Annotated in this window: 23 protein-coding genes and 2 pseudogenes; 5 read left to right on the top strand and 20 right to left on the bottom strand. The window is 68.5% G+C overall.

What is annotated here, in order from left to right:
- Positions 1-132 precede the first annotated feature (132 nt).
- The 3 genes from AB0H49_RS33645 to pdxT all read right to left on the bottom strand — a co-directional run bounded on the left by AB0H49_RS33645 (position 133) and on the right by pdxT (position 2,652).
- Positions 133-885, bottom strand: a complete 753-nt coding sequence (locus tag AB0H49_RS33645; protein WP_354999647.1) for a YebC/PmpR family DNA-binding transcriptional regulator — start codon at positions 883-885, stop codon at positions 133-135.
- A 143-nt stretch (positions 886-1,028) separates the two neighbouring features.
- Positions 1,029-1,862, bottom strand: a complete 834-nt coding sequence (locus AB0H49_RS33640) for a C1 family peptidase (protein ID WP_354999646.1) — start codon at positions 1,860-1,862, stop codon at positions 1,029-1,031.
- Positions 1,863-2,001: 139 nt separating this feature from the next.
- Positions 2,002-2,652 (bottom strand): pyridoxal 5'-phosphate synthase glutaminase subunit PdxT, encoded by a 651-nt coding sequence (gene pdxT / locus AB0H49_RS33635; RefSeq protein WP_357256955.1) that lies wholly within the window; start codon positions 2,650-2,652, stop codon positions 2,002-2,004.
- On the opposite strand from pdxT, the pseudogene AB0H49_RS33630 reads away from it, so the two are divergent.
- Together AB0H49_RS33630 and AB0H49_RS33625 are read left to right on the top strand one after the other, a co-directional pair.
- Positions 2,588-3,439: pseudogene (locus AB0H49_RS33630) on the top strand (amino acid permease); the annotation flags it as partial. The gene pdxT and the pseudogene AB0H49_RS33630 sit on opposite strands and share 65 nt — an antisense overlap.
- Before the next feature lie 133 nt (positions 3,440-3,572).
- A complete protein-coding gene (locus AB0H49_RS33625) occupies positions 3,573-4,331 on the top strand; it encodes a hypothetical protein (RefSeq protein ID WP_357256960.1) in 759 nt (252 codons plus the stop codon).
- Positions 4,332-4,337: 6 nt separating this feature from the next.
- On the opposite strand, the gene AB0H49_RS33620 is transcribed toward AB0H49_RS33625, so the two are convergent.
- Complete coding sequence (locus AB0H49_RS33620) at positions 4,338-5,156, bottom strand: acyl-CoA thioesterase II (RefSeq protein WP_354999644.1); 819 nt, start codon at positions 5,154-5,156, stop codon at positions 4,338-4,340.
- A gap of 196 nt (positions 5,157-5,352) precedes the next feature.
- On the opposite strand from AB0H49_RS33620, the gene AB0H49_RS33615 reads away from it, so the two are divergent.
- The gene (locus AB0H49_RS33615; protein ID WP_357256952.1) at positions 5,353-5,964 is read left to right on the top strand and encodes a hypothetical protein; all 612 of its coding nucleotides are present in this window, start codon (positions 5,353-5,355) and stop codon (positions 5,962-5,964) included.
- A gap of 238 nt (positions 5,965-6,202) precedes the next feature.
- Here AB0H49_RS33615 and AB0H49_RS33610 read toward each other — a convergent pair whose 3' ends face one another.
- The 13 genes from AB0H49_RS33610 to AB0H49_RS33550 form a co-directional block, all read right to left on the bottom strand.
- Positions 6,203-6,694, bottom strand: a complete 492-nt coding sequence (locus AB0H49_RS33610; RefSeq protein ID WP_357256950.1) for a hypothetical protein — start codon at positions 6,692-6,694, stop codon at positions 6,203-6,205.
- A gap of 202 nt (positions 6,695-6,896) precedes the next feature.
- Positions 6,897-7,817, bottom strand: coding sequence for a pyridoxal 5'-phosphate synthase lyase subunit PdxS (gene pdxS / locus AB0H49_RS33605; protein WP_067779814.1), 921 nt, complete (start codon positions 7,815-7,817; stop codon positions 6,897-6,899).
- Between the two features lie 446 nt (positions 7,818-8,263).
- Complete coding sequence (locus AB0H49_RS33600) at positions 8,264-9,307, bottom strand: NUDIX domain-containing protein (protein WP_354999871.1); 1,044 nt, start codon at positions 9,305-9,307, stop codon at positions 8,264-8,266.
- Positions 9,307-10,431: a glycosyltransferase family 4 protein gene (locus AB0H49_RS33595; protein ID WP_354999641.1), complete on the bottom strand. Its 1,125-nt coding sequence runs from the start codon at positions 10,429-10,431 to the stop codon at positions 9,307-9,309. The genes AB0H49_RS33600 and AB0H49_RS33595 overlap by 1 nt, the downstream gene beginning before the upstream one ends.
- Positions 10,428-11,402, bottom strand: coding sequence for a phosphatidylinositol mannoside acyltransferase (locus AB0H49_RS33590; RefSeq protein WP_354999640.1), 975 nt, complete (start codon positions 11,400-11,402; stop codon positions 10,428-10,430). The genes AB0H49_RS33595 and AB0H49_RS33590 overlap by 4 nt, the downstream gene beginning before the upstream one ends.
- Positions 11,403-11,472: 70 nt before the next feature.
- Complete coding sequence (pgsA, locus tag AB0H49_RS33585) at positions 11,473-12,135, bottom strand: phosphatidylinositol phosphate synthase (RefSeq protein WP_141809774.1); 663 nt, start codon at positions 12,133-12,135, stop codon at positions 11,473-11,475.
- Between the two features lie 53 nt (positions 12,136-12,188).
- Complete coding sequence (locus tag AB0H49_RS33580; protein WP_354999639.1) at positions 12,189-12,770, bottom strand: HIT domain-containing protein; 582 nt, start codon at positions 12,768-12,770, stop codon at positions 12,189-12,191.
- Positions 12,767-14,827, bottom strand: coding sequence for a threonine--tRNA ligase (gene thrS, locus AB0H49_RS33575; protein WP_357256946.1), 2,061 nt, complete (start codon positions 14,825-14,827; stop codon positions 12,767-12,769). Before thrS ends, AB0H49_RS33580 begins: the two co-directional genes overlap by 4 nt.
- A gap of 313 nt (positions 14,828-15,140) precedes the next feature.
- On the bottom strand, positions 15,141-15,758 hold the full coding sequence (locus AB0H49_RS33570; protein WP_357256944.1) for a (2Fe-2S)-binding protein: 618 nt from the start codon (positions 15,756-15,758) through the stop codon (positions 15,141-15,143).
- Complete coding sequence (locus AB0H49_RS33565; protein WP_354999636.1) at positions 15,755-16,186, bottom strand: TIGR02611 family protein; 432 nt, start codon at positions 16,184-16,186, stop codon at positions 15,755-15,757. The genes AB0H49_RS33570 and AB0H49_RS33565 overlap by 4 nt, the downstream gene beginning before the upstream one ends.
- A 112-nt stretch (positions 16,187-16,298) precedes the next feature.
- Complete coding sequence (locus AB0H49_RS33560) at positions 16,299-18,542, bottom strand: bifunctional SulP family inorganic anion transporter/carbonic anhydrase (RefSeq protein WP_357256942.1); 2,244 nt, start codon at positions 18,540-18,542, stop codon at positions 16,299-16,301.
- 225 nt (positions 18,543-18,767) lie between these two features.
- Entirely contained in the window at positions 18,768-21,050 is a 2,283-nt protein-coding gene (locus tag AB0H49_RS33555) for a bifunctional SulP family inorganic anion transporter/carbonic anhydrase (protein ID WP_357256940.1), read from the bottom strand.
- A 301-nt stretch (positions 21,051-21,351) separates the two neighbouring features.
- Positions 21,352-22,638, bottom strand: coding sequence for a cytochrome P450 (locus AB0H49_RS33550; RefSeq protein ID WP_357256938.1), 1,287 nt, complete (start codon positions 22,636-22,638; stop codon positions 21,352-21,354).
- A gap of 140 nt (positions 22,639-22,778) precedes the next feature.
- Between AB0H49_RS33550 and AB0H49_RS33545 the strand changes: the two genes are divergently transcribed.
- Positions 22,779-24,455 (top strand): GMC oxidoreductase, encoded by a 1,677-nt coding sequence (locus AB0H49_RS33545; RefSeq protein ID WP_357256936.1) that lies wholly within the window; start codon positions 22,779-22,781, stop codon positions 24,453-24,455.
- Positions 24,456-24,801: 346 nt separating this feature from the next.
- A complete protein-coding gene (locus tag AB0H49_RS33540) occupies positions 24,802-41,946 on the top strand; it encodes an amino acid adenylation domain-containing protein (RefSeq protein ID WP_357256934.1) in 17,145 nt (5,714 codons plus the stop codon).
- Positions 41,947-42,267: 321 nt separating this feature from the next.
- On the opposite strand, the gene AB0H49_RS33535 is transcribed toward AB0H49_RS33540, so the two are convergent.
- The 3 genes and pseudogenes from AB0H49_RS33535 to AB0H49_RS33525 all read right to left on the bottom strand — a co-directional run.
- Positions 42,268-43,392, bottom strand: coding sequence for a tyrosine-type recombinase/integrase (locus AB0H49_RS33535; protein ID WP_357256931.1), 1,125 nt, complete (start codon positions 43,390-43,392; stop codon positions 42,268-42,270).
- Positions 43,392-43,583, bottom strand: a complete 192-nt coding sequence (locus AB0H49_RS33530; RefSeq protein WP_357256958.1) for an excisionase family DNA-binding protein — start codon at positions 43,581-43,583, stop codon at positions 43,392-43,394. The genes AB0H49_RS33535 and AB0H49_RS33530 overlap by 1 nt, the downstream gene beginning before the upstream one ends.
- Positions 43,584-43,658: 75 nt before the next feature.
- A pseudogene (locus AB0H49_RS33525) lies at positions 43,659-43,943 on the bottom strand (replication initiator); the annotation flags it as partial.
- Positions 43,944-44,030: the final 87 nt, after the last annotated feature.

Raw genomic sequence — 44,030 nt, 5'->3', positions numbered from 1 at the left:
CCCGGCCCACCTCCGCCTTTATTCCTTCCTATCCCTCCCCGTTGGTCTTTTTTCCCCCCGCCTCAGCTTCGCCCATTCGCCTGCAAGCCCCGGGCCCCCGGTGCCTCGGGGGGGCGCCCGCCGCGGGACAGCTCAGTCTTCCAGCTGCGCGAGGACCTCGTCGGAGAGGTCCACGTTGGTGTAGACGTTCTGCACGTCGTCGCTGTCCTCGAGCGCGTCGACCAGCTTGAACACCTTGCGCGCGCCCTCGGCGTCGACCGCGACCGAGACCGACGGCTGGAAGCCGGATTCGGCGGAGTCGTAGTCGATTCCGGCCGCCTGCAGTGCCTTGCGCACGTCGATCAGATCGCTCGGGTCGCTGATGATCTCGAAGGACTCGCCGAGGTCGTTGACCTCCTCGGCCCCCGCGTCCAGCACGGCCATCAGCACGTCGTCCTCGGACAGCCCGTTCTTCTCCAGGGTGACCATGCCCTTGCGATGGAACAGGTAGGCCACCGAGCCCGGGTCGGCCATGTTGCCGCCGTTGCGGGTCATCGCGACGCGCACCTCGCCCGCGGCGCGGTTGCGGTTGTCGGTGAGGCACTCGATGAGCACCGCGACGCCGTTGGGGCCGTAGCCCTCGTACATGATGGTCTGCCAGTCGGCGCCGCCCGCCTCTTCACCGCCGCCGCGCTTCCGGGCGCGCTCGATGTTGTCGTTGGGGACCGACGACTTCTTGGCCTTCTGGATGGCGTCGTACAGCGTCGGGTTGCCATCCGGATCACCGCCACCCGTGCGGGCCGCCACCTCGATGTTCTTGATCAGCTTCGCGAAGAGCTTGCCCCGCTTGGCGTCGATCGCGGCCTTCTTGTGCTTGGTGGTGGCCCATTTGGAGTGGCCGCTCATTCCCTACTTCCTTCAGGTCGGTTGCACTGGGAGTGACCGCCGGGGACGGCGGCGCCCCGGGGAGGGATCGAGCCGCGTGCCAACCGAACGGACAACTCCTCCAGCCTAATGGACGCCGCCGAGACGGCATCCTCCCCAGCCCCTCAGAGCGAGACCACGTAGGCCTCCGGGAAGAAGGCGCCCTTGATGTACTTCGGCGACGCGTACGCGAAGCCCTTGTCGCCCCACGCGGTGCCCCAGCTGTTGCGGACGATGAAGTGCCCGCTCGGCAGGTACCCCACGATGGCGACGGCGTGCCCGCCGCGTTCGGTCCCCGCCGCGAAATCCTCCAGGAAACCCCCGTTGGCGGTGGCGTTGTCCCAGGTGTCGTCCACCATGAACCCCGCGAGGATCGGGCGGCCGTCGGCCAGCACGGTCTTCCACTGGTTGAGGTTCTTGCCGACGTTGAAGTACGAGGCGATGCGCAAGGTGGCCGCGTGCGCCCAGAAGGTGTTCTCCTGGCCGCGGTACATCTTGGTCTGGATGTGGAACGGCAGCAACGATTCCTCGACGACGCCGTACTTCTTGCAGACCTCGACGGCCGACTTCAGCTCGGTGCCCGCGCCCTCGATGAAGGTCTCCGGCCGCTGGAAGAACGCGTCGGTCTCCTTGGAGGCCATCCACACGAACCGCGGCGAGACGCGGCGGTCGCTGTTCAGCTTGCTGGCGGTCACCAGGTGGTAGCGCATCAGTCCGTCGCCGGTCGCCCAGCCGACGCAGGACCCGGTGTCCTCCTGGTCGCCGATGGTCCACCAATCGCGGCGCAAGTCCACCGAGGTGGGCAGTGCGGTGACGGCGCCGAGCGCGCCGACGGACAGCGCGTCGGTGAACGTCCAATCCCGCGCGGTGTCGCGGGAGGGGACGAGATTGCAGATCCGTGCCTCGGCGGGCACCGGTTCTTCCTTGTTCGCACGGGGTGCGGAGATGACATCGGTCATGTTCGTGCTCGTTCGTCCGGTGGTGTCGCCACCACGCCCGGGTCGGTCGGGATCGCCCGGATGGCAGCGATGATGCACCGCCCGGCGCGGCGTGGCGCGAGTAGCCGATTACCCGTTTCACCAGCGGGTTCGGCGCGAACTACGCAGCGCGGGCCAAATCGACGAACATGCGGTGCACCCGCAGGTCGCCCGTCACTTCGGGGTGGAAGGAGGTGGCGAGCACCTTGCCCTGGCGCACCGCGACGATGCGGCCCGCGAACGGACCGGAGGGCACCGTGGCGAGCACCTCGACGTCCTCGCCCGCCCGCTCGACCCACGGCGCGCGGATGAAGACCGCGCGCACGGGACCATCGGCCAGACCGGCGAAATCCAGATCGGTCTCGAAGGAGTCGACCTGGCGTCCGAAGGCGTTGCGGCGCACCGTCATATCGATGCCCGACAGATGCTTGGCGTCCGGCCGGGTGTCGAGCACCTCGGAGGCCAGCAGGATCATGCCCGCGCAGGAACCGAAGGCGGGCATGCCGTCGCGCAGCCGCGCGCGCAGCGGTTCGAGCAGTTCGAACGCTTCCAGCAGCTTGCTGATCGCGGTCGACTCGCCACCGGGCAGCACCAGCCCGTCCACGGCGGCCAGCTCCGACGCGCGCCGCACCAGAATCGGCTCCGCGCCGCACTGTTCCAGCGCCGCGACGTGTTCGCGCACATCGCCCTGCAAAGCGAGAACACCGATGGTGGGCCGGGACGGCGTCTGCCGCGCCTCGGTGGCGGGTGCGGCGACCGATGATGCGTTCACCCCGCCGAGCTTATTAGTCCCGCCGCTGTGGGCCCGCTCACGGTTGCCGTCAAGGTTGCGTCAACAGCGGGGCCGGATGGCGGGAGCCGACGCCACACTCGCAAAGGTGACTGCTGTAGTGCCGCGCCCCGCCGCAACGCCAGGCGGAGAACCGACTGTCCTTCCCCGCCGCGGATTGACGGTGCCGACCGGATTGGCCGGCCTTTCCCTCGACGCCATGGCGTCGGTGTCCTACGGTCCGGAGGCGATCGTTCTGATACTGGCCGCAGCGGGCGCGGCCGGGCTCGGCGCGACGCTGCCGGTGACGTTGGCGATCGTCGCCCTGCTCGCCGTGCTGATCGCGTCCTACCGCCAGGTGATCGCGGCCTTCCCCGACGGCGGCGGCGCCTACGCGGTGGCCAAGCGGCACCTCGGCCATCGCACCAGCCTGGTCGCGGCCGCCTCGCTGATCGTGGACTACGTGCTCAACGTCGCGGTCTCGATCGCCGCCGGCGTCGCCGCGCTGACCTCGGCGTTTCCCGCGCTGTACGGGTACAGGGTGTGGTTGTGCCTCGCCGTGCTCGCGGGCATCACTGCGCTGAACCTGCGCGGCATCACCGAGAGCGCCCGCGCGTTCATGCTGCCCACCGTCGTGTTCGTCGGCGGCATCGGAGCGGTGATCCTCGGCGGGCTGCTGCGCGGTGAACCGGCCTCGGTGGTCACCGGCGACCCGGCGGTCACCGATATGCACACCCTCGGAATCCTGTTGCTGCTCAAGGCGTTCTCCAGCGGGTGCGCGGCGCTGACCGGCGTCGAGGCGATCGCGAACGCGGTGCCCAGTTTCGCCGAGCCGCGGGTGCGGCGGGCGCAGCGGGCGGAGGTCGCGCTCGGCGTACTGCCGGTTCGCCGTCAGTTCGCCGCGCCAGGTCTACCGGTACGGCGTGCTGACGCTCGGCGTCAGCGCGGGCGCGCTGCTGATCGGTGCGGGCGGCGCGATGAACGCCCTTGTCCCGCTGTTCGCCATCGGCGTGTTCGTCGGATTCACCATCGCCCAGGCGGGGATGGTCCGGCACTGGTGGCTGAACAGGGGCGCGGGATGGCGAGTGCGGATCGCGCTCAACGGATTCGGCGCGCTGCTCACCACCGCGGCCGCGCTGATCACCACCGCCATGAAGTTCACCGAGGGCGCGTGGCTGATCGTGCTGGTGCTGCCCGCGCTGGTGTTCGCCATGCAGCGGGTCCGCGCGGCCTACCACCGGATCGGCGATCGTCGTGCCGCGGGCGCGATCCCGGCCCAGCCGCAGGCGACCGGCACCGCGATCGTGGTGCCCGTCTCGGAGGTGTCCGAGCTGAGCAGGGAGGCGCTCTCGGCCGCGATGTCCCTCGGCTCCGACGTCGTCGCGGTGCACGTCTGCCTGCCGGGTGAATCGACGCGAGCGTTCACCAAGGCCTGGGAGGCGTGGCACCCGAAGGTCCGCCTGGTACTGCTGGAAGACAGCGACGCCACCGTCGGCGGGCCGGTCGCCCGCTATCTGCGGGAGAACTTCGCGGGACGGCGCAAGGTCGTGGTCGTCGCCGAGGTGGACCCGCCCGGCGGCTGGGATCGGGTGCTGCCGAGCCATCGCAGCGACGAACTCGAGCGCGAGCTGCGCCGGATGCCCGACACCGTGGTCTGCCACCTGCGCGTCCAGGTGGTGTGAGCCCCGCTATCCCCGGAGGGTGCGGATCAGTCCCTCCTGCACGACCGCCGCGACCAGCTTGCCCTCACGGTCGAAGATCTTGCCGCCGGTCAGCGCGCGGCCGAAACCGGCCGACGGCGAGGACTGGTCGTAGAGCAGCCAGTCGTCGGCGCGGAACGGGCGAAGGAACCACATGGCGTGGTCCAGCGACGCGTCCTGGGTCCGCTCGTCGGGGTGGGTGACCTTCGAGGAGCCGAGCAGCGTCATATCGCTCATGTAGGCCAGCGTGCACACGTGGAACAGCGGGTCGTCGGGCAGCGGGTGCCGGTAGCGGAACCACACCTGCTGCTGGGAGACCACGCCGTCGCGGCGCGACACCGACTCCTGCGGCACGGTGCGGATGTCCCAGTGCTCCCATTCGCGCATCGCCCACAGCCGTTCCGGGCTCATCGAGGTCTGGGCGTCCGGCAGGTTCTCCGGCGCCGCCACCTCGAGCATCTCGTCCTGATGCTCCGGGCCCTCGTCGCCGACGTGGAACGAAGCCGACATGGTGAAGATCGCCGCGCCGTCCTGCACGCCGGTGACCCGGCGGGTGCAGAAGGAGCGGCCGTCGCGGATCCGCTCCACCAGGTACACGGTCGGTTCCTGTGGATTGCCGGGCCGCAGGAAGTATCCGTGCAGCGAATGCACCTGGAAACGTGGCTCCACCGTACGCACCGCCGACACCAGGGCCTGCCCGGCGACCTGGCCGCCGAAGGTGCGGGGGAGCTGGGTCTTCGTGGACGCGCCACGGAAGATGTCCCGCTCCAGGCGTTCGATCTCCAATGCCTCTTCGATTGTCGCCATGCGCTGAGGTTAACCAACGGCGTCCGATTCGCCCCGTTCGGCATCCGGTCGAGGAGCTCGACCGGATGCCAGAGAGTTGCTGAATGTCGCGCTCGTCACAAGCGGGGGCAGCGGAATTCGCGGCGGCTCGGCCTGCCGCACGGGTCTCGCCGGGGCGCAGGGAGATACCGGCGGGGGCGTCTGCTGTGATGGAGCGGTGCCGCAGTTCGTGCCGATCACCCAGGACGGCCTCGCCGATCTGCTCGTCGATCGGCTCCGCGCGCTGCCGGGCCGCCGCGTGATCGCCATCGACGCGTCCGACGCCGCACAGCCCGTCGCGTTCGCCGAGCGCGCCGCCGAAAGACTGCACGGGACAGGACGTTCCGCCGAAGTGGTCGCCCTGCACGACTACATCCGACCCGCCTCGCTGCGCATGGAATTCGGTCGTGAGGACGAATTCTCCTATCGCACGGCGTGGTTCGACTACGACGCGGTCCGCCGCGAGGTGGTCGGCGCGCTGCGCGAGCACGGCCGCTGGCTGCCCGCGCTGTGGGACGAGGCCGCCGACCGCTCGGCCCGCGCGGCCGTCCGCGCCGCGCCCGCCGACCTGGTGCTCTTCCTAGCGGGTCCCATGCTGCTCGGCCGCGACCTGGTCTTCGATCTGACGGTGCGCCTCGACCTCAGCGAAGCGGCGCTGCGACGCCGCACACCGCGGGACGAGCACTGGACCATCCCCGCGCTGCTGCGCTACGACCGCGAGAATCCCGAGGTACCAACGTTTTCGGTGCGCTGGGACCATCCCGACCGCCCCGCGCTGAGCCGCACCTGAACCCCGCGCGCGTCCCCATATCCGTTGCACCGCATGTCGAATCAGCTGGGCGCATCCGCCGGAGAACGAACACCCGGCCGCTATGCGCGACCGGGTGTGGTTGGCGGACTGGCCTTTCGGCTGTGTTCGACGAGTGGCACACACAGCGGTAGCGGAGCTTCCGCCACCCCCGACTTTGTGTGCCACTCGCCCGCCGAGGCGTGTGCGGCACGATCCGCGCTCCGGCGGATCAGCGCTGTCAGGCGCAGGCGGCCGACTGCTGGCCGAGGTTGGTCAGCATCCCGCAAGCCCACGCCTTCTGGACCTTCCAAGTGCCGTCCTCGGCGACGAACGGCACGTCCGCGATGTTCTCCTGGTTGTTCAGGACGATCTTGGCCTTGGCGTTGATGGTGTCGCCGAAGGCGGTCACCTCGGTGACCACGACGCTCGCTCCGGTCTGCTGGTAGGCCTGTGCCAACCGGCCGGGCAGCTCGGGATCGGCCTCGGCGCCCTGGATCATCTCCAGCTTCTCCTGGTTCGGCACCGCCGGGTCGAGCGCGCGCTGTAGCTGCGCGTTCAACTGCTCCACCGTCGGCACCGGCGGCACGTTCGCGGCGGTGGCCTTGGCGCTGGTGGTGGTGCGGGTCGGCGTGGTCTCGCTCTTGTCGTCGCCGCCGCACGCCGTCAAGCCCAGCGCGGCCGCGACGGCCAAGCCCGCGATCGCGATTCTTCCGGTGTTGCGAAGCTTCAACTCTTGGTCCTTTGCGTTCGACTCGGTCGGCATCACCGGCGACCCGTAACTGTTCGCCGTGCCCCGAAACCTACTCAGCGGCTCTGTGGGAACTCTGAGATCGCCGTGTGGCGGTTCGAAGAGTCGAGTCCCGAACGCGAAACGCCCGCTCCCTGGCTTGCGGCCAGGGAACGGGCGTCACGAAAAACCAAGCGTCGCTGGCTCACCAGCCGCGTTCGGCGAGCCGGTGCGGCTGGGCGATCTCCTCGACGTTGATGCCGACCATGGCCTCACCGAGGCCGCGGGAGACCTTCGCCAGCACGTCCGGGTCGTCGTAGAAGGTGGTGGCCTTGACGATGGCGGCGGCTCGCTGCGCCGGGTTGCCGGACTTGAAGATGCCCGAGCCGACGAACACGCCCTCGGCGCCGAGCTGCATCATCATCGCGGCGTCGGCCGGGGTGGCGATGCCACCGGCGGTGAACAGCACGACCGGCAGCTTGCCGGTCTCGGCGACCTCGCGGACCAGCTCGTACGGCGCCTGCAGCTCCTTGGCCGCGACGTAGAGCTCGTCGGCGGGCAGCGCGGCGAGCTTGCGGATCTCCTGGCGGATCTGACGCATGTGGGTGGTCGCGTTGGACACGTCGCCGGTGCCCGCCTCGCCCTTCGAGCGAATCATGGCCGCGCCCTCGGTGATGCGGCGCAGCGCCTCGCCCAGGTTGGTGGCGCCACAGACGAAGGGAACGGTGAAGTTCCATTTGTCGATGTGGTTGGTGTAGTCGGCCGGGGTGAGCACCTCGGACTCGTCGATGTAGTCGACGCCGAGGCTCTGCAGGATCTGCGCCTCCACGAAGTGGCCGATGCGGGCCTTCGCCATGACCGGGATGGAGACGGCGCCGATGATGCCCTCGATCATGTCCGGGTCGCTCATCCGGGACACGCCGCCCTGGGCGCGGATGTCGGCGGGCACGCGCTCGAGCGCCATGACCGCGACCGCGCCGGCGTCCTCGGCGATCTTGGCCTGCTCGGGGGTGACGACGTCCATGATCACCCCGCCCTTGAGCATCTCGGCCATGCCGCGCTTGACGCGGGCGGTGCCGACGGTGTTGGTGGTCTCGGGCGTGGTCACGGCAAACTCCTGGGTCATGTGCGCCTATCAGGTCGCGCGGAACGAAACGACCTAATTCTAGGCGTGCCGAGAAAGCCACTTGATAGCCAGTTGAGGGCCACTGGACTGGTAGCGAGATCGGCCCGGGGCCAGCTCCGCGCGCCGTGACGCGCGCCACCCCGGCCGAATCGACTTCCGGCTATCGGCGAACCCCGCGCAATCGAGCCCGGGCGGAACCCGCTGGACCGACCCGGCTCAGATCGGATTCACGACCAGTAGCTGCGCCCAGTATTCGGCGGCCGCCGGGCCCACGATCGGCAACAGGAAATCGAACAGCAAGTACGACATGGACTACCTACCTCCAACACCAGACAAGGACCGCCCCGCATCATCGAGGAGCACCGAATCCTGATACCCGCCGGGACGCGATCCAGTCACGAAGCTATCACGATCGTGAACCAGATCACAGGCGCACACGGCGGCGCTCAGCGGATGGAGCGGACCTCGGGGTCGTCGGAGCCCGCGGCGATCTCGGCGGCCTCGGGAAGCAGTTCGTCCAGGTGATAGGGGTAGACCGTCTCGCCGGAGCGGTCCAGGGTCGCGATGTCGGCGGGCGTACACCACTGGTGCCCCGTGATGGATCGGCGCTCGATCACCGTCAGGTTGCCCGGTTCGGGCGTGAAGGCGCGCACCCGCAGCACGAAGAACAGCTCCTCGGCGCGGATCAGCTGCCCGTCGAACGGGAACACCGCGACGCGCCGCCAGACCGGGCCGCGCAGACTCTCGGGATCGGCGCGATGCCCGGTCTCCTCCCACAGCTCGCGCACAGCGGCCGCGCGCAGCGACTCCCCCGGCTCCACACCGCCGCCGATCGTGAACCAGAACGAGACCGCCGGGGTCTTCGGGTCGTTGCCGCGCATCAACAGCACCCGGTCCTGTTCGTCGAGCAGGACGACGCGCGCCGAGGTGCGGATCGTGTCCACCGCGAGACCGGTCGAGGCCGCGGGCGTGGCGCGCTCGGTGATCTCGAAATAGGTGGGCAGCGGCGCGGTGCCGCCCAGGTGCAGCAGGCGGACCGGACGCCGGGTGCGCAGCGCGAGCGTGTCGCGGACCGCGTCGTTGTGGAAGCGCCGGGCGATCAGCACCCTGGCCTCGGCGTCGGCGAGTTCGGCGACCAGCTGCGGGCGCAGCTGGGCGATGTCGACGGCCGAGAGCGCCGAGGAGAGCTGGTTCTCCACCGTCTCGCGTTCCGCGCGTCCGGCGCGTTCGGCCCGATCGGCCAGGGTGGACAGACGTTTGGCCTGATCGGCTGAAGCAGGGTCGGAGACCGGACCCGCGATCGCCATCGCCACCGCCCGCGCCACCACCGCCCGCCTGGCCAGCGCCGAGTCCAGCGCCTGCCAGGACTGGTCGGAACGCACGTGCAGCCGGTCCAGCCGATTCGCCGTGGAGTAGGCCCACAGACCGATCGCGACGACGACCGCAGCGATCAGCGCGAGAACGAGAACCGTTGTGGCCGAGAAGGTGATCATCCGGCGGCCCGCACCCGGGTGTCGCCGATGGTGACGGTCTCGTAGACCCGCAGGATCTGCTCGGCGACCACCGGCCAGTCGTATTCGCCGACCACCTGATTGGCGGTGTGCACCAGCGATTCCCTGCGCACCTCGTCGGTCAGCACGGTGTCCAGCGCGGCCGCGAGCCGCGCCGAATCCCCGACCGGGACGAGCATGCCCGCGGTGCCGTCGCGCAGCACCCTGCGGAACGCGTCGAGCTCGCTGGCCACCACCGCGGTGCCCGCGGCCATGGCCTCGATCAGGATGATGCCGAAGCTCTCACCGCCGAGGTTGGGCGCCACGTAGACATCGGCGCTGCGCATGGCCGAGGCCTTGTCCTCGTCGGAGACCTGGCCGAGGAAGCGCAGGTGCCCGGCGTTCGGCCCGGCCTCGCGCCGCAGCCGCTCCTCGTCGCCGCGACCGACGATCAGGATCTCCACGTCGGGGTGGCGGCGCACCAGCTCCGGCAGCGCGCCGAGCAGCACCTCCATGCCCTTGCGCGGTTCGTCGTAGCGTCCGAGGAACAGCACCGTGCCGCCCGCGCGCGGATAGCCCGGCAGCATCGGAGCGCGCGCGAAGGCGGCCACGTCGACGCCGTTGGGGATCTCCACCGCGTCCGAACCGAGCGCCTCCACCTGCCAGCGTCTGGCCAGCTCCGAGACGGCGATCCGGCCGCTGATCTTCTCGTGGTAAGGCCGGAGCACACCCTGAAAAGTGCTGAGCACCAAGGACTTCGTGGTCGAGGTGTGGAACGTCGCGACGATCGGGCCCTCGGCGATCTTGAGCGCGAGCATGGACAAGCTCGGCGCGTTGGGCTCGTGGATGTGCAACACATCGAAATCGTTGCCGTCGATCCAGCGGCGGATCCTGGTGTAGGCCATGGGGCCGAACGAGAGCCGGGCCACCGAGCCGTTGTAGGGAATCGCCACCGCGCGTCCGGCGGAGACCACGAACTCCGGCAGCGGGGTGCTCTCCGAGGCGGGCGCGAGCACGCTCACCCGGTGCCCGCGTTCGATGAGCACCCGCGCGAGTTCCACCACGTGCGCCTGCACACCGCCGGGGACGTCGAACGAATAGGGGCAGACCATGCCGATCTTCACGGCGCCTCGTCTCCTCCACCCTGCGCTTTTCCACCCTGCGCGGCGAGTCCGCCCTGCGCGGCGGCGATCCTGGCCCGGCGTTCCTCGGACAGGTCGCTCTCCCACAGCGGTTGCAGCATGTGCCAGTCGGCGGGGTGCTCGGCGATATTGGCGGCGAAACGGTCGGCCAGCAGCTGCGTCGCCGCCTGGACGCCACCCGAGACATCCAGCCGCTCTTCGCATTTCAGGCCCCAGGCCTCCTCGCCGTCGGCATCGACGGTGAACCAGGCGTGCACCGGTATGAGCGCGGCGCCGGTCTCGATGGCCAGCTTGGCCGCGCCCGCGGGCATCCAGGTGCGCTCACCGAAGAAGGTGACCGGCACCCCGCGGCCGGTGAGATCGCGCTCACCCATCAGGCAGACGATCTTGTTCTCCCGCAGGCGCTCGGCCAGCACGGCGAACGGCGGCTGCTCGCCCCCCGTCAGTGGGAACACCTCGAAACCGAGGCTCACCCGGTAGGCGACGAAGCGCTCGAACAGCGACTCCGGCTTCAGGCGCTCGGCGATCGTGGTGAGACCGCCGTAGTTCTGGACGCACCACACCCCGGCCATGTCCCAGTTCCCCGAGTGCGGCAACACCAAGAGCGCGCCGCGCCCCTCGGCCAGCGCCGCGTCCAGGTGCTGCAGTCCGCCCACGGGCAGCCGCGACGACTTGCCCAGGGCCGCGTGGTCCATCGTCGGCAGCCGGAACGCCTCGCGCCAGTACCGCGCGTAGGAGCGCATGCTCGCGCGGATCAGATCGTCGGGCACCTGCTCGGGCGGCACCCCGAGCACGCGGGCGAGATTGCGCCGCAACTGGATCGGGCCACCGTTGCGCGCCGCCCGCTCCCCGCCCCAGTCGAACACCCGCCGGGCCGCGCCTTCCGGAAGCGCCCGGACCAATCGCCAACCCGCCGCGTAACCGACGTCGCTCAATCGTTCCCCGATACTCACCGTTCCCCCGATTCCACAGCACCGACGCTACGACCGAAAACCCGGACAGGTGCGCGGAGTCTCGGTGCGCTCACCGCGCCTCCTGCGGCGCGGCGGGCGGGATGACCTCGCGCGCCCCGGGCGAATTGCGCACCGCGAGCACGCGCTGGAACACCGTCACGATGCTGAGCACCGCGAGGATCCACATGGCCACGTGCACCGCCCAGGTCAGCCACTCGATGCCCCAGTGGCCGCCGAGACCGGTGAATCCGGCGCCGACGAGCACGATGATCAGCCGGTCCGGGCGCTCGATGATGCCGCCGTCGGCGGACAGGCCGCTCGCCTCGGCGCGCGCCTTGGCGTAGGAGATCACCTGCGAGGTCACCAGCACCACCAGCGTGGCGAAGAACAGCCACTTGTTGTGCTCGTGGTACACCGCCCACCAGGCCAGACCGCCGAAGATCGCGCCGTCGGCGACCCGGTCGCAGGTGGCGTCCAGCACCGCACCGTATTTCGTGCCGCCACCGCGCGCCCGCGCCATGGCGCCGTCGAGCATGTCGAACATGACGAACAACCAGATCACCATGGTGCCCCAGAACAGGTGACCGGTCGGGAAGAGCGTGACCGCGGCCGCGATCGAGGCCGTGGTGCCGATCAGGGTGACGGCATCCGGGGTCAGGCCGGTGCGCACCAGCGCCTTGCCCAGCGGAGCGGTGGCCTTGGCGAACGTCTCGCGGCCGAAGAAACTCAGCACCGGCTACACCCGCGCCCGGTCGATTCGGACGGACGACGCACAGCGGCGGTTGCTCACTCCGTTTCCTTCCACGCGGCGGCGAGCAGGGCTCTGGTCTCGCGCAGCAATTGCGGCATCACCTTGACGCCGCCGACCACGGTGATGAAGTTGGCGTCGCCGCCCCAGCGCGGCACGATGTGCTGGTGCAGGTGGTCGGCCAGCGAGCCGCCCGCGACCCCGCCGAGATTGAGCCCGACGTTGAAGCCGTGCGGGCGCGAGACGCTCTTCATCACCCGGATGGCCCGCTGCGTGAACGCCATCAGCTCGGCGCTCTCGGCGTCGGTGAGGTCCTCCAGGTTGGCCACCCTGCGGTAGGGCACCACCATCATGTGCCCGGGGTTGTACGGGTACAGGTTGAGCACCGCGTACACCAGCTCACCGCGGGCGATGATCAGGCCGTCCTCGTCGGACATCTTGGGGATGTCGGTGAACGGGTGCCCGGTGGCGTCCTTCGGGCGGGATCCCGCGGCCTCGGTGATGTAGGACATCCGGTACGGCGTCCAGATGCGTTGCAGCCGATCGGGATCGCCGGCGCCGATGTCCACGATGTTCCCCTGCTCCGTGTCGTCCAGGTCGGCGAGCCCGTCCGCGGTCATGCCCCACCCGCCGCGACGATCTCGAACCCCTCGGCGGTCGGCGAGGCGTTCTCGCGCCGCGTGATCCACGCGACGATGGTGGCCACCGCGTCGGCGACCGGCACCCCGTTGACCTGGGTGCCGTCCCGGAAGCGGAAGCTCACCGCGCCGGCGTTCACGTCGCGCTCACCGGCGAGCAGCATGAACGGCACCTTCTGCGCGGTGTTGTTGAAGATCTTCTTCTGCATCCGGTCGTCGCTGCGGTCCACCTGGGCGCGAACGCCCTCGTCGTGCAGCAGCTCGATCACCCGATCCAGGTGCGGCGCAAAGGCTTCCGCGACCGGGATGCCGACAACCTGCGCCGGCGAGAGCCAGGCGGGGAAGGCGCCCGCGTAGTGCTCGGTGAGCACGCCGAAGAAGCGCTCGATGGAGCCGAACAGCGCGCGGTGGATCATCACCGGCCGCTGCTTGGTGCCGTCGGAGGCGGTGTATTCCAGGTTGAAGCGCTCGGGCAGGTTGAAGTCGAGCTGAATGGTCGACATCTGCCAGGTGCGGCCCAGCGCGTCCTTGGCCTGCACCGAGATCTTCGGACCGTAGAACGCGGCCCCGCCCGGATCGGGCACCAGCTCCAGACCGGAGGCCGAGGCGACCTTGGACAGGGTCTCGGTGGCCTCCTCCCAGATCTCGTCGGAGCCGACGAACTTCTCCGGGTCCTTGGTGGACAGCTCCAGGTAGAAGTCGTCCAGGCCGTAGTCCTTCAGCAGATCCAGCACGAAGCGCAGCGTGTCGGTCAGCTCCCCGTGCATCTGCTCTTTGGTGCAGTAGATGTGCGCGTCGTCCTGGGTCATGCCGCGCACCCGGGTCAGGCCGTGCACCACGCCGGACTTCTCGTAGCGGTAGACCGAGCCGAACTCGAACAGCCGCAGCGGCAGTTCCCGATACGACCGGCCGCGGGCGCGGAAGATCAGGTTGTGCATCGGGCAGTTCATCGGCTTGACGAAGTAGTCCTGGCCCGGCTTGCGGACGGTGCCGTCCTCGTTGAGCTCCGCGTCCAGATGCATGGCCGGGAACATGCCTTCCCGATACCAGTCCAGGTGGCCGGAGACCTCGAACAGGTGCCCCTTGGTGATGTGCGGGGTGTTCACGAACTCGTAGCCCGCGGCGACGTGGCGGCGGCGCGAGTACTCCTCGAGTTCCTTGCGGATGATGCCGCCCTTGGGGTGGAACACCGGAAGACCGGAGCCGAGCTCGTCGGGGAAGCTGAACAGGTCCAGTTCCAGGCCGAGCTTGCGGTGGTCGCGGCGCTCGGCCTCGGCGAGCAGGTGCAGGTGCTCGTCCATGGCCTCCTGGGATTCCCAGGCGGTGCCGTAGATGCGCTGCAGGTCCTCGCGGTTCTGATCGCCGCGCCAGTAGGCGGCCGAGCTGCGGGTCAGCTTGAAGGCCGGGATGAACTTGGTGGTCGGGATGTGCGGGCCGCGGCACAGGTCGCCCCAGACCTTCTCGCCGGTGCGCGGGTCCAGGTTGTCGTAGATGGTCAGCTCTTTGCCGCCGACCTCCATGACCTCCGGGTCGTCGATGCCGGACTTGTCGCTGATCAGCTCGAGCTTGAACGGCTCCTCGGCCAGCTCGACGCGGGCCTCGTCGATCTCCACGACGCGACGCGAAAAACGCTGGGCGCCTTTGACGATCTTCTTCATCCGGGATTCCAGCTTGGCCAGATCCTCGGGGGTGAAGGGCCGGTCGACGCGGAAGTCGTAGTAGAAGCCGTCCTTGATGGGCGGGCCGATGCCCAGCTTCGCCTCGGGGAACTCCTGCTGGACGGCCTGCGCGAGCACGTGCGCGGCCGAATGCCGGATCACGCTGCGCCCGTCCTCGGTGTTGGCGCCGACCGCCTCCACCTCGACGTCGGTGTCCGGGGTCCAGGACAGGTCCTTGAGCGCGCCCTCGGCGTCGCGCACCACGACGATGGTGTCGGGTCCCTTGGTCGGCAGACCCGCCTCGCGCACCGCGGCGCCCGCCGTAGTCCCGGCCGGCACCCGGACGAGGGTGGCTGGGCTGATCGGGGCTGAGGTCGTCACGGCGGCGCTCTCCTTGGCGTTCTCGTGGGCGGGCCTGTTCCCGCGCGTCGGCGCCGGGCGGCAATCGCCCGGCGCGACCAATGCTAGCTGTCCCGCCGTCCCTCGATTCGCGCCGGTCGCGAGCGCCTCGAGCGTGGCGTCACGAGCCGAGTGCCACGTCCCCGGCCGGGTTCTCGGCCTATCCGGCGCGGGGTCGGTGTGCGCGCGAAACCCGCTGTCACGGCGGGCTAGCTGGTTGTCGGCGTGTCGGCACCCATCTTGCAGGACATCCGGCCGGGCGCAACTCGAATACCGCCGCCGCGAGGCGGTCGGATCAGGACCCCGCGGCGAGCTTCGCCAGCAGTGCCTCGCGGTCGGCGGCGGGGCGTTTGGGGCAGCTCGTGCACATCTCGCAGCCCGGGATCTCGAAGACGAGGCAACAGGAGATCCGCCGGACGAAGGTGCGGCCGCCGATCTCCACGAAACGCGGCACCGGCAGCTTCCCGCCCACCTGGGCGGCGAGTTCGGCTCCCGCCGCGCCGTCGCCCGCGTCGAGGGCGCGGTTGCCCATCGCGTCGGCGGCGATCGCCCACAGCGCGGGCACACCCGCGCCGGAGACGGCCGCGACGGCCGGGATCACCACGGCTAGGGTCTCCCGCAGCACGGCCGCGGACCGCGCCGCGTCGGGAGCATCGCAAGCCGCGATGCGGACGCGTTCGACACCACCGTCGGGCCGGATCTCGCAGTCGATGCGGTCCAGCGCCGGTTCGGGCGGCAGCTTGCCGGTCGCCGCCGCGCGCGCCAACGGCTCCACGAGCGCGGAGGCGACCATGCACCACCACAGCGTGCCCGCGATGCGAACCGAGGAGGTGCCCCAGGACCGGCCCATCTCGGTGATCCGTGCCGTCAGCCACTCCGGTGACGTGAGCGTCGCGCCGGGGACCGTGCTCACCACTTCAGGGGACTGCGCAACCATTCCGCTTCGACTCCGATCCAGCCGCCGACCAACTCGTACGTACCGAGCACCCAGAGCGTCCCGACCACCAGCAACGCGGTGGCCAGCGCCGCGGTCGCCCGCATGGCCAGGCCCCGCGCGGAGTACCAGGCCATGCCCTGCCGGTACTTGTCTCGCAGCCAGGTCAGCGCCCGGCGCGCCCAGGCGAATTCGGTCGCGAGAATGCCGAGTCCGGCGAACACGATCGCCCAGCCGGGACCGGGATACGGAATCGCCAGGATGCCGAGGGTCAGCACCAGCACGCCGATCACCGCGACGCCGATCCGGTAGGCGAGGTTCAGCGTAGGGCGGGTGGCCACGCCGGTACGAAAGGCGCGCCACCCGGTCGGCTCGTCGGTCGGTCTCTGGTCCAGATCGGCACTCACATCACTCAGCGTACGAGAAAGCGAGCGGCGGGAATCGCCCTCCGATGCTGGCAAACGCAGAGAAAACCCGCGGGAGCCGCGAGGGCGCCCGCGGGTCGTCCCCGCTTGTCGATCAGACCAGCTCGGGCACGGGACGCTCGTCCACGTCATCGATGTGGGCGAGACCGTCGATCGTCACCTCGACGACCCGCGCGTTACCGATGTCGAAGAACAGGCCCGACACCCGCACGCCCCGCTCGATCACGGCTCGGCGCACCGCCGGGTGGCGGTGCAGCGTCTCCAGCTGCAGCGCGACGTTCACCATGCTCAGCTGGTCCACCTCGCCGTAACCCGCGGCGCGCGCCGCCTCGGCGACCGGGTGGCCCGCGCGGAACTGCTCCAGGCTCGGGTGCGCGTGCGCCAGCCACGGCCCGATGCCGGGACCGACGTCGGCGCCCGAGTACAGCGCCTTCATGGCGCCGCAGGACGAGTGACCGCAGACGACCACCGAGCGCACGTTCAGCTCCTCGAGCGCGAAGACCAGCGCCGCCTCCACCGAGGCGTCGCCCGTCTCCGGCACCAGGTTGCCGACGTTGCGGACGGTGAACAGGTCGCCGGGCCCGCTGTTGGTGATGACGTTGGGCACGATGCGCGAGTCGGAGCAGGCCAGGAAGAACGAGTGCGGGTCCTGCCGGTCGGCCAGGCCGTCCAGGTGCGGGCGCACCACATGGGCGTGGCTGCGGTGGAAAGCGGCGACGCCCGCGGCCAACGGGTTGGGGTGCTTGTCCTCGCTGCGCCATGGCCCGAGGATCTCGTCCCACACCGCGCGGCCGAAACCGCGTGCGGGCGGCCCGGTCAGCGCGTCGGCCATCCGCGCCGAGCCGATCTCCACGAACTCGACGCTGCCGCCGCCGTGTTCTTGCTGGCGCACCCACTCCTCGATGGCCTCGAAGGCGGCGTGGTCCAGGAAGTCGACGGTCATCTCGACCGTCACGTCGGCGCCCGCGGGCACCTTCGCCAGCTCGGCCGAGAGCTTGGGCAGCGCGAGGAAGGTGCAGGAACCGTCGATGCTGACCAGCCAGCGCTGCGACTGCGGGATCTGCTCGGCGGTGATCGCCACCCGCACCACGCGCCACAGCAGTAGGCCGAAGGCCAGCAAGAGGCCGATCAGCACGCCCTCGAGCAGGTTCAGGAAGACCACGCCGAGGATCGTCGCCGCGTAGACGAGCAGATCGCCGGTGCGGCGGGCCAGCTTGATGTGCGCCAGCTTGACCAGCTGGATGCCGATCACGATCAGCAGACCGGCCAGCGCGGCCTTCGGGATCTGCTGCACGACAGCGGTCAGCGCCACCGAGAACAGCAGGACCCAGACGCCGTGCATGATCGCCGAGGCGCGGCTGCGCGCGCCCGCCTGGACGTTGGTGGCGCTGCGCACGATCACGCCGGTGACCGGCAGGCCACCGAGCATGCCGGACAGGACGTTGGCCGAACCCTGGCCGATGAGCTCCCGGTCGAAGTTGGTGCGGCGGCCGTTGTGCATCTTGTCGACCGCGACGGCCGAGAGCAGGCTCTCCACGCTGGCGATCAGCGCGATGGTGAGCACCATGAGCGCGACCGCGGACCAGCCGCCGTCCGGGATCTGCGGCAGGCCGATGGCGTCGAACAGCGAGCCGTCGAGCACGATGCGCTCGACCTCGGTCGGCAGCACCATCGACAGCACCGTGCCGATGAACACCGCGACCAGCGGGCCGGGCACGACCCGGATCTTCTCCGGCGCGTACTTCCAGCCGAGCATCACCGCGATCACCACGGCGCCGACCAGCGCGTCACCGCCGTGCAGCGACATCAGCTGGCCGGGTAGTTCGGTGATGTTGTTCCAGGCCGAGCTGTGCGACGACCCGCCGAGCAGCACGTGCACCTGCTGCAGCGCGATGGTCACACCGATGCCGGCGAGCATCGCGTGCACCACGACCGGCGCGACGGCCAGCGCGGCTCGCGCGATTCGGCTGAGCCCGAAGATGATTTGCAGGATGCCCGCGGCCACCACGATGAAGCCGGTGACCTTCCAGCCGAACTTGTCGATGGATTCCGCGACGACGACGGTCAGGCCCGCGGCCGGACCGCTCACCTGCAGAACCGAGCCGCCGAGGGCGCCCGCGACGATGCCGCCGACCACGGCGGCGATGAGGCCGGCGAGGACGGGCGCGCCGGAGGCCAAGGCGATGCCGAGCGAAAGCGGCAGCGCGACCAGAAAAACCACGATCGAGGCGGGCAGATCGTGGCGCAAGACGGATGTCAGACGATCGGACAGATTGCTCGGGCCTTTGCCCGGCACAGGTGGGGACAGCGGTGGAGCCAGATCGCTCTCGACAGCCATGACTTCTCCTTCGCCGACTCGACGCCGCGGCGTCGAGGTCGGTTGACGATCAACATGTCCAGCAGGGCAATAGACCGCGAACCGGCATCTCGCGGTGAAGCAGTTCTCGACACGGCACTGGGCCGAGATGTAAACCCGTTCAAGGGTATTGGTAAAGACTTAGCAAAGCCTGAGAACTGCGGTAGAAGTGGCGCTTCCCATATGATGTTTTCGATGTGAAATCGTTCACATCGTCGTCGAAATACGCCGTCCGGCAACCCCTTCCGTTCGCGACCGCGACTCGCCGCCGCCGCCGCGGGATCGGACGGGCTCGGCCGTGACATCGCGGTCCGCATCGTCGAATTCCGCGATCCCGTCCACCCGAACCTCGATGACCCGCGCGGTCGCGATGTCGAAGAACAAGCCCGAGACCGCCACCCCGCGTTCCTCGATGCCTTGGCGCACGGCGGGATACGCGTACAGCGTCTCCAACTGCACCGCCACGTTGACCATGCCCAGCTGGTCCACCGCACCGAACCCGGCGCGCGCGGCGGCCTCGGCGACCGGATGCCCGAGCCGGAACCGCTCCAGCGCGGGCCTGGCGTGAGCCAGCCAGTCCCCCAGCCCCGGACCGGCCTGCACCTCTCGGTGCAGCGCCTCCATCGCGCCGCATCCGGAGTGCCCGCACACCACCACCGCGCGCACGTCCAGCTGTTCCAGCGCGTAGACCAGCGCGGCCTCGACCGAGACGTCGCTGCCGCCAACCGGCACCAGGTTGCCGACGTTGCGAACGGTGAACAGGTCGCCGGGGCCGCTGTTGGTGATGACGTTGGGCACGATCCTGGCGTCCGCGCAGGTCAGGAAGAACGAGTCCGCGTCGTGGTGGTGGCGAAGACCGTCCAGGTGCGGGCGCATGAGGTGCGCGTGCCCGCGGTGGTAGGCGGCGATGCCCGCGGCGATCCGGTCCACCCGGTTGCCGGTGCGCCGCCACGGCCCGATCACCTCGTCCAGCACCTTGCGGGAGTGTCCGCGCTCGGGCGGGCCGTGCACGACGGACGCCATGCGCGCGGCGCCGATCTCGGCGAAATCGACTGCGGCGCCGGAGTCTTCGCGCTGGCGCGCCCAGTCGGTGATCAGTTCGTAGGAGGCGTGGTCGAGGAAGTCGACCGTCATCTCCACCGTCACCGGGACGCCGGGCGGCACCTTGGCCAGCTCCGCGGTGAGCTTGGGCAGCGCGAGGAAGGTGCAGGTGCCGTCGATGGTCACCACCCAGCGCCGCGCGCCCGCCACCGGCTCGGCCAGGATCGTCACCCGGACCACCCGCCACAGCAGCAGCGCCACCGACAGGGCGAGCCCGATCGCCATGCCCTGCAACAGATTCAGGAAGACAACACCGAACACGGTCGCCAGGTAGACCGCCAGGTCGCCGTTGCGCCTGGCGAGCCGAATGTGGGCCAGCTTGATCAGTTGCACGCCGATCAGGATGAGCAGCCCGGCCAGCGCGGCCTTCGGTATCTGCTGGACCAGACCGGCCAGCGCTACGGCGAAGACCAGCACCCAAAGGCCGTGCAGGACGGTGGCGGCCCTGGTCTGCGCGCCCGCGTTGGCATTGGTGATGCTGCGCACGATCACCCCCGCGACGGGCAGTCCGCCGAGCATGCCGGAGGTCATGTTCGCCGCGCCTTGGCCGATCAGTTCGCGATCGAGGTTGGTTCGATGGCCGGGGCGCGCCTTGTCCACGGCCACCGCCGAAAGCAGCGTCTCGACGCTGGCGATGAGCGCGATGGTGATCATCGCGACGCCCACGGCGAACCAGCCGCCCGCGGGGACAGCGGGCAGTCCGATGGCGTCGAACAAGGAGGCGCTCAACACGATTCGATCCACGTCACCCGGAAGACACAGCGACAACAGCGTCGCCGCCAGGACCGCGACCAAAGGACCCGGCACCGCGCGCAACGTGCGCGGCAGGAAGCGCCAAGCGATCAGGATCGCGATGGCCACCAATCCGACGCAGAAGTCCCCGTGGTGCACCGAGACGAGTTGGTGCGGCAGCTGGACCAGGCTTTGGAACGGTGAACTCAGCGACGCGCCGCCCAGCAGCACGTGCACCTGTTGCAGCGCGATGATCACCCCGATGCCCGCCAGCATCCCGTGCACCACCACCGGCGCGATGGCCAGCGCGGCCCGGGCGATTCGACTGAGCCCGAACAGGATCTGCAACACACCGGCCCCGACGGTAATGAAACAGGTTGCCGCCCAGCCGAAATGGTGCACGCTCTCGGCCACCACCACGGTCAGGCTCGCCGTCGGCCCGCTGACCTGGACAGCAGAACCCCCGAGCAGCCCGGCCACCACGCCGCCGACGACCGCGGCGATCAGACCCGCCGCGACGGGCGCGCCGGAGGCGACCGCGATGCCTAGCGAAAGAGGAAGTGCGACAAGGAAAACCACGACGGAGGCCGGGACATCGTGATGCAGGATCCGAACGAGCTGCGACGTCCGTGGTGCGGGATCGGTGTCGGTCGACATAGTTCTCCTTCGCCGTCTCGGCGGCAGCCGATCCGGTTCATCGGGGCAACATGCACTGGCATCGAAAGCGAGCGGCGGGCGAAGCTTGGTGGAGCCGTGGAGCGAGCGGGTCGAGCGGCACTTCGGTGAAGCGGCGACCTCGTGGCGCACAGGTCACCCTGATAGTAAAGACTTCGCAAAGCGCATGGAAAGTTATATGGTGCCGACGGGGACAACTGCTATCAAAATGTGATGCAAGTCACATTTTGACCCAGGCGCGACCGCCTCTCCGACGGCGCGTGCACCGCGGAGGCGCGCGACGCTAGTTGGCGGACAGTTTGGCGGGCATGGAGCGGTAGCTGTTGAGGTTCACCAGGCCACGCGGGATCGGCGGGCCGTCCAGACGCAGATCCGGGTACCGCTCGAAGAGGGCTCGGAGCCCGATGGCGCCTTCCAATCGGGCGAGGTGGGCGCCCAGGCAGCTGTGCAACCCGCTGCTGAACGAGAGATGTTCCGTGGCGTTGGCTCTGGTCACGTCGAATCGTTCGGGATCGGGGAAGACGCCGGGGTCCTTGTTCGCGCCCTGCAGCAACAGCAGGATCAGCGAACCGGATTCGACGTGCTGATCGGCGATGTCGACGTCGCAACTCGCGATGCGGCCCGTGATCCGGATGGGACCGTCGTAGCGCAGGATCTCCTCGACCGCGCCCGGCCACAGCTCCGGCTGCGCCATCAGCATTTCCAGCTGGTCCGGATGGCGTCTCAGCAGGGCGATTCCGTTGCCGAGCATGTTCACCGTCGTCAAGAATCCGGCGTCGAGCAGCAAGGCCGCGTTGGCTATCTGCTCGCGCCGGGTGAGCTCACCACCCGTTACCAGCAGGCTGAGCACATCGTCGCCCGGTTCGGCGGCGAGCCCGGTGATGTGTTGGTCGAAATACCGCTGCCCCTCGGCCAAGTCCTCGATGGCGCGGCGGAAAGTTGCCCAGGTCAGGCCACGGTCGAGCAGCGGCGCACCGGTGTCTCCCCACCTCAGCAGGGTCGAATGCATGTCGGCGGGCAACCCGAGAATCTCGGCGATGATCGCGATGGGCAACCGCTCGGAGAAATCGGAGATCAGATCCGGTCGCGGCGTCGATTCCAGGCGTTCGAGCAGGTCATCGGTCACTTCTACGACCCGCTCCCGAAGTTTGGCTATCGCCTTCGGAGCGAATGCCTGCCCGACAAGGCGTCGGTACTTGGTGTGGTCCGGCGGATCGGTCACCAGCATCGAGGGCGGTTCCGCGAGGTTGGGAAGCCCCAGGTCCGTCTTGGTCAGCACCCATCGCATCGGCTCCGGCAGGGCTCGATTGCTGGGCGTGACCGTGCCGAAGCGACGGTCCCGCAGGATGAGCCGGCACAGTTCGTGGTCCGCGGTCACGCGCACCTGCCGCGATATCGTGGGCATCCGGCCCTGCTGCCGGACCGCCTCTACCGAGCGCGGCGCGCCGCGCACGCGATCCGGGCCGACCACGATCTGCGCGAGGGGATCGCCACGACGTGCCGCCACCAAGAGGTAGGTCCGTGCCAAGCGATGGAGGACCAGCCACCGTATCCACGCGCGCGCCAACATTTGCCACCTCCCACGCCGGATCTTCCCATCGTAGAACGCCACCACCCCCGGCTGGCTAATACTTGGCTAGCATCGTCATGTACCGACTCGCCCGCGCGTAACCGAGTTTCCCAACACACACCACGAGGTATGGGGATGTGATGGAGCGACCTTCAGATCCCGTGAGGGCCCCACTGGACCGGCGCGGTTTCGTCAAGGGCGTCGGCCTGGCCGCCGCGATGCTGGGTCTCGCGGGGGGAAGCACGCTCGCGCCAGGCACTTCTCCAGCGTGGGCCGATGACTACCGCCTGAGCCCGAACGCGTTGCTGTACCGCGCACTGGTGCCGGAGATCTTCGCGCCGCTGCCGGACCCGCCGGACCATGTGCCCGCGATCGTCGTCGGATCGGGATTCGGGGCGTCCATCGCCGCGCTGCGCCTGGCACAGTCCGGGATCGAGGTCGCGGTGCTGGAGCGCGGGTCGCGCTGGCCGAATGATCTGTGGCGCAACATCTTCGCCATCGACACGATTCCGGATGGCCGTGGCTTCTGGCATCGCACCACGTTCACCGGCGTGACCAGGGCCACCATGTCGTTCGATTTCTTCGGCGGGGTCCTCGACGTTTCCAGCTACCCGGGCATGGATGTGTGGCGCGGCGCGTGCGTGGGCGGCGGCTCGGTGGTGTTCACCGGGGTGATGCTCGAGCCCGAGCAGCGGTTCTTCGACCATGTGTTCGGCGGCGTGGTCGACTACCGCGAGATGCACGACATCTACTACCCCCGAGTCCGAGATACGTTGCGGCCCAGCCCGATACCGGACGACATCTATCACTCCATCGCGTTCGCGCACTCGCGGGCCTGGGACGGCCAGGTCCGCGCGGCCGGCTACACGCCGCAGCGCATCGACGGCATGTGGAATTGGCACATCATCCGCGACGAGCTGGCCGGACGATCGCAGCCGTCGGCGACGGTCGGCTGTTCCAACCTCGGCAATTCCAACGGCGCGAAGTTCGATCTGAACCAGAACTACCTGCGCTATGCCGAGGGCACCGGCCGCGCCCAAATCTACCCGGGCCATCGCGTGGACGCCATCGCCAAGGAACCCGGAGCGTCGGGTCGCTATACCGTTGCCCTGACCAAACTCGCGCCTACCGGCGAGGTGCTTCGAACCCGGACACTGACCTGCGACCGGCTGTTCCTCGGCGCGGGCTCCATCGGCACCTCCGAGCTGCTGGTGCGCGCGCGAGACACCGGCGCGCTGCCGAACCTGAACGAACACGTCGGCGAAGGCTGGGGCAGCAACGGTGATGTCGGCTTGGCGCGACCACTCAGCTCGCTCGACCTGGGCACGCAGGGCGCACCGTCCGCGAGCCGGATTCTGGACGAGGCGGGAGCGCCCGTCTCGCTGGAGAACTGGTTCATCCCCGGCGTGACGCCTTTCGATATCACCACTCTCGCATCGCTGGGCATCGTGCTCGACGACACCCGCGGCCGGTTCGTCTACAACCCGGCCGATGGACGGGTGAACCTGCAGTGGCCGGACAACGGCGCGGCCGGCTACCTCGCGCGGGCGCTGGAAGTCAACGACAAGGTGACGTGTCCCTGCCCGCCCATCGCCCTCCGGGTCGTGGGCGGGGACGCCTCGTTCACCTCACATCCGTTGGGCGGCGCTGTGATCGGACGCGCGACAGACAGGTACGGCCGGGTGCGCGGTTATCGAGGCTTGTACGTGATGGACGGGGCGGCTGTGCCCGGCAGCACCGGAACAGTGAACCCCGCGTTGACGATCAGTGCGCTGGCCGAGCGCAATATCGAAGAGATCATCAGCTCTGGGGAGTAGATTCCCCGAAACCCATTGTCGCCGAATACGGACAAACAAGACGCAAGATCGTGCGACGGCGCAGCGGACCTGCACTTATTACGTGTCCACATATCGCCAAGGGCATCGGAGTTTTCAATCCCGCTTTCGAAAATTCGCGCATCGAGATGGCGAATAATTCATAAGTCGAGCGGATCACAATACGGACCCATGCGCTTCCAAGATCGCCGCGGAGAAGCAGCGGAGCGCCGTCCAACACTTTCGCGAGTATTCACCTTATGAGGCGATGCGGAGAGCGAGCCTCCGGGGGTATACGCATACCAATCAGTCGGCTTATACTGGGCGCGGTCGGGTCTGGAGGCAAGTGATGACCGTTCCGCGACCGCAGTCCCCGCTCGACCAGGGGCCGGGCGGGGACGCCGAGCCCGACGTGTCGGTCACTCAGCCGGTGCCGCTGTCCGCGGGACAGCGGGGGCTGTGGCTGGCGCAGAAATTGAGCCCGGATGTGCCGATATGTGAGGCACAGTATCTCGAGTTCCATGGGGATCTGGATCTCGACTTACTTCGCAAGGTTTCGATTCGAGCGGGCCACGAATTCCAATCCGGATATATGCGACTGGTCGAGATCGACGGTGAGCCGCATCAGTTGTTCGACCCGTCGCTGGATTCGACGGGGCCGCTCATCGATATGCGTGGCGAACCGGACCCCATGGCGGCTGCCTTGCAGTGGATGCGCCGGGAGTACACCTCGCCTTTCGATATGATGCGAGACCGGTTGCTGACATGGGTGATGGTGCAGGTCGGGGATCGGCATTTCCTGTGGTACCTCAAGGGTCACCACGTCGCAGGGGACGGCTACGCCGCGATGACGGTGATGAACCGGGTCGCGGCGCTGTACACAGCGGCGGTGGAGGGCCGGACAGCGGAGCCGAACCAGGCGGCGGACCTGCGCACCCTCTACGAGGCCGATCGCAGTTACCGGGAGTCCAAGCGATTCGCCAGCGACCAAGCGTATTGGCTCGACCGACTCGCCGGCGTCGAGGAGGAGTCCAGCCTGGCCGCCGGATACGCGCCCGCCCGCGCGGACAGTGTCGTGGCGAAGGCCGAGCTGCCCGCCGAGACGGTGGAGCGGATCGATCGTTCCGCGCAGGCGTTGGACGCGACCCCCGCCGCAGTGGTGATCGCCGCGTTCGGAAGTTATCTGGCCCGGATGACCGGCCGAGACGAGGTCATGGTCAATATTCCCGTGTCGGGTCGCACCACCGCGGTGCTGCGGCGGTCCGCTGGAGTCTTCGTCAACGTTGTGCCGCTTCCGATCGCGCTCGGTACGGGCGACACGATCGCGACGCTGGTGCGGCGCGTGCAGTCCGACCTGATCGGAGCGTTGCGGCACCAGCGGTGCGGCCTCACCGACATTCGCGCCGCCGCGGGACACAACGGACAGCGGCGTTTCGCCGGCCCGGTGGTGAATGTCATGTTCTTCCACCAGGAACTCCGGCTCGGGTCGATGTCCGCGGAATTCCACATCCTCAGCTCCGGGCCGGTCGAGGATTTGCTGGTCGACCTCTACCAGGCAGGCGACCCGCCACAGACGATCCTGCACTTCATGGCCAATCCGAACCTCTACACCGGCCCCGAACTGTCGGCGCACTACACCAGATTCGTCCAGTTCCTCGACGCGTTCGCCGCCGCCGCACCGGACACCGATCTCGGCCAGGTCCACCCCGACAGCGCCCGGCACGGCGCCGGAATACGGCGCCGCCGCGAGAACCTGGCGTTCTGGCGAGCCACGCTCGCGGACCTTCCCGAGGAGCTGTATCTCCCGGTGGACAGGTCGCCCGCGGTGAGGTCGGATCGGCGTGCCACCCTCGGCTACTCGATGGGCGCCGAGTTGGTTCTGTCCTTGGAAAAGTTTGCACGGCAACGTGGTTCGCCACTGCCCATGGTGATTCACAGCGCGTTGGCTGTCCTGCTCGCCCGGTTGAGCGGTTCGACCGATATTTCGATCGGCACGCCGGTCGCCGTCCGCCTCGCGGCCGAGCTCGACGACGAGGCCGATATGTTCGTCAACACCCTGGCGTTGCGGACCGAGGTCGATCTCGACGAGTCGTTCACCGACCTGCTCGGCCGGATCGGGCAGGTCGACCTCGATGCCTTCGGGCACGCCGATGTTCCGTTCGAGCAACTGGTCGATCAACTCGCTCCGCGACGGTCGCAGGCTCGCCACCCGCTGTGTCAGGTGATGCTGGCTTTCCAGAATTTGGAGCGGGCGGAACTGGAGGTGCCCGGTCTGGATGTGTCGGTGGTCGATTTGCCCGACGAGGCGTCTCGTTTCGACCTACGGGTCGTGCTGTCGGACGATCACGACAGTGGCGGCATTGCGGTAGCGGTCACCTATGCCACCGATTTGTTCGATGCCGCGACGATCGATTCGTTCGCGCACCGGTGGATCCAGATACTCGAGTCGGTGGCCGCCGATCCCACCGCCGCGGTGGGGGGCATCGAGGTGCTCGAGCCTGCCGAGCGAGCCGACCTGCTGTCCCGCTCTGGTGCGCCCGCGGTGGCGCCCACTACTTTGGCCGACTTGGCGACCGCAGCGGTCGCACGGGATCCCGACGCCACGGCGATCGTTTTCGAGGGGCGGCAGCTGAGCTACCGAGAACTCGACGAGCGTTCGAATCGGTTGGCCCGTTTACTGATTCAGCGCGGCGTCGGCCCGGAGGATATCGTCGCGATCGGCATGCCGCGCTCCGCGGATTCCGTACTCGCGGTATGGGCGGTCGCCAAGTCGGGTGCCGCGTTTCTACCGATCGACCCGACCTATCCCCGCGAACGCATCACCCACATGGTGACCGATTCCCACGCGGCGATCGGTCTCACGGTCACCTCGGCGCGAACGCGATTGCCCGACGACATCGACTGGTTGACACCGGAGGACCTCGACGACGTCGAGGACCGCCCCGTCACCGACGGTGACCGGGTACGCCCGCTGCGTGTCGATGACCTCGCCTATGTCATGTACACCTCCGGATCGACCGGACTGCCCAAGGGTGTCGCGGTCACCCACCGCGGACTCGCCAACTGCGCCACCGAGCACCGGCACGCCATGGGAATCGAACCCGGTTCTCGTATCGTGCATTCGGCTTCGCCGAGCTTCGACGTATCGGTACTGGAATTGCTGTTGGCGTTGTGCGCGGGTGCGTCCATGGTCATCGCCCCCAGCGACGTCTACGGCGGCGACGAACTCGCCGAACTGCTCGACCGCGAGCAGGTCAGTCATATGCTGATCACGCCTTCGGCGTTGTCCACCATCGACCACACTCGTTGGCCGCTAACGTATTTGCGATACCTGCTGGTCGGCGGCGAGGGCTACGGCACCGAGTTGGTCGAGCGCTGGAGCGACGGCGACCGGAGCGTATTCAACGAGTACGGGCCTACCGAAGCCACCATCGCCGCGACGTTGACTCCCCCGTTGACGGCCGGTGAGTTGGTGACGATCGGTGGCCCGATTCGCGGTGTCTCGGAATGGGTTCTGGATCAGCGGCTGCAACCGGTGCCGGTTGGTGTCGCGGGTGAGTTGTACGTCGCGGGTGACCTGCTGGCCCGCGGATACCATCGCCGGGCAGCTTTGACGACCGAGCGTTTCGTAGCGTGCCCCTGGAGGCCCGGCGAGCGGATGTATCGCACAGGGGACGTGGTCCGGTGGACCGCCGATGGAGCGATCCAGCATCTCGGCCGATCCGATTTCCAGGTGAAGATTCGTGGCCGTCGTATCGAACTCGGCGAGATCGATGCGACGCTCTCCGCTCACGAGAGCGTCGGTTTCGCCGTGACGATCGGCCACCGCAACGATGCCGGGACCGAGTCGTTGGCTTCGTATGTCGTTGCCGCGTCGAGCAATTCGATCGATACCACGATCCTGACCGAGTACCTGGCCGACCGGTTGCCGTCCTATATGGTCCCGTCCGCGATCATGGTGCTGGAGCGTATCCCTTTGACGTCGGTGGGCAAGCTGGATCGCAAGGCGCTGCCCGATCCGGTATTCACCGACTACAAGGCCTTCCGCGCACCGCGGACACCCCTCGAACGCACGATCGCCGGATCGTTCGCCGAGGTATTGCGAATCGATGCCGTCGGCCTCGACGACTCGTTCTTCGCCCTCGGCGGGGACAGCGTTGTCGCGACCAGGGTCGCCGCGCGGCTGGGGGCCGCGCTGGACACCGAGATTCCGGTGCGGCTGTTGTTCGAGGCGCCCACGGTAGCGGCGCTGGCTGCCCGCGTAGAGCAGCATTCCGGCGCCGGTCGGCAACGCCCACCGCTGATCGCCGGGCCGCGCCCGGACCTCGTGCCCTTGGCGCCTGCCCAGCAACGGATGTGGTTCTTCAACCAGTACGACACCGGCTCGGGGGCGTACAACGTGCCGATCGCCATCCGGTTGCGTGGCGAGTTGAATGTCGAGGCACTGCGATCGGCCATGGTCGACGTCCTGCGCAGGCACGAGTCCTTACGGACGCGGTATCCGGACCACGACGGAATGCTGATCCAGCTCATCGAACCCGCCGACGAGATAAACCCCGAGCTGGCCCTGGTATCGGTTCCTGCGAGCCACGTGGACACGGCGGTAACCGAATTCGTCACCGCAGGCTTCGATGTGAGCGCCCGGCCGCCGGTCCGTGCCCGATTGTTCCGCGCTGCCGACAGCGAGGAGCCCGAATACGTGCTGGCCGTCGTCGTGCACCACATCGCCGCGGACGGTTTCTCCATGGCACCGCTGGCCCGCGACGTGACGACCGCGTACACCACCCGAACCCGCGGCGAAGTCCCTTCGTGGACACCGCTGCCCGTCCAGTACGCGGATTACGCACTGTGGCAACGAGCTACTCTCGGCTCGCCCGACGATCCGGAATCGCTGAGCGCCCAGCAGATCCGGTACTGGACCGAAACCCTGGACGGAGTCACCGAAGAACTTCGTCTGCCGACCGACAGGCCGAGGCCGGTGGTGGCGTCCAATCGAGGCGCCACCATCGACTACACCCTGGACGCCGAGTTGGTGCGGACATTGGAAAGACTGGCGCGGCACCATAGTTCGTCATTGTTCATGGTGATCCACGGCGCGCTGGCGGTCCTGCTCGCCCGGTTGAGCGGCACCACCGATATTCCGATCGGAACACCCATCGCCGGGCGCGGCGCGGCCGAACTCGACGACGTGATCGGCATGTTCGTCAACACCCTGGTCTTGCGGACCCGGATCGATCCCGACGAGTCGTTCACCGATCTGCTCGATCGAGTCAGGCAGATCGATCTGGATGCCTTCGGACACGCCGACGTGCCGTTCGAGCAACTGGTCGATCAACTCGCTCCCCAACGATCCCAGTCCCGGCACCCCCTGTTCCAGGTGATGCTGGCATTCCAGAATCTGGAACAGGTGAAGCTCGAACTGCCCGGTCTCGATGTATCGGTGGTCGACCTTCCCAACGAAGTGTCTCGTTTCGACCTGCAGGTCGTCCTGTCGGACACCCACAACGGTGGCGAGATGGCGGTAGCGGTCACCTATGCCACGGAGCTGTTCGACACCGCGACGATCGACTCCCTCGTACACCGGTGGATCCGGATACTCGAATCGGTGGCCACCGATCCCACGGTCCCGGTCGGGATGATCGAGGTGCTCGAGGCCGCCGAACGTGCCGACCTGGTGTCGCGCTCCGGCGGGCCCGCGGCGGCGCCCGCCACACTGCCCGACCTGTTGACCGCGGCGGCCGCACGAGATCCCCATGCCGCGGCGATCGTTTTCGAGGGGCGGCAGCTGAGCTATCGGGAGGTGGACGAGCATTCGAATCGGTTGGCCCGGATATTGATTCAGCGCGGTGTCGGTCCGGAGGATATCGTCGCGATCGGCATGCCGCGCTCCGCGGATTCCGTACTCGCGGTGTGGGCGGTCGCCAAAACCGGCGCCGCTTTTCTGCCGATCGACCCGACCAATCCCATCGAACGCATCACCCACATCGTGGCCGATTCCAAGGCGGCGATCGGTCTGACCGTGCCATCAGCGCGAAGCCGATTACCCGACGCCATCGACTGGTTGACACCGGAGGACCTCCCCGAGACCGAGAACCGCCCCGTCACCGATAGCGACCGGGTACGCCCGCTGCGTGTCGACCACGTCGCCTACGTCCTCTACACCTCCGGATCGACCGGACTGCCCAAAGGCGTCGCGGTCACCCACCGCGGACTCCGCAACTGCGCCACCGTGCACCGGCATGGCATGAGAATCGGATCGGGTTCTCGCGTTCTGCATCTGGCTTCGCCGAGCTTCGATGTGTCGGTACTGGAATTACTGGACGCGGTGTACTGGGTCGCGACCATGGTCATCGCGCCCAGCGACGTCTACGGCGGCGACGAACTCGGCGAATTGCTCGACCGGGAGCACGTCAGCCATCTCCTGATCACGCCCTCGGCATTGTCCACCATCGACCACAATCGTTGGCCGCTACCGGATTTGCGAAATCTCTTGGTCGGCGGCGAGGACTGTGGCGCCGAGTTGGTCGCGCGCTGGAGCGCCGACCACCGGAACATGGTCAACGAATATGGGCCCACCGAGACCACGATCGCCGCGACGCTGGCCTCCCCACTGACGGCAGACGAACCGGTCACCATCGGTAAGCCGATCCGTGGTGCCTCCGTATGGGTGCTCGATCAACGACTACAACCCGTAACAGTCGGCGTGACAGGCGAATTGTATGTCGCGGGCACCTTGCTGGCCCGCGGATACCACCGCCGGGCGGGTCTGACCGCCGCGCGTTTCGTAGCATGCCCGTGGGCGCCCGGGGAACGCATGTACCGCACCGGAGACTTGGTCCGATGGACGGCCCACGGAGCGCTCCAACATCTCGGCCGGTCGGACTTCCAGGTCAAGATTCGGGGTCTGCGCATCGAGCTCGGGGAGATCGATGCGGCGCTCGCCGCCCATGAGACCGTCGATTTCGCCGCCACGATCGGTCACCGCGGCGATTCCGGGTCCCAGTCGCTGGTTTCGTATGTCTTCGCCGCGCCGGGTAAGTCGATAGATACCACGACCCTGACCGAGTACCTCACGGGCCGGTTGCCGTCCTATATGGTCCCGTCCACGATCATGGTGCTGGATCGGATCCCCTTGACCGCGGCGGGCAAGCTGGATCGCAACGCACTCCCCGATCCGGTATTCGTCGGCGACAAGGCGTTCCGAGCACCCGAGACACCGCTCGAACGCACGATCGCCGAATCGTTCGCCGGTGTCCTGGGTATCGACACGGTCGGCCTCGACGATTCGTTCTTCGCCCTCGGCGGCGACAGCATCAGGTCGATCCAGCTGGTCACTCGGGCCGGGGCGGCAGGGGTGGTGTTCTCCGCGCGCGACGTGTTCGAGCGCAAAACCGTTGCCGGGCTGGCCCAGATCGCCGTCCTCGACAGCACCGCGGCGTCCGCCCTTCCGAAGGAACTGCCCGGCGGGGGTGTCGGGCCGATACCGCTGACGCCGAACATGCGACGGCTGATCGAAGGCGCGGAGCCGGGGTTCGACCGCTTCTCGCAGGCGATGATGCTGGCTCCGCCCGCGGGGATCGACCAGCGGAAGCTGGCGGCCACGGTGCAGGCGGTACTCGATCGGCACGACATGCTGCGCGCGCGGCTGCGCCCCGGCGCCGAGGGGAGCTGGGCGTGGGAGGTGCTGCCGATCGGGAAGATTCGAGCCGACGACGTCGTCCGCCGGGTGGCGATGGCGGGGCAGCCGGGAAGCGACGAGTTCCGTGCGTCGGTGGCGGCGGAATCGGCGGCGGCCGCGGATCGGCTCGATCCGGGCGCCGGGATCGTGACGCAGGTGGTCTGGTTCGATCCGGTCGACGCGGCGGAGTCGAGCAGAGTGCTTGTGCTGGTACATCGTTCGGCGATCGACAGGGCGTCCTGGCGGGTGCTGGTGGCCGATTTGGCGGTCGCGTGGGCGCGGATCGAGTCCGGCGAGCCACCCGATCCGGCCCCGGTCGGGACATCGATGCGCAGGTGGGCGCACGGGCTGGTCGAGGCAGCCCAACGCCCGGAGCGGACCGCCGAGCTCGACTTGTGGCAGGCGATGGCCGCCCGGGACGATCCGGTGATCGGATCCCGGCCTCTCGATCCCGAGATCGATGTGGCTGCCACGATCCGCACGGTCGAGGTCGTCGTGTCCCCCGAGGTGACCGAAGCGCTGTCGACCGACGTCCCAGCGGCATTCCACGGCAGTGTGGGCGACGGGCTGCTGGCCGCGCTGGCGGTAGCGGTGACGAAGTGGCGGCGCCAGCGTGCGACGGAACTCGCGGAGGTGGTGATCGATCTCGAAGGGCACGGCCGTGCGGAGGACGCCGTCCCGGGCTCGGATCTGACCCGGACGGTCGGCTGGTTCGCCACGAGTTTTATGATGCGCCTGGACCTTTCGGACATCGATCTCGAGGACGCGTGCGCCGGTGGCCCGGCTATGGGGGCAGCGGTCAAGTCCGTCAAGGAACAGTTGCGCGCCGTTCCGGACCACGGAATCGGCTACGGCTTGTTGCGATATCTCAACGAGGACACCGGACCGATTCTCGGAACCCGGCCGACGCCGCAGATCGCGTTCGACTACACCGCCACGTCCCTTCCCGAAGAAATACTTTCGGCCGGATGGATGCCGGTGAATGATCCCGCCGCTGCCGGTGCGCGGAATCCGGATATGCCGGTGTCGGCAGTGCTCGACATCAAGGCCTGCACCGACGACGAGGCGGGCCGTCCGCGGTTGCGGGCGATCTGGTCGTATCCCGCCGGGGTACTCACCGCCGACGAGGTACGCGAGGTGGCGGAGTCGTGGCGCCGAGTCTTGACCGCGTTGGCCAGACATGTCCACCACGCCGGGTCCGGCGGACGGACGCCGTCGGACCTGGATCTGGTCCGGCTCGGGCAGTCCGAAATCGAGCGACTCGAAGGCAGCTATCCGGCGTTGAGCGACGTCTGGCCGTTGACTCCGTTGCAGGAGGGGTTGCTGTTCCATGCGCTGGTGTCCGAGGAGTCCATGGACGCCTACTTGGTGCAGTTGGTCCTCGAGCTGCGTGGGCGGGTCGACCCGGAGCGGCTGCGCCGAGCCGCGCAGGTGCTGCTCGACCGGCATGCGAATTTGCGCACCGCGTTCGTCACCGACACCGCCGCAGGACCGGTGCAGGTGGTCAACGAAAACGTCGAGGTCCCTTGGTCGGAGCTCGACCTGTCCGGGCTCGCGGACGGTGCCCGCGACCGCGAGTGGGATCGGCTGATGGCCGCGGACCGGGCGGCCCGGTTCGACCCGGCTCGTGCCCCACTGCTGCGCTGGATGGTGGTCACCACGGGGCCCGAGCACTACCGGCTGGTGCTGACCAACCATCACCTGCTGCTCGACGGCTGGTCGACGCCGCTGCTCCTGAAGGAGTTGCTGATCCTCTTCGCCACCGACGGCGACGCCGCGATCCTGCCTCGCCTCCGTCCCTACCGGGACTTCTTGGCGGAGATCGGCGGGCGAGACCCGACCGCTTCGCTCGACGCCTGGGCTCGCGCGTTCGACGGCGCCGACGGGCCGACCCTGGTGGCTCCGGCCGATCCCGGCCGCCCGTACACCGAATCGCGTGAGGTGGTCGGCGAACTGACCGAGGAACAGACCGCGTCGCTGACCGGCCTGGCGCGCGCTCGTGGCGTCACCCTCAACACCGTGATCCAGACTGCATGGGCGATCGTGTTGGGCGCGTTCACGTCCCGGGACGACGTGACGTTCGGCGCCACGGTGTCCGGACGGCCCCCGCGGATCGCGGGCATCGAGTCGATGATCGGACTGTTCATCAACACACTGCCGGTGCGCGTCCGCCTCGATCCCGCCGAGAGCTTGGGCCAGCTGCTCGACCGAATCCAGGCGGAGCAGGCCGGACTGCTCGATCACCACTACGTGGGTCTGACCGACATCGAGCGGGTGGCCGGGCCCGCGGCGGTCTTCGACACGATCACGGTGTTCGAGTCCTTCCCGATCGATCGCGGCGGGCTGACCGCGGACACCGATATCGCCGGCATGCGGCTGATCGACGTGACCAGCGTCAACGCCGCGCACTATCCGCTGGGAGTTGTCGCGCGGGTCGACACCCGACTGCACGTCGAGATCAACTACCTGCCCGAACTCTTCGACCGGGACGCTATGGACGCGACCCTGCGGAGGTTCCTGCGCGTCATCGGCGCCGTCGCCGCCGACCCGGATCTGCCGCTGGCGCGGCTAAACCTGCTCTCCCCGGCCGAACACCGGGAGTTGACGCCGGTTTCGGGCGATCCAGCGGTGCGGGAGCGGGTGCTGCCGGAGTTGCTGGCGGCGGCGGTGCAGCGGGATCCGGGGGCGGTCGCGGTGGTGTGCGGGGATCGGTGGTGGACGTACGGCGAGCTGGACGCGGAGTCGAATCGGTTGGCCCGCTTGTTGATCGGCCGGGGTGTCGGGCCGGAGGCGAGTGTCGCGGTCGGATTGCCGCGGTCGGTCGATTCGGTACTGGCGGTATGGGCGGTGGCTAAGTCGGGGGCAGCGTTCGTGCCGGTGGATCCGCAGTACCCGGCGAGCCGGATCGAGCACATGCTCACCGATTCCGGTGTGGCGGTGGGGATCACACGGCCGGAGTGGCGGGATCGGCTGCCCGGGACTGTTCCGTGGTTGATCCTCGGCGAGGTCGAAACGGAGGCCGCGGGGTTGTCGTCGGCGCCGGTGACCGATGCGGAGCGAACATCGGCGGTGCGGGTCGACAACGCGGCGTACGTGATCTACACGTCCGGCTCGACAGGTGTGCCGAAGGGTGTGGTGGTGTCGCATCGAGGGTTGGCGAACCTGGTGGCCGAGGAATGTTCGAGGTTCGGCACCGGGCCGAGCGCGCGGGTGCTGGCTTTCGCGTCTCCGAGTTTCGACGCGGCGGTGCTGGAACACCTGTTGGCGTTCGCGGCGGGCGGTCGGCTGGTGATCGCGCCCCCGACCGTCTACGGCGGAGACGAGCTGGCGCGGATCCTGTCGCGCACGAAGGTGACCCATGTCGCGCTGACGCCCGCGGCTTTGGGGACGGTCGATCCCGCCGGGCTCGACGACCTCGGCACCATCGTGACCGGTGGCGAAGCGCCCACACCGACACTGGTGTCGCGGTGGGCGCCGGGCCGGAGATTCTTCAACACCTACGGCCCGGCCGAGGCCACGATCCTGACCGATGCCGGTGCGCCGATAGTGGCAGGTGAGGCGGTGACGATCGGTGGACCGATCCGCGGGGTCGGCCAGGTCGTGCTCGACGCGTGGTTGCGGCCGGTGGCGATCGGGGTCGTCGGCGAGTTGTATCTGGCGGGCCCCGGCCTGGCCCGCGGCTACCGCAACGGGACGGGTCTGACGGCATCGCGGTTCGTCGCCGATCCGTTCGAGGGCCCGGGACAACGCATGTATCGAACCGGCGACCTGGTGCGGTGGGTGCGACTACCTGACCGGAGTCTGGCGCTCGAATATGTGGGCCGGTCGGATTTCCAGGTCAAGATTCGTGGTTTCCGCGTCGAGCTCGGCGAGGTCGAATCGGCTCTGGTCGCCTGCCCGGGTGTGGCCCGAGCAGCGGCGACTGTGCACCGGGACCCCGCCACCGGCGACCGGTTGATCGGGTACGTCGAGCCCGAGCACCGCGCGGACCTCGACGCGGCCGCGGTCCGCGCGTTCGCCGCGGAGCGGTTGGCCTCGCACATGGTGCCCGCGATCGTGATGGTGCTCGACGCGCTCCCGGTGACGGCGAACGGCAAGATCGACCGCGCCGCTCTGCCCGAGCCGGACTTCACCGCGGGCCGAGCCGAATTCCGGGCACCGGCCACCGACGTGGAGACGACGCTGGCGCGACTGTTCGCCGAGGTACTGGGTATCGACACGGTCGGTGCCGACGATTCGTTCTTCGCCCTCGGCGGCGACAGCATCATGTCGATCCAGCTGGTGACGCGAGCCAGGGCTGCGGGTGTGGTGTTCTCCGCACGCGAGGTATTCGAGCGCAAGACGGTCGCCGGACTGGCCGAGATCGCCGTTCTCGACAACAGCGCCGCGGCGACCTCCCTTCCGGCGGAACTGCCCGGCGGGGGCGTGGGACCGGTACCTCTGACGCCGATCACGCATTGGATGATCGAGCGCGGCGGCTTCGACCGCTTCTGCCAGTGGGTGATGCTCACCCTGCCGACCGGCATCGACGCCACCGGAATCGGCGCCACCGTCCAGGCGGTGATCGATCACCACGACATGCTGCGCGCTCGGCTACAGCCGGAACCCGCGCACCCGTCGGGGTGGACGCTACGGGTGCAGCCGACCGCGATGCCCGCCGCCGGGCTGATCCGGCGGGTGCCGGTGGATGCGGCGCCGGACAGCAGCGCCTTCGCGGCGCTCGCCGACGCCGAGGCGAACGCGGCGGCCGAACGCCTCGACCCCGCGGCCGGAGTCGTGCTTCAGCTGGTCTGGTTCGACTGGGCCGGACAGCCGGGGCGGCTGCTCGTCGTCGCGCACCACTTGGTGATCGACGGCGTGTCGTGGCGGATCCTCGTCCCCGATCTCGCCGTGGCGTGGGCCCAGCTGAGTGCCGGACAGCGGCCGCGGCTCGCGCCCGTCGGCACTTCGGTGCGACGCTGGGCGCATGCGCTGAACACCGCCGCAGGAAGCCTCGACGAACTCGACTGGTGGCAGTCCACGCTCGCCGCCGACGATCCGCCGATCGGTGCCCGCCCGATCGACCCGTCCGTGGACGTGCAAGCCACCGCCGCCACCGTCGAGGTGGCGCTTCCCACCGCGGTGACCCGCGCCGTACTCACCACCCTGCCCAGGGCGTTCCACGGCAACGTGGACGACGCCCTCGTCGCCGGGCTCGCGCTGGCGCTGACCCGATGGCGGCGCCGCCGCGGCGATACCGTCGCCGAGACGCTGCTCACCCTCGAAAGCCACGGCCGCCACGACACGGTGCTTCCCGGCGCCGACCTCACCCGCACCATCGGATGGTTCACCACCACCTACCCGGTCCGGCTCGACGTGTCCGGTATCGACATCGACGACGCCTTCGCCGCCGGGGATGCCGCCGCGGCGGTCGTCAAGTCGGTCAAGGAACAACTCCGGCGGGTCCCCGACCACGGGATCGGCTACGGACTGCTGCGTTATCTCAACGCCGATACCGCCCCCGTCCTGCGTGAATTGCCCACTCCCCAGGTGAGTTTCAACTACCTCGGCCGACTCGACACCACTCCCCCGACGTTGCGCGACATTGGGTGGATGCCCGCAGGCGACGGACCCGAGGGCGGCAGCATCCAGAACCCCGACGCGCCCGTCGCTGCCCTGCTCGGCATCAACGCGGTCACCATCGATACCTCGGACGGGCCCACCCTTACCGCGGCCTGGGAGTATCCGACCGGCGTGCTCACCTCCACCGAGGTCACCGACCTCGCGGAACTGTGGCGCGACGCGGTGACCGCTCTGGCCGCACACGCGTCCCGCCCCGACGCGGGCGGGCTCACCCCTTCCGACGTCGGCCTCGTCGACCTCGACCAAGGCGCGATCGACCGGCTCGCGGCCGGACGTTCGACACTGGACGACATCTGGCCGCTCACGCCGCTGCAAAAAGGGTTGCTGTTCCACGCCCAACTCGCCGACGGCACCCTCGACGCCTACATAGTGCAACTCGGTCTGGAACTCGGCGGGCGCGTCGACGCCGACCGGCTGCGGCGCGCCGCGCAGGCTCTCCTCGGACGTCACCCGAACCTGCGGACCGCGTTCGTACGCGATGGCGCACGCGAAGCGGTCCAGTTGGTGCACCAGCACGTCGACGTGCCGTTCACCGGGATCGACCTGGCCGGGCGCGACGATACGGAAGCCGCACTCGAAGAGTTCATGGACGCCGACCGCCGCGCGTGCTTCGACGTGACCACCGCGCCGCTGCTGCGACTCACCCTGATCAGCACCGTGCCCCGGCGGTATCGACTGCTGCTGAGCATGCACCACATCCTGATAGACGGCTGGTCCACGCCACTGCTCATCCGAGAACTGCTGACCCTCTACGCCGCCGACAGCGACCTCACGGTGTTGCCCCCGGTGCGCCCCTACCGCGACTACCTGCGGTGGCTGAACGCCCAGGACCGGGACGCGGCGGAAGCCGCGTGGGCGCGGGCATTCGAGGGCATCGCCGAGCCGACCCTGCTGGCGCCCGCGGATCGCGGCCGCCGACCCACCATCGCCGCGCGCGAAGTCCAGGTGCGACTGAGCCAGCAGCGCACCGCGGCCCTTGTCGCGGTGGCCCATCGACAAGAGGCCACCCTCAACACCCTCGTCGAAGCCGCCTGGGCGATCGTGCTCGCCACCTCGACCGCCCGCGAGGACGTGGTCTTCGGCACCACCGTCTCCGGGCGCCCGCCGCAGATCCCCGGCATCGAATCGATGATCGGGTTGTTCGTCAACACCGTGCCCGTCCGGATCCGGCTCGATCACGACGAAACGCTGGCCGAGCTACTGCGGCGAATCCAAGCCGAACAGGCCGCGCTGCTCGACCATCACCACCTCGGGCTCGCCGAGATCCAGCGCGTGGCCGGTCCCGGCGCGATGTTCGACACCGTGACCGTCCTCGAGTCCTACCCGGTCGACCGGGCCGGTCTGTCCGAAGACACCGACATCGCGGGGATGCACGTTCTCGACGTCGACGGACGCGACGCCGCGCACTATCCGCTCGGCCTAGTCGTCCATCAGGACACCCGAGTGCACCTGACCTTCAAATACCTGCCGGAACTGTTCACCCGACACCAGATCGACGCCATCGCCGACCGAATGCTGCGCGTGCTCGACACCCTCGCCGACCACATCGACCTCCCGCTGACCCAGCTGGAGTTGCTGTCGCCGGAGGAACGAGCCACCTTGGTCCCCGTTCGCGGTCGCCCCGGTCTGCCGCTATCGATCTTGCCGCAGGTGTTGACGGCCGCGATGACGCCGGACACGGAAGCGGTGGTCTGCGACGGCTCGAGGCTGTCCTACCGCGAACTCGACGAGATTTCGAACCGGTGGGCGCGGGTATTGATCGAGGCGGGAACAGGACCGGAATCGATGGTGGCCATAGCGTTACCGCGCTCCGTCGACGCCGTGATCGCCGTGTGGGCGGTCGCCAAATCCGGTGGCGCGTTCGTCCCCATCGATCCCGCCCATCCCCGGGACCGGATCACCGGCATGCTCACCGATTCCGGTGCCGCCGTAGGGCTGACACTCGGGATCCACCGAGACCAGCTGCCGGACACCACCGATTGGCTCGCCCTCGACGACCCGTCCTTCGCGGCGACGACAGCGTCGGCGTCCCCCGCCGCGATCACCGACCGCGACCGCACGACCACGCTACGGCCACACCACCCGGCCTATCTGATGTTCACCTCGGGCTCCACCGGGATTCCCAAAGGCGTCGTGGTCACCCACAGCGGAATCGCGGACCTGGCCGCCGAAACACGGGAGCGGTTCGGCCTCACCCCGGCCTCTCGGGTGCTGGGCGCCGCCGCCCTGACCTTCGACGTCTCGGTCCTCGAATGGCTCAGCGCCGCGGCCGCGGGCGCCACACTGGTTCTCGCACCCGCACCGGTGGTCGCTGGCGCAGACCTGGCACAGGTGATCAAGACCGAACGCGTCACCCATGCCGCCTTCACTCCGACAGTGCTCGCCTCGCTGCCCCCCGACGAACTCGACACCCTCGGCACCCTGATCCTCGGCGGCGAGACATGCCCACCGGACCTGGCAGCGCAGTGGATTCCGGGCCGGACGGTGATCAGCTCCTACGGTGCTACCGAAACCACCATCATGAGCTGCGCCGACGCTCCCGCGACCACCAACGCTCCGATGACGATCGGCGGCCCGACCCGCGGATTCACCGCCGTCGTACTCGACCGCAGACTGCGACCCGTCCCACCCGGAGTCGTCGGCGAACTGTACGTGTCCGGACCGGGCCTCGCCCGCGGCTACCACAGGCAACCCGTAACCACAGCAGCCCGATTCGTCCCCGACCCGTACGGGCCGCCCGGGACACGGATGTACCGCACCGGCGACCTGGTGACCTGGACCGCCGACCGAACCCTGCGATACAAGGGCCGCAGCGACCTGCAACTCAAGATCCACGGCCACCGCATCGAACGCGGCGACATCGAAGCCGCGCTACGCGGCCACCCCGACATCACCCACGCCGCCGTCACCGTCCACAGCCGATCCAACGGCTCCGGCCAACTCACCGGCTACGTCGTCCCCGCCCCGCACACCACGCCCGACACCCTCGCGCTGACCACCTATCTCGCGACCCGGCTACCCACCCACATGATCCCCACCGCGATCCTCACCCTCGACCGGATCCCCCTCACCTCCACCGGCAAACTCGACTACAAAGCCCTACCCGCACCCGACCGGCGGCACTCCCGATTCCGGCCGCCGTCCACCCCACTCGAGACCACCGTCTGCGACGCCTTCGCCCGGACTCTCGACATCGAACGAGTCGGCGTCGACGACGGCTTCTTCGCCCTCGGCGGCAACTCGCTGGCCGCCACCCAGCTGGTTGCGCGGCTGGCGGAATCGACCGGCGCCGACGTGCCGATTCAATGGGTCTTCACCGACCCGACACCGCACTTGCTGGCTCGCCGCATCGATGCCCGCCTGCGCGGCCTCGAGGAACAGGATTCCGGCGACGCACTGTCGGTGCTGCTCCCGCTGCGTGCTGCGGGAACCGGCCCACCACTGTTCTGCGTCCACCCCGCCATCGGATTGGCTTGGGGCTTCAGCGGACTCGTGCAGCACGTCGACCCCGACCGTCCCGTGTACGGACTGCAATCCCCGACGCTGACCGATCCCACCGCGCGGTTCGACACACTCGACCACCTCGCCGCCCGCTACGTACGGGAGATGCGGTCCGTCCAGCCGCACGGCCCTTACCACTTGCTCGGCTATTCGCTCGGCGGCACCATCGCCCACGCGATCGCCGTCCAACTCCGCCGAGACGGTGAACAGGTGGCGACCCTGGCCATGATGGACACCCGAGTCGTCACCGACCGCATCGTCGGCACTCTGGCCCCCACCACCGCGGACTTGCTGACCGAGTTCGGCGGCCTCGCCGCTTTCGAGCTTCCCGCCGACCTCACCTTCGAGGTCGCGGCCGAGTTGCTGCACCGGCAGGGCGGACTCTTCACCGCCCTGACCGCCGAGCATCTCGTGACCCTGCACCGCGACTACACCCGGCTCGTCGACCTCACCCGAAACCACCGGCCCGCATCCTTCGCCGGGGACCTGATCTACTTCAGCTCCACTCCGGACCACACGGACAACGGCCCTTCTCCGGCTCACGCATGGAACAAACACATCACCGGCCGCATCACCGAACACCGCATTCCCGCCCGGCACGAACGGATGACCGACCCGGACGCCCTGCGCGCGATCGGGCTTGCCCTCACCGAGCACTTCCACGAGCTACACATCGATCGAGTTCGTGGCTGAGGGGTGATCGTCAGCAAGACACGCTGGAGCAGAGGACTGTCGCGGGCGCCCTCGGTACGAAGCCGCGCCTGCATAGCTACGCTCGCTCAATTGCGGTGACGGGGCGATGTCGGCTCCGAGTCGAGCCCAGGATGGATGCGAATTGATCGCACCTATATCGCTCACAGGCTGCGCTATTCTCTCGAAATAGCGCTGACCTGCGGCTTCTGAGTGGTCCCAGCTGGGATCGAACCAGCGACCTTCCGCGTGTGAGTCAGGCGCTCCGATGCAGGTCAGGGCACCGGCCCATGCCGTCGTGTCTTCCACGTGCCCCGACTCCGCTCAGTGCCTCACGATGATTGTGCGCGGCAGCTCGACTGCGTTCCCTCTGGCTGCCAGCTTGCTCAGCTCTACGGCGACCTGTTTGTCTCGCCCGTCGACAGCGTGCAGGTACCGCAGTGCGGCGGCCGTCGAAGCGTGCCCAAGCCGCTTCTTGAGATCAGCGAGCGTGGCCCCAGTCGCAGCGGCCAAGGTTTGGCCAGTGTGTCTGAGATCGTGAAAACTCACCTCGACCCCGACCCGATTCCGCGCCCGCACAAACGCCTGATAGATCGCGTTGCCGCGCATCCGCTGCTTGTCCTGGCCGACGAACAGCCACGTGTCACCGGACCACTTCTCCAAGTGCTCAACGAGAAACGGCCGCAGGTGCGGCGGGATCGACACCGGCCGCTTACCGGCGTCGGTCTTCGGGTCTTTGTCGAAGGCTTCGCCGGATTCCAGCAGCTCGACTCGGTTGCGCCGAACCCAGACCTCATCAGCCACCAGGTCCAGGTCTACGACCGCCAGGCCGATGATCTCGCCGCGCCGCAGACCGCACCATGCCGCGAGCAGGACCGCAGCCCGATACCGCGGCGTGATCTTCTCGACCAGTTCGGCGACTTGGGCCGGAGTGGCGACAGTGCGTTCCTTCGCTCGATCCGAGCCAGCGCCCTTGATCGTGCACGGGTTCGCCGAAATCGCGCCGTCACGCTTCGCTTGATTCATCACGGTCCGGAGGAACCGGTAGGACTGGGCGATGGAAGTCTTGCCGCCAGTGCCAGCGAGCGCTTTGGCGTGCCAGCTGCGCACCACCGGGGGTGTGATCGCAATCAGCGGCTTGTCCAAGAGCTCAGTCATGTGCAGGCGCATGTTCCGCCTGCATGTCTCCTCCCACCGCGGGCCGACATCCGGGTTGTCCCGCAAGTACGCCGAGGCGTAGTCCTCGAACCGCTGCCGTCCAATCCGTTCATCGAGCCACGCGCCCCGGCTGATGTCGGCCTCGACGTTGACCAACCACCGGTCCGCGTCAGTCTTGGTGCGAAACGTCTGCGGTGCGTTCTGCCGCTTGCCGGTCGGGCCGATGAACGACGCTTGAAACTTGCCGGACGGCAGCTTGCGAACTTTGCCGAACCGTCGTCGCGCTGCCATCAGGCCACCGCCTTACCGCCACTCCAGCGGACCTCGATCGCTTCGACCTTGCCCGCCTGGGCGTATGCCTCCAGGTCCGACACCTTGAACCGCACGTGTCCACCGACCTTGTAGAACACCACCCGCCGTTCCGCCACCAGCCGACGAATGAATCGCACACCGGTCCCCAGATACACTGCGGCACCCTGCACATCCACGTATCCCGATCCGATATCCACTGCTCTACCTCTCCCCTACGCTGCTTCCCGAACTGCCGAAACGTCTTGCTATGCCGCGGTTCCTGCCGCGAGCAGGGCTCTGATGTATTCCGCCCGCCACGTCGTGCGTTGAGCGATCGCGGCGAGGATGAGGTGATCCCGCGGCGGTGCGGAGTGGTCGCCGGGTTCGACCGGCCGCACGATCAGGTGACTGGTGTCGGGTTTGACGATGCCGACCTGAGCGAGCAGTTGCCGAACGAATTCGGCGCGGTCGGCCTTGTGATCTGGCAGGGTTTTGCCGGACCAGCGGCGCGAGACCAAGACACGACGGCCGGGCAGGCCGAGGGTGAACTGTCACGGGTTGGGGGCCGCTTCTTCTTAGAGGAAGATGGTCGCCATCATGTCGAAGCGTTACCCGCCCGAGGTTCGTGAGAAGGCTGT

It is taken from the genome of Nocardia sp. NPDC050713, assembly GCF_040654315.1.
In the GTDB taxonomy this organism is placed as follows: Bacteria; Actinomycetota; Actinomycetes; order Mycobacteriales; family Mycobacteriaceae; genus Nocardia.
The sequence above is the reverse complement of the archived record's forward strand: the minus strand, read 5'-3'. Positions and strand labels throughout refer to the sequence as shown.

What these genes read in the sequence shown, in the direction of transcription:
- AB0H49_RS33555 (WP_357256940.1), bottom strand. Translation starts at nt 21,050, where the DNA reads ATGTCGACCGACACCGATCCCGCACCACGGACGTCGCAGCTCGTTCGG.
- AB0H49_RS33540 (WP_357256934.1), top strand. Translation starts at nt 24,802, where the DNA reads ATGACCGTTCCGCGACCGCAGTCCCCGCTCGACCAGGGGCCGGGCGGG.
- AB0H49_RS33620 (WP_354999644.1), bottom strand. Translation starts at nt 5,156, where the DNA reads ATGGCGACAATCGAAGAGGCATTGGAGATCGAACGCCTGGAGCGGGAC.
- pdxS (WP_067779814.1), bottom strand. Translation starts at nt 7,817, where the DNA reads ATGACCCAGGAGTTTGCCGTGACCACGCCCGAGACCACCAACACCGTC.
- AB0H49_RS33550 (WP_357256938.1), bottom strand. Translation starts at nt 22,638, where the DNA reads ATGTTGGCGCGCGCGTGGATACGGTGGCTGGTCCTCCATCGCTTGGCA.
- AB0H49_RS33640 (WP_354999646.1), bottom strand. Translation starts at nt 1,862, where the DNA reads ATGACCGATGTCATCTCCGCACCCCGTGCGAACAAGGAAGAACCGGTG.
- AB0H49_RS33560 (WP_357256942.1), bottom strand. Translation starts at nt 18,542, where the DNA reads ATGGCTGTCGAGAGCGATCTGGCTCCACCGCTGTCCCCACCTGTGCCG.
- AB0H49_RS33645 (WP_354999647.1), bottom strand. Translation starts at nt 885, where the DNA reads ATGAGCGGCCACTCCAAATGGGCCACCACCAAGCACAAGAAGGCCGCG.
- AB0H49_RS33545 (WP_357256936.1), top strand. Translation starts at nt 22,779, where the DNA reads ATGGAGCGACCTTCAGATCCCGTGAGGGCCCCACTGGACCGGCGCGGT.
- AB0H49_RS33580 (WP_354999639.1), bottom strand. Translation starts at nt 12,770, where the DNA reads ATGACCGCGGACGGGCTCGCCGACCTGGACGACACGGAGCAGGGGAAC.
- AB0H49_RS33535 (WP_357256931.1), bottom strand. Translation starts at nt 43,392, where the DNA reads ATGGCAGCGCGACGACGGTTCGGCAAAGTTCGCAAGCTGCCGTCCGGC.